The sequence below is a fragment of the Streptococcus sp. Marseille-Q6379 genome (assembly GCF_965119505.1).
Window position 1 is genome coordinate 1 of record NZ_CBCPLV010000002.1, and the last position, 57,671, is coordinate 57,671.

Genomic DNA, 57,671 nt, shown 5'->3' on the forward strand with positions numbered 1-57,671 from the left:
TTGGGTGATATGAGTTGACTTTTGTCTTAACTTCTTGAATTTTATACGTAATGATAGTCTTTTTATTGAGACCTTTTTCTTTATCTACTTTACATCATTTCGAAATATGACCAATAAGCCAGGGCATTCCCTTTAATGCTTTTGGAGGAAGAGTATCTCATCTTCCTTATTATTGGGGATAATAAAGTGATAATGTAGAGTGTTATTTGTCAATATTATATTGATTTCGTATAGGTCATAGGGGGGATCTTATGGGAAAATTAAATATTATGGTTGTCTTTGGGACAAGACCAGAGGCAATTAAGATGGCGCCATTAATTCTTGAGTTGAAAAAACATCAAGAAACCATTAATTCTTGAGTTGAAAAAACATCAAGAAACCATTAATACTATTACAGTAGTCACAGCTCAACACCGTCAAATGCTTGACCAAGTTTTGGAGACTTTTGAGATAGTTCCTGATTATGATTTGGATATCATGGGAAAAAACCAATCACTTCAGGAAATTACTTCTAAAATTTTGGCTAATTTTGATCCAGTTGTTAAGAAGGAACAACCTGATTTGGTTTTGGTTCATGGTGATACAACAACAACATTTGCTGCTGGCTTGGTTGCATTTTACAATAAAGTAAGTATCGGTCACGTTGAGGCTGGGCTTAGAACTTATGATAAATATTCACCATATCCAGAGGAAATGAATCGTCAGATGACTGACAGCCTTTCTGATTTGTATTTTGCACCTACTCAAGAAAGTAAAGCAAACTTATTGTCGGAAAATCATAAAAAAGAGGCAATTTATGTCACTGGTAACACAGCGATTGATGCCTTAAAACTTACAGTTAAAGATAATTATTATCATGAAGTTCTCGATAAAATCGATGAGAATAAAAAAATTATCTTAGTAACAATGCACCGAAGAGAGAATCAAGGTGAGCCAATGCGTCGAGTATTTAAAACTCTTCGTCATATGGTAGATGAGCATTCTGAAATTGAAGTGGTTTACCCTGTTCATTTGAGCCCTTCTGTACAAGCTGTAGCAAAAGAAATTTTAGGTGATCATGATAGAATTCATCTTATCGCACCTTTAGATGTCTTTGATTTTCATAATTTAGCTTCTAGAAGTTACTTTATTATGTCGGATTCTGGTGGTGTTCAAGAAGAAGCTCCATCACTTGGAAAACCTGTTTTAGTATTACGAGATACAACAGAGCGTCCAGAAGGTGTTAAAGCAGGAACATTGAAACTTGTCGGAACTGATCCAGACAAGGTGAAAGAAGCAATGACTTCACTTTTAACTGAAGAAGCTCTTTATAAAGAAATGTCTGAAGCTCCTAATCCTTATGGTGATGGTAAAGCATCTGAGAGAATTGTTCAAGCGATTAAAGTGTACTTTAATTTGGAAGATTCTGTATCAGAGTTTCACGAAGGAGGAAATTGAGTGTGAAAAGAGATAAAAAAATCTGGTATTGGATTTTATGTTTGATTTTCTTTGAAGCATTACTATTTCTCTACTGTAATCAAGTCAATCCTAATTTATTCATGTTTGAAGCTTTCTTTCTGATTTTAGGTATTGCTGCAGTATGTTTCTTAACAGAGATTCTGATTACTTGGCTAATCATTTTAAGTTTTGCTTTAAGTATCTTTGTATTGGTTAGTGGTGTTGTCTATCTTCCACTGAATGATACATTAGTTCTTATATTCAGTTTTCCTTTGTTAATGGGGATACTTTCAAAGATTAAGTATTACTTCTATAAATTTATTTCATCTGTTCAGATTGAAGAAGTCAAGGCTAGTAACGCTTATCGTGATTTATTAGAGGATAAAAAACCTGTTCAAGCACTTTTGATACATTGGTCTCATGAAGAACAATTCTTTGAATTGAGTCCTCGTGAATATAACCATTTGCTTGCTAGTATCTATCATCAGATTTCAGATAAGCTGGATCGCTTTGAGCAAGTCTTTTATGTTTCTGAGGGGAGCTACTTAATCCTCTCAAAAAATGAATCTAGAAACTTAGAAAAGATTTATAAAACTAGTCTTGAAGAACATCTAAAAGAAATGACATTCACTAGGGGAAGTAGTTATCAAGGTATTCAATTTCAATCAGGTTTTCTTGTCATTGATAAAAAGAATTCCAAAAAATTTGATAACTATAGTGAATTAATGAGTAATTTAAACCGTCAGTTAGAAACGGATATTATTGTTGAGTATTAGGGGGAAGTTATGACTATCACAAACTTGTTTTTTGTATTTGCTTTATGTATTAGCCTTATTTTTGCGATTGCTTTCATTGTTTTGTTTACTGTTTATACAGTAATATATGAACGTGTTTCTCATAATTTCAAGGCGGTGAAACATGGTTAGTCAGTTTTTAATGATTTTCACCCTAATATCCATCTGGATTTCCTTAATTTGGGGTGTTGTTATTCTGGTATCAGCTGTTCATTTTTGGTTGAAACATAGTGATTTTAAGGTTGATAAGGAGGAACTTCCTTATTATCCTAAGGTTACGATTGTAGTTCCAGCCCATAATGAAGATGTTGTTATCTCTCAAACGGCTAAAGCTATCTTGAATATGAATTATCCTCATGACAAGGTAGAGCTACTTTTGTTTGCGGATAACTGTTCAGATAATACTTACCAAGAGTGTTTAGCTGTTCAAGCCTTGCCAGAGTATGCTGGACGTAATATTACCATTATTAATCGTAAGGGTACTGGTGGTAAAGCAGGTGTTCTGAACGATGCCCTTAAAATGGCTGATGGAGAATATATCTGTATTTATGATGCGGATGCCATGCCTGAAACTAATGCACTTTACTTCTTAGTTAAAGAAGTGATGAAGGATCCAGAACGAAGAGTGGCGTCCTTTGGCCGTAATAAAACAAGAAATGCAAAACAAAATTTCTTAACACGTTGTATCAATCAAGAGATTGTTGTCACGCAACGTGTTCACCACGTTGGAATGTGGCATTTATTTAAAATTGGTCGTATTCCAGGAACGAACTTCATTATTCAAACTGAATTCGTTAAAAGTATTGGTGGTTGGCGAAATGGTGCCTTGACCGAAGATACCGATATTTCCTTCAAGATTATGCAAAGTGGTAAATTAATTGCCCTGGCATATAATTCTGAAGCCTTCCAACAAGAACCTGAAACGCTTAAAAGTTATTATATGCAACGTAAGCGTTGGGCAAAAGGTAATTACGAAGTTGTTATCTCGAATTTTAAACATTTGTTCGGTAAAGGAAATTGGCGTGTAAAACTAGAAGTAGCGAATTACTCTTGTATTTTCTTCTGGTTTAATGGTGCAATTGTCTTATCTGATTTAATCTTCTTTGCTAATGTCTTAGCCATTGTTTTACATATCTTTTTCCCAACCGTGCAGATTCCGTTTGCCTTTGATGCAAGTAATATTTACATTGCTCAATTAATGTTGTTTAACTGGCTCTTGATGATTGGATTATATTTATTGCAAATCAATGTTGCCCTAGCTTCACAATTTGGACAAGCAACCAGCAAACAAATTTGGTTAGCGATTCTCTCTTATTTTAGTTACGCACAGTTATTCATTATTGTTTCTTTAGATTCGTTGTGGTCTATTATCATGGATAAAATTCTTCATCGTGAAGGAACAACATGGGTTAAAACTAAGCGTTTTGCAGAATAGGAGTATGTATGAAAACAAAATATTTTAAATATTTATGGTTTGTAGTTATCCTTGGCTTATTTGTTTTTTCAATGTTTACCATAAGAATGAAAACGAAAACTGATATTCAAGATAGAATTTATCAAAAATGGGAAAAACACTTCGTAGTCAAAAAAGGCAACGAAGCATATGTCAAAACTACTAATGACAAAGACAAAGATGTTGTTCTTTCCGAGTCACAAAGTTACGGAATGCTAATCACCGTGCGAGCAGCTAAGAAAGGTTTAGCTAATCAAAAAGATTTTGAAAGACTCTACAAGTATTATTTGTCACATCGTATTGAAGGCAATCAATTGATGTCTTGGGAACAAATTGTTCAAAAAAGTGCTAAAAATGTTGATGATCACAATGCAACTGACGGGGACCTTTATATTGCCTATGCCTTGATTGAAGCCTCAAAACAATGGCCAAGCCATAAAGATGAGTATCAAACACAGGCCAAGGCCCTCTTGCAGGATATTCTCAAGTATAACTATAATGAAAATATTGGAATTTTGACTGTTGGGAACTGGGCGAACAAAGATTCCAAATATTATAATCTTATGAGAACTTCAGATACTGTACCTAAGCAGTTCCAAGCTTTTTATGAAGTTACAAAAGATAAAAAATGGTTGGATATTAATAACAAGATGTTAAGTAGTCTTGAAACGATTAGTTCTAAAACTAAGACTGGATTAATTCCAGACTTTATCTGGGTGGATGAATCAGGGGCTCGTGTGGTTAAGCCTTACACCATCTCAAATCAGTTTGATTCAACGTATTCTTATAATGCTTGTCGTCTTCCATACAATCTTACTCAGAGTAACGATGAAAAGAGTCAGAAAGTCCTTAATAAGATGTTGGATTTCTTTATGACTCAGAAAAATGTCTTTTCAAATTACAATTTGTCTGGTAAGTTTTTAGACGACCACCAAGCTGCAAGTTTTAAAGCACCAATTGCTTTTGCGGCTGAGAAGGATCAAAAGTACTTGAAATTAGTTCAGCAGAATAAGATTGTCTTTATGCAGGATCTTCCTGTTAAGAATTATTATGATTCTGCGATTATTACTTTAGTAGCCATGGAATTCTTCTAAGTAATAGTTAACTAATGACTCAAAATCTTCCCTAAACCTGTTATTTGGAAACAGTAGCTTAGGGAAGATTTTTTCTTATGACTAATGATTGAAAATAAATTAAATTTCAATCTCGAATGAACACGGAAAATCTCATTTTGAAAGATTCTTAAGTTGGTTAACAATGGCTCTTAATGGTGAAAACTAATAAAGAAATCAAATGTAAAAAGTCGTATTTTTAATGATTCTTCTTATGTTTTATGTAAGTCTTCTATGATATAATAGTTTGATGACTATTTTAAATGATATGGTTCCTCTAGCGAGCCACTTGGTTTTTATTGGTTTAACTTATCAGATGGTGAATACGCTTTTTGATTGGGAAAAAATAACCAAAAATGTTATTGTTAACACTGGGAAATTGAGATTATTCTTGCTTTTTATTAGTATTGCCATTGGTTTTCTAGTAAGTTCATTCTTTATATATGTTTTAACGCTATGTCAATCGTTAGCAAGCTCGATTTCTTAAATTAGTGTTTTTAAAAGACTTTTGATATAATACAAAAAGATGAAAATGACCCTTGAAAGGAATCCTTATGGATAAAATTATTGTGCAGGGTGGCAACACTCGATTAAGTGGTGAGGTTGTCATTGAAGGTGCTAAAAACGCGGTCCTCCCCTTGTTGGCAGCGACTATCTTGGCCTCGGAAGGTCAAACAACCTTAACTAATGTTCCAATCTTGTCAGATGTTTACACGATGAATAATGTTGTTCGTGGTTTAGATATTGCTGTAGACTTTGACGAGGAAAACAATACCGTTGTCGTTGATGCTAGTGGAGAAATTCTCGATCAGGCACCATATGAGTATGTGAGCAAGATGCGTGCGTCTATCGTAGTACTTGGACCAATTCTTGCCCGCAATGGCCACGCGAAGGTTTCAATGCCTGGAGGTTGTACGATTGGTAGCCGTCCGATTGACCTCCACCTCAAAGGTTTAGAAGCAATGGGTGCTAAAATTACCCAAGTTGGTGGTGACATCACTGCGACAGCAGAAAAACTAAAAGGTGCAACTATTTATATGGACTTTCCATCTGTCGGTGCCACTCAAAACCTTATGATGGCAGCCACTTTGGCTGATGGAGTTACAACCATTGAAAATGCTGCGCGTGAACCAGAAATCGTTGACTTGGCCCTTCTTCTTAACGAGATGGGAGCAGATGTCAAAGGTGCTGGAACTGAATCACTCGTGATTAAAGGTGTTAAAGCTCTCCATGGTACTAAACATGCGGTTGTTCAGGACCGTATTGAAGCAGGTACCTTTATGGTAGCAGCAGCCATGACTTCTGGTGATGTCCTTATCAAAGATGCTATTTGGGAACATAACCGTCCTTTGATTTCAAAATTATTGGAAATGGGTGTCTATGTTAAGGAAGAAGACGGCGGTATTCGTGTTAAATCTGATGTTTCACAATTGAAACCAGTAACCGTTAAAACTCTACCTCACCCAGGTTTCCCAACTGACATGCAAGCTCAATTTACAGCACTTATGGCAGTGGTAAACGGGGAATCAACCATGATTGAAACAGTCTTTGAGAATCGCTTCCAACACTTAGAAGAAATGCGTCGTATGGGACTTCATTCAGAAATCCTTCGTGATACGGCTATGATTCACGGTGGTTTGCCACTTCAAGGTGCTCAAGTTATGTCTACTGACCTTCGAGCTTCGGCAGCACTAATTCTTACAGGGATGGTGGCTGAAGGAACAACTACTGTTGGTAAGTTGACACACTTGGATCGTGGTTATTATCAATTCCATGAGAAACTTGCTAAACTAGGAGCAAATATTTCACGTGTAAGTGAGGCTTAGTATGGAAACTGGTAAAGGCTATGTTTTTCGTCAATTATTACTTGTTTTGAGTGTGTGTGTGATTGGCCTTGCTTTTCTAGCAATCGGATTGATGATTGGCTATGCTGTTTTAGGAGAGGGCAAGGATCCTATAAACATCTTAAAACCAGAAACCTGGCAGGCAATTGTTGCTAAATTTACAGGAAAATAAAAGGGAGTGGGAAGTAATCCCGCTCCTTTAGTCATGACATTCATATAAAAGAAAGAGAACAATGGCAAAAAGAAAGACATCTTTAACAAATAAACAGAAACGTCAGCTAGTCTCGTTACTAATAGCGGTCTTGATTGCAGTTTTAGGTTACATTGGGACGAGCAATAAGCTATCGCCTAATAATCCAATCAAGCAGGTAGCTAGTTTAGTCTCGGGAAAATCCAATAACTCCGTCAAATCAAACGGTTCAACAAATGGAAAAGCTACGCCACAAGAGCAGCTTGCTGAGTCAGTGATGACTAGTTCCGTCAAGAGTCAACTAGGAAACTCCTTAGAATGGAATGGGGCAGGGGCTTATATTGTTAATGGTAATAAGACTAATCTAAATGCTAAGGTTTCCAGCCAACCCTATGCCAATAACCAAGTCAAAACGGTTCAAGGACAAACGGTTCCTACAGTTGCGAATGCCTTATTAAGTAAAGCAACCAGACAGTACAAAAATCGTCAAGAAACAGGGAATGGCTCAACCTCTTGGACACCTGCTGGATGGCATCAAGTTCACAATCTTTCAGGAGAGTATAGTCATGCCGTAGATAGAGGTCATTTGTTGGGTTATGCACTTGTAGGTGGTCTCAAAGGATTTGATGCCTCGACTTCAAATCCAGAAAATATTGCCGTTCAAACTGCTTGGGCTAACCAAGCTAATAGCGAAAGTTCTACGGGCCAAAACTATTATGAAAGCCTGGTACGAAAAGCTCAGGATAAAAACAAACGTGTCCGTTATCGCGTTACCCTGATTTATGAAGGAGATAACCTCATTCCATCAGGATCACATCTTGAAGCCAAGTCAGCTGATGGCTCACTTGAGTTCAATGTCTTTGTTCCAAATGTACAAGAAGGGATTACCCTAGATTATTATTCAGGAAAAGTAACGGTGAATTAAAGCAACGAACGACTCTGATTGGAATCGTTTTTAGTATCCAGAAAATAAAAACCCACCTACAGGTGAGTTTTTTGTTTTATTCACTAGCTTGCTCCCATTGTTTAGAGAGGTAGCGAGAGTAGCTAGAAATGGCAAAGTTGACCACGAAATAGGCTAAAGCCACGATACCGTATAAGGTAAAGATTTGGCTTGGTTCGTAATAACCACCCATCAAAATCTGACTCTTACCAAATAATTCTTGTAAGGCGATAACAGAGTAAAGGAAAGAAGTATCCTTGATGACTGTTACGAATTGAGAAATGATAGATGGTAACATCTTACGAATAGCTTGTGGGAAGATGATGTAAATAAAGATTTGTCTGTTGTTAAACCCTTGAGACAAGCCGGCTTCCGTTTGGCCATGGTCGATAGAGTTGAGTCCCCCACGAATGATTTCCGCCAAGGCCGCTGAAGTGAAGACCGTGAAAGAGGTAATCCCTGCCGCCGTAGACTTAAGCTGGAAGACCAAGAAGATAATGAAAATCAAAAGCAAGTTAGGAACGTTACGAACGAACTCAACGTAGATAGAAGCCATCCAACGAAGAATAGGATTCTTTCCGTTACGCATAACCGCCAGAATAGTTCCGAACAAGGTAGACAGCACAATGATGAAGAAAGACAAGTAAAGGGTTGTCCACATCCCTTGTGCCAAGAATTTAAGGTTAGTAGCTGATAAAACTTCTGACATAGTGGACCTCCTTAGTAAGCTTTCTTATTCTCTTCTTCTTTACGACGTGCCCAAGTAGCTAGAGGGAAACACATGATAAAGTAGAGGAAGGCAGCCCCAGCGAAGGCCGGCACATAGTTAGTGGTATCATAAGCCCAAGCCTTAGCAGTGAACATGATATCAGCCCCAGAAATAATGGCAACTGTAGAAGTATTCTTAATCAAGTTAACCACTTGGTTGGTCAATGGCGGCAAGATAGTACGCACTGCTTGAGGCAAGATGATGATACGCATGGTATCAGCGTAGGTAAATCCTTGAGACAAAGCCGCTTCGGTTTGACCTTTAGGAACCGCCTCAATACCTGTACGAATAATTTCAGAGATATAGGCTCCTGTGTAGACCCCCACACAAAGGATGGCTGTCAATGAAATTGGGATCATGACATGACCATCAGTTAAGATTGAAATCCCATAGAAGACGACCACAAATTGGACAAGCAAGGGTGTGTTCTGGAAGATTTCGACATAAACACGTGAGATGCCACGAAGAACCTTGTTGTGAGTAGAGCTCATAGCCCCAAAGATGAGCCCAAGAAGAAGGGCAACAATCAAGGCACCAATCGAAATGCCAAGGGTATAGAAGAAACCTTTGGCAAATTGTCCAAAGTTAGCGAAGAAAGCAGCCCAACGTTCAAGAGCGAAAGGACTAGCCGTTTCAGTTAAAAGATACATAAATTCAGGACTCCTTTCTATTTATCTTCAGCTTTAGCTGGTTTCAAGTGATACTTATCGTAGAGCTTTTGAAGGCTACCATCTTTTTGCCATTTAGTCAACAAATCGTTGGTATAATCAATCAACTCTTGGTTAGACTTGCTTGAGGCAATACCGTATTCTTGTGTTTTGAAACCTTCTTTTAAGGTTTTAGTCTTTTTACTTTCATATCCAGAGAGGATAGATTTATCAACTGAGAAAGCGTCGACGCGGTGAGCGTAAAGAGAAACAGCCAATTCTGGGAAAGATCCGAGTTGAACATAGTTGAACTTAAGGTTATTAGCTGAAGCATACTCTGCAAAGCAGCCTTAGTTGACGCACCTTGAGAAACACCGATAGTCTTACCATTCAAGTCTGAGATTTTGTTAATACCTGAGTCCTTAAGAACCAAGAAACCAATTTGGTCATAGTAGTAAGGATTTGAGATGGCATAAGAAGCCTTACGTTCATCATTGATGGTATAGGTAGCGATAAGTAAGTCGATAGTTCCGTTATCCATAAGTGGTTCACGGGTTTGCGTTGTTACTGGAATGTAATTGACCTTAACCTTAAGTTCTTTGGCGATTTTTTTAGCAAGATCAACTTCCATCCCTTCGTAGGCATTAGTCTTAGCAGAATAGTAACCAAAGTTAGGAACGTCTTGCTTGACACCGACATTAAGTGTTCCTCGCTTAACGATTTTTGGACTGCTTTGCTATCTAGGAGCTTACTAGTGTCTTCAGCCTTAGTCTTGTGACTCGAGATAAGAAAAATAGTGAGAATTGTTAAGCATGCGACAGTTAGGTAACGTAAGATTTTTTTGAAAATCATAGGCAACCTCCTTATGCATCCACTTGGACACGATCAGAGTTGTGGTCGATAATCTTAGAAAGGAATTGAACAGCACGAGGTTCAGTTGGATTGTCAAAGAAACCATCCACATCCGTAGTATCCACAAGAACCTGACCTTCAGCCATGAAAATGATACGGTCTGCCACACTGCGGGCAAAGCCCATTTCGTGGGTAACAACTACCATGTTCATGCCACCTTTGGCAAGGTTCTGCATAACCGCCAGTACGTCACCGATAGTCTCTGGGTCAAGGGCTGACGTTGGCTCATCAAAGAGCAAGAGCTCAGGATTCATGGCAAGACCACGGGCGATAGCGATACGTTGTTTTTGTCCACCAGAAAGCATACCAGGGTATGAATCTTTCTTGTCCCACATATTAACGTAACGAAGGAATTTTTCAGCAGTCTTTTCGGCTTCTGCCTTACTGATTCCAAGAACCTTGATGGGTGCCAAAGTGACATTTTCAAGAACAGTTTTGTGAGGGTAGAGGTTAAAGTGCTGGAATACCATCCCTGCTTCCTTACGTAGCTCAACCAAGTCTTTGGCAGAAGCTTCCGTAACATTATGTCCGTTAACGATAAGCGTACCGTTATCAATTGATTCCAGGGCGTTGATTGTACGGATAAGGGTAGATTTCCCAGACCCAGAAGGTCCCAAGAGAACCACAACTTGTCCTTTTTCAATTTCTAGATTGATGTCACGAAGTGCATGATAGTCTCCGTAGTATTTATTAACATTTTTAAATTCAATAAGTGCCATAAGAGCCTCCTATAATGGATTTACTTGTTAGCTTTTCTAACATGTATTAAATTTTAGCATAAGCAAAGGCGAAAGTCAAAAAATTCCGAATATTCTTTCAAAACGTTCGGTTTTTACTAAATAATTAATCATTTTTTTGATATAAATATGAGCAAACAAAAATCCACCCTCAGGTGAGTTTTTTGTTTTATTCACTAGCTTGCTCCCATTGTTTAGAGAGGTAGCGAGAGTAGCTAGAGATGGCAAAGTTGACCACGAAATAGGCTAAAGCCACGATACCATATAAGGTAAAGATTTGACTTGGTTCGTAGTAACCACCCATCAAAATCTGACTCTTACCAAATAATTCTTGTAAGGCGATAACAGAGTAAAGGAAAGAAGTATCCTTGATGACTGTTACGAATTGAGAAATGATAGATGGTAACATCTTACGAATAGCTTGTGGGAAGATGATGTAAATAAAGATTTGTCTGTTGTTAAACCCTTGAGACAAGCCGGCTTCCGTTTGGCCATGGTCGATAGAGTTCAGTCCCCCACGAATGATTTCCGCCAAGGCCGCTGAAGTGAAGACCGTGAAAGAGGTAATCCCTGCCACTGTAGACTTAAGCTGGAAGACCAAGAAGATAATGAAAATCCAAAGCAAGTTAGGAACGTTACGAACGAACTCAACGTAGATAGAAGCTATCCAACGAAGAATAGGATTCTTTCCGTTACGCATAACCGCCAGAATAGTTCCGAACAAGGTAGACAGCACAATGATGAAGAAAGACAAGTAAAGGGTCGTCCACATCCCTTGTGCCAAGAATTTAAGGTTAGTAGCTGATAAAACTTCTGACATAGTGGACCTCCTTAGTAAGCTTTCTTATTCTCTTCTTCTTTACGACGTGCCCAAGTAGCTAGAGGGAAACACATGATAAAGTAGAGGAAGGCAGCCCCAGCGAAGGCCGGCACATAGTTAGTGGTATCATAAGCCCAAGCCTTAGCAGTGAACATGATATCAGCCCCAGAAATAATGGCAACTGTAGAAGTATTCTTAATCAAGTTAACCACTTGGTTGGTCAATGGCGGCAAGATAGTACGGACCGCTTGAGGCAAGATGATGATACGCATGGTATCAGCGTAGGTGAATCCTTGAGACAAAGCGGCTTCGGTTTGTCCTTTAGGAACCGCCTCAATACCTGTACGAATAATTTCAGAGATATAGGCTCCTGTGTGACCCCCACACAAAGGATGGCTGTCAATGAAATTGGAATCATGACATGACCATCAGTTAAGATTGAAATCCCATAGAAGACGACCACGAATTGGACAAGCAAGGGTGTGTTCTGGAAGATTTCGACATAAACACGTGAGATGCCACGAAGAACCTTGTTGTGAGTAGAGCTCATAGCCCCAAAGATGAGCCCAAGAAGAAGGGCAACAATCAAGGCACCAATCGAAATGCCAAGGGTATAGAAGAAACCTTTGGCAAATTGTCCAAAGTTAGCGAAGAAAGCAGCCCAACGTTCAAGAGTGAAAGGACTAGCCGTTTCAGTTAAAAGATACATAAATTCAGGACTCCTTTCTATTTATCTTCAGCCTTAGCTGGTTTCAAGTGATACTTATCGTAGAGCTTTTGAAGGCTACCATCTTTTTGCCATTTAGCTAACAAATCGTTGGTATAATCAATCAACTCTTGGTTAGACTTGCTTGAGGCAATACCGTATTCTTGTGTTTTGAAACCTTCATCAAGAATTTTGGTTTTATCACTTTCGTAACCTGATAGGATTGATTTATCACCAGCAAAGGCGTCAATACGGTATGCATAGAGTGATACGGCTAACTCAGGATAAGATCCGAGTTGGACATAATTGAACTTAAGGTTATTAGCTGAAGCGTACTCTTCAACAGCGGCTTTGGCAGATGACCCTTGAGACACTCCAATAGTTTTACCGTTAAGATCAGAAAGTTTCTTATAGCCAGATTTGGTTTGAACGAGGAAACCGATTTGGTCATAGTAGTAAGGGTTTGACATGGCATATGAAGCTTTACGCTCATCTGTAATGGTATAAGTAGCGATAAGCATGTCAATAGTCCCATTATCCATAAGGGCCTCACGAGTTTGAGGGGTAACCGCTGTAAAATTCACCTTAACCTTAAGTTCTTTGGCAATCTTCTTAGCGAGGTCAATTTCCATACCTTGATAGGTATTGGTTTTGGCTGAGTAGTAACCAAAGTTTGGGACATCCTGTTTGACACCAACATTTAGAGTCCCTTTTTTGACAATTTTTTGAATTGTAGCATTATTGAGTAGTTTACTGCTTTCATCAGCTTGGCTACTTTTAGTGTTCCAGAGGAGAACTGCTACAAATGCTAAAGCAGAGATAGCTAAAATGCGACTAAGTTTTTTGATTAACATAAGCCCTCCTTAGGCATCGACTTGGACACGATCAGAGTTGTGGTCGATAATCTTAGAAAGGAATTGAACAGCACGAGGTTCAGTTGGATTATCAAAGAAACCATCCACATCCGTAGTATCCACAAGAACCTGACCTTCAGCCATGAAAATGATACGGTCTGCCACACTGCGGGCAAAGCCCATTTCATGGGTAACAACTACCATGTTCATGCCACCTTTGGCAAGGTTCTGCATAACCGCAAGTACATCACCAATAGTCTCTGGGTCAAGGGCTGACGTTGGCTCATCAAAGAGCAAGAGCTCAGGATTCATGGCAAGACCACGGGCAATAGCGATACGTTGTTTTTGTCCACCAGAAAGCATACCAGGGTATGAATCTTTCTTGTCCCACATGTTAACGTAACGAAGGAATTTTTCAGCAGTCTTTTCAGCTTCCGACTTACTGATTCCAAGAACCTTGATAGGTGCCAAAGTGACATTTTCAAGAACAGTTTTGTGAGGGTAGAGGTTAAAGTGTTGGAATACCATCCCTGCTTCCTTACGAAGCTCAACCAAGTCTTTGGCAGAAGCTTCTGTCACATTATGCCCGTTAACGATAAGTGTACCGTTATCAATTGATTCCAAGGCGTTGATTGTACGGATAAGGGTAGATTTCCCAGACCCAGAAGGTCCCAAGAGAACCACAACTTGTCCTTTTTCAATTTCTAGATTGATGTCACGAAGTGCATGATAATCTCCGTAGTATTTATTAACATTTTTAAATTCGATAAGTGCCATGAGAGCCTCCTAAAATTTTACATTAATATATGTAATAACAAGAGTGTATTTTACTATATATGTAGGAAAATGTCAAAAATGTTTGAAAATTCAATCATAAGGTTCGTTTTTTAACCGATTACACATAGCAAAGGTATCTCAAAAAACAAGGAAAGCTTGTATATTAGCTCAATATCTATAGTAGAAACTTGGTCCTTAACCTATTTTTTGGTATAATATGTCTGATACGTAAAGTTTTCTACTTTACAAAATTGAATGACTTAAGAAAACCGATGAGGTGTTTATATGAAAAAAATTCTTGTTGTTGATGATGAAAGACCAATTTCGGATATCATCAAGTTTAATCTGACTAAAGAAGGTTATGAAGTAGTTACGGCCTTTGATGGTCGTGAAGCATTGGAGCAGTTTGAAGCTGAAAAACCAGACTTGGTCATCCTGGACTTGATGCTGCCTGAACTAGATGGTCTAGAAGTTGCTAAGGAAATTCGAAAGACAAATCATACACCAATTATCATGCTTTCAGCTAAGGATAGCGAGTTTGATAAGGTTATCGGGCTAGAAATTGGGGCAGATGACTATGTGACGAAACCATTTTCTAATCGTGAATTGTTGGCACGTATCAAAGCTCACTTGCGTCGTATAGAGACTATTGAAACAGCAGCAGAAGAAAGCTCTAACTCAGGCAAGCAGGAAATTTCAATTGGTGAGTTGATTATTGTTCCAGATGCATTTGTTGCTAAAAAACGTGGAAATGAAGTCGAACTCACACACCGTGAATTTGAGTTGCTTTTCCATTTGGCAACTCATATGGGACAAGTAATGACGCGTGAACATTTGCTTGAAACTGTTTGGGGTTATGACTATTTTGGTGATGTTCGTACGGTTGACGTAACCATTCGTCGTCTCCGTGAAAAAATTGAAGACACACCTAGTCGTCCTGAATATATTTTGACGCGTCGTGGTGTTGGTTATTATATGAAGAATTATGACTAGTATTGGCTTAAACATCACAAGCTTTGAACTAGCCTTACTCTTTACGCTCCTTTTTGTGGCTTTCTACTTTATTTTTCTTGCTTATCGTGATTATCGACGAGTCAAAAATATTCGAAAGTTGACCAAGAGAGTCAAGTCCCTAATGGCAGGTAACTATAATGAGGAGTTACGCTTAAAGGGTGATCCAGAGCTTTTAGAGCTAGCTGACAGCTTGAATGATTTATCGGACGTTTTTCGTTTGACGCATGAAAATCTAGCCCAGGAAAAAAACCGCTTATCATCAGTCCTCTCTTATATGAGTGATGGAGTCATTGCGACTAATCGACGTGGTCAAATTACCATGATTAATAGCACAGCTCAGCGTTTGTTGAATCTAGATTTTGAAACAGCGACACAGATGTCCATTTTAGATTTATTAGATGGCGAAAATCCCTATACTTATAATGAATTGTTATCTAAGACTCCTGAGATTCATTTGTCTCGTCGAGATGCCAACGATGAGTTTGTGACCCTACGCGTTAACTTTGCCCTTATTCGTAAAGAATCTGGTTTTGTCTCAGGTCTGGTTGCCGTCCTTCACGATGCCACTGAGCAGGAAAAAGAAGAGCGGGAACGCCGACTCTTTGTATCAAACGTTAGTCATGAGTTGCGTACACCTTTGACTTCTGTAAAATCTTATCTGGAGGCACTTGATGATGGTGCTCTTGACGAAGAGATTGCCCCTAACTTTATCAAAGTTTCTTTGGATGAGACCAATCGTATGATGCGAATGATTTCTGACCTTTTGGCACTGTCTCGTATTGACAATAAGAGTACCCAGCTTGACGTTGAAATGACTAATTTCACGGCCTTCATGACCTATATATTGAATCGTTTCGATCAGTTTAAGAGTCAAGAAACCAATACAGGTAAAACTTACGAAATTATTCGAGATTATCCGGTAAACTCGATTTGGGTGGAGATTGATACAGATAAGATGACCCAGGTTGTGGATAATATTCTTAATAATGCTATCAAGTATTCGCCTGATGGTGGTAAGATTACAGTGTCTATGAAGACAACTGATTCACAGTTGATTGTTTCTATTTCTGACCAAGGTTTAGGTATTCCTAAGAAGGATTTGCCGTTAATTTTTGACCGTTTTTACCGTGTTGATAAGGCTAGAAGTCGTGCTCAGGGTGGAACTGGTCTTGGCTTGTCCATTGCAAAAGAAATTATTAAGCAACATAAGGGCTTTATTTGGGCTAAGAGTGAGTATGGTAAGGGTTCAACTTTTACAATTGTGCTTCCATATGACAAGGATGCCATGATGGTTGATGAATGGGAGATGTAGTAGAAATGACCTCAGATTTAGGGTTTAAATATAGTATTTTGGCTTCAGGGTCAACTGGTAATTCCTTTTATTTGGAGACTCCAGAAAAGAAGATTCTTGTGGACGCTGGTTTGTCTGGTAAGAAAATCACAAGTTTGCTGGCTGAAATCGATCGTGATCCGAGTGATCTGGATGCTATCTTAGTTACTCATGAACACAAGGATCACATCCATGGTGTAGGCGTTTTAGCTCGTAAATATGGCATGGATATCTACGCCAATGAGAAAACCTGGCAAATTATGGATAGTAAAAATATGCTTGGCAAGATTGATAATAGCCAGAAACATGTTTTTTCTCGTGACAAGCTCCTGACCTTTGGAGACATTGATATTGAGTCTTTTGGAGTTAGTCACGATGCTATTGATCCACAGTTCTATCGCTTTATGAAAGATGGAAAAAGTTTTGTCATGCTGACGGATACGGGTTATGTTTCTGATCGCATGGCAGGTATTATTGAGAATGCTGATGGCTATTTGATTGAGTCCAATCATGATATTGAAATCCTCAGAGCAGGTTCATATCCTTGGTCAACTAAGCAACGTATCCTCTCTGATCAAGGTCACTTATGTAATGAAGATGGAGCGGATGCTATGATTCGTACCATAGGTAACAAAACTAAAAAGATCTACTTGGGTCACCTTTCTAAAGAAAATAATATCAAGGAGTTGGCCCACATGACGATGGAAAATCAGCTGGCACGTGCTGACTTTGGTGTTGGAACTGACTTCAAGGTTTATGATACCTCACCAGACACAGCGACACCACTGACAGATATTTAAAACATAGCAGAAGAGCTGCACTAATGTGTTTAGTGCAGCTTTTTAAAAGGAAAGTATTCATGAAAGTAATTTATCTCTCGTTAGGGTTTGTCTCGCTCGGTTTGGGAATTCTTGGGATTCCCCTTCCTATCTTACCAACAACCCCTTTTCTACTTTTAGCCATTGCTTGCTTTGCTAGAAGTTCTAAACGTTTTGAGAAATGGTTATACCATACTAAGCTATATCAAAGTTATGTAGCCGATTTTAGAGAAACCAAATCAATTGCCAAAGAACGAAAGAAAAAGATTATCATCCAAATCTATGTTTTGATGGGAATTTCAATCTTTTTTGCACCTATCCTTTGGGTGAAAATCGGACTTTTTTGCTTGACAGTCTTCATCACCTATTATTTATTTAAGGTTATTCCTGATAAAGACTAAGATATCATCAAAAAATGAGACTTCCAAGATGGAGTCTCATTTTATATATTATTAATGTTTGCTACGTAATTTCTTACGGAGTTTATAGGCAAAATTGGCTAGTCCGTAAAGAGGGCTAACTGGAAGGTTAAATTCCCCAATAAATTGTTCAATGCGTGGGTTAAATTTTGACTTGAAATTGTACAAGCCACCATCAAGCGAATTTTCAATTCCTCCCATGTTTTGCCACTCGGCACCACGCTCGAAAGCGTGATTAGCTGTCTCATACCATGTCAGGATAGCCGGTTGATAACGGCGGTAGTCTTCATCCATTCCTGCATAGATATTCTCAGATGTCTTGCCAAATTCAAGAACGAGTGTACCTGAGAGTGGGACCGTCTTATTTCCAGCATCAACCTTTTCTTGAAGGAAGTCAATTTCTTCTTTTAGTCTTTTGTGTTCTTGTTTATTATTCTCGATTTTTCCTGGTTTAGTTTTTTCAGTAAACTTGGCTGCATCAGCAATGTTCTTTTCGAGTTGCTTATTGAGGTCTTTGAGACGGGCTGGTAAATCTAGTGTTGAGAGTGTAATGTAAGAAGACTCTGGGTAAGTAGTCAATAACTTTTCATAATAATCGATTCCACGAAGGTGGATGTTTTTACGGGCCTCTGTCTTCTTCATCAGAGAAGCGAATTGTTCAAGAAGCTCAGTGCCACCAAATTGGACTGAAATCCCCTTGTTTCGAGCAGTACGAACAGCCTGCTTGGTGCTCTTAGAGAGTTGTTCTTCAGTGAAATCTTCCTTATGGATGTTAGCCTGGAAGCGAGGTTGGATATTTTCAGCCATATCTTCAGTGAGGCCTGTCCATTCAACGCCAAGAGCTTGGATGTCTTTGGCAATCGCCATAGTCTCTTTACGGATTTCAGCTTCTTGTGAAATCAGGTTCTTTGTCACAAAAAGGCTTGGGTCAAATTTCACAAAGAGAGCACGCTTTGTTTTGGCATATTTTTTAAGTGAAGCCATAACAAAGGCGAGCAAATCTTTATCTTGATAATCCATAATAGGTCCACGAGGAATATAAATCATAGAAAATCCAAGAGGGAGTGGCTGAATAAGGACACTAGCGACAGCAACGAGATTACCATCTTGATAGAAACCTAGGCGGTCATTTCCCCAGCTATCCTTGATTTTAGCCCATGAACTACTTTGTAATAAGTTTGTTTGAGGACTATCTATAACAAAACGGTCATGCTCAGAAGTACTGAGTCCAGTTTTATAGGTATACATATTATTCTAGAACCCACTTTCTAATAGCATAAGCGACACCAGATTCATCATTTGATTTTGTGATGTGTTTCGCAATTTTCTTCATTTCTGGATTACCATTTTCCATAACAACAGGAGAGCCAACGACTTCAAGCATAGCACGGTCATTTTCTTCATCACCGATAGCCATTGTTTCTTCTTTATAAAGACCGAGTTTCTCAGCAAGATGGGTTACAGCAATTCCTTTGTTGGCTGTTTTCTTGAGGATTTCTAGGTAAAATGGTGTTGATTTTACAATAGTAAAGCGGTCATAAAATTCCTGTGGAAGTTTGGCAATAGCTGCATCAAGAATTTCAGGTTCATCGATATACATGGCCTTAACGAATTCCTTGTCAGCCACCTCTTCAGGTGTACGATAGTAAATCGGCATATGAACAAGTGTAGACTCATGAACCGTGTAGCGGCCAATGTTGCGATTACTTGTGTAGATACCATCTTTAGTAATAGCGTGAGAATGAACACCAAGCTTGTTAGCCAAAACCTCAATGTCAAGGTAGTCTTCGTATGAGAGTGTCTCACGAATTAATTCATTACCAGTAGAAGTTTCTTGGACAAGCCCACCATTGAAGGTGATAACATAATCTCCGTCTTGGTTGAGGTTAAGTTCTTCAAGAAGAGGAAGCACCCCAGGAATAGGACGACCAGTCGCGATAACAACCTTTACACCAGCAGCCTTGGCATCTTGAATGGCTTGAAAGACTTCCGGTGTAACTTGACGTTGGCTATTTAAAAGCGTTCCATCAATATCAACTGCAATAAGTTTAATAGACATAATAATTACCTGTTTCGTTTAGTTAGTTTCCCTTCTATTTTACTAAAATTTAGGCGCTTTGTCATAGTTCTTCCTGAGAAAAGTATTATTGCCTCTTTAAAAAAGTAGTTTAGGTAAAAATTGCCCAAATGCTTTTTAATTGGTAAAATAAGGTCAGACAAATAAAGGAGAGACAAGAGTGATTCGAGCAACCAACCAATTGACGGAAAAAGAACGAAAGGCAGCAAAAGCATTGATTGCTAGCTGTCAAGCCTATGACCAAACCTTTCGAGAACCTTATCTCTCCAATATGCTTAATTTTGATCCCAATATGCCGGCCTTTTTCCTCTATTTTCAAGAGGGAGAGTTGCTTGGTTTATTAACGGTTTATGCGGATGACGAAGACGTTGAAGTAAGCATCCTTGTGGATCCGAGTCATCGTCGTCAGGGGGTTGGTCGTGCTATGTATAGAAGCTTTGAAAAAGATATGGCAGCTTACCCTATTCGCTCAGTGACCTTTCAGACAGAGCGTGTTTTTCTAGATTGTCATCCTGATCTGGCAAGTCATTGGGGGGTGGTTGAGGATGAAGAGACCGAAACCTGGCTAGGACGAGATAAAACACCATATGCTCTGAATTCTCGTTCAGATGTCAAGGTGCTCTTAGCTGAATCTTCTTACCTAGATGAAATTGCCCAACTCCATCACCAAGCCTTTTCTGATCCAGAGGAAACGCTCGATGTGAGTCGCAGATACATTACAGAGGCCTTGAAGGATTCCGATGGCCTACTTTACATCCTCCTCAAAGAAGCTCAGGTCATTGGTGTTTGTACGGTCGATTTATCTGGAAATAGCAACTACCTCTATGGACTTGCGATTGCTGAAGCTTATCGTGGACAGGGCTATGGAAGCTATCTGGCAAAATCAGTCGTCAATCAACTCATTGCGCATAACGACAAGCCCTTTCAAATTGCAGTAGAAGATAGTAATATTGGAGCCAAACGTTTGTATGAAAATATCGGCTTTGTCAAACAAACCCAGGTGGTTTACTTGAAATAGAAATGGTAGACGCAATACTGATACTCTCTTTTAGTATAGAGTTGCTATTATCTTAAGTAGAAAAATAATTTTAGAATAGAAGGAATACTTAATGGAAATTAAAATTAAAAACAAAATAAAAGTAGGCGATCAAACGGAGATTATCGAAGAAATCCACACTTGTGAGGTTATGGAAAAAGGAGACTTTACTTATCTTATTCACCATAATTCCGAGAAAGAAAAAGTGGTTATTAAGTTGAATCAGGATGAGCTAGTGATGACGCGCTTTTCTAATCCTAAATCCATTATGCGTTTTTCGGCTAAGGTCCCTGCCTTGGTCCACATACCGACACCACTTGGTACCCAGCATTTTCTGACAGATACTAGTCTATTCGCCCATGACCCAAATGGACAGACAGTTGATATTCATTATCAATTGAAACATCCAGAAACAGAAGACGTTTTTGCTGATTATGAATTAGAGGTTTCTTGGTTTTAATTTTTGAAAAAATAGAATCATTTTGCTTGAATAAAGAATAATTTATGATAAAATGTAAAGTACAAATAAGGGAGTAGCAGGCGACTTTAATCATGAGATTTGATTAACAGTTGCGATTATGTCGTCATTACGAAATTTTGCATTTCCGGCATATTCTTAAACAGCGAGACTTGTTTTTAATTAAACAAGTCTCTTTTTGTATAATTTTTTATATAAAAAGAGTCTTGTTAGCCATTTTTCCCTATAGAGAAGGAGGAGATTATTTTGTCTAAAGAACAAAGTAAAGCCTTGTTTTACACACAAGGAGAGGAAGAAGTCCTAAAAAGCTTGGACACTTCCATTGATGGTTTGTCTACTGCACAAGCCAAGGAACGATTGGATGCCTATGGCTATAACGAGTTGGATGAAGGTGAAAAACGCAGCCTCTTGTCAAAATTCATCGATCAGTTTAAAGATTTGATGATTATCATCTTGCTTGTCGCTGCTGCCCTTTCTGTCATTACAGAAGGTATGCATGGTTTGACGGATGCCTGCATTATTTTAGCCGTTGTTGTTTTGAATGCAGCCTTTGGTGTTTATCAAGAGGGGCAAGCAGAAGCGGCTATTGAAGCTCTTAAAAACATGTCAAGCCCTCTGGCTCGTGTGCGTCGTGATGGCAATGTGGTTGAAATTGATTCACGCGAATTGGTTCCTGGAGATATCGTCTTGCTTGAAGCTGGTGATGTTGTTCCAGCTGATATGCGTTTGCTCGAAGCTGCCTCACTTAAGATTGAAGAAGCTGCCCTTACAGGTGAATCTGTTCCAGTTGAAAAGGATATTACTGAGACGGTTGAAGCAGAAGCCGGAATTGGTGATCGTGTGAATATGGGTTACCAAAACTCAAACGTTACTTACGGTCGTGGTACAGGGGTTGTAACTAATACTGGTATGTATACTGAGGTCGGTAAGATTGCTGATATGCTAGCTAATGCGGACGAATCACAAACGCCGTTGAAGCAAAGCTTGGAGCAATTGTCTAAGACTTTGACTTATCTTATTATTGCTATTGCCTTAGTGACATTCTTGGTTAGTGTCTTCATTCGTGGTGAACAGCCCCTCGAAGGCTTGATGGTTGCCGTTGCTCTAGCCGTTGCAGCGATTCCTGAAGGTTTGCCTGCTATTGTAACGATTCTCTTGTCGCTTGGAACAACGACTCTTGCCAAACGCAATTCGATTGTTCGTAAATTGCCAGCTGTTGAGACTCTTGGTTCAACTGAAATTATCGCATCAGATAAGACTGGTACCTTAACCATGAACCAAATGACTGTTGAAAAAGTCTATACAAACGGTCAATTGCAAAGCGCTGCTACAGAACTTGGTGCTGACAATACAACCCTTCGTATTATGAACTTTGCCAATGATACCAAGGTGGACCCAGATGGTAAGCTAATTGGGGATCCAACGGAAACAGCCCTTGTTCAATTTGGTTTGGACCACAACTTTGATGTTCGTGACGTCTTGAAATCAGAGCCTCGTGTGGCAGAGTTGCCATTTGACTCTGACCGTAAACTCATGTCTACTATCCATAAGGAAGCGGATGGTACATACTTTGTAGCCGTCAAGGGTGCGCCTGACCAATTGCTCAAACGTGTGACTCGTATTGAAACCAATGGTGAGGTTCGTCCTATCACGGATGAAGATAAACAAGCTATCCTTGCGACTAATAAGGACTTGGCAAAACAAGCTCTTCGTGTCTTGATGATGGCTTATAAGACAACGAATGATATTCCTACCTTGGAATCTGAGGTTGTTGAGTCTGATTTGATTTTCTCAGGCTTGGTAGGTATGATTGACCCAGAACGTCCTGAGGCGGCAGAAGCTGTTCGTGTCGCTAAAGAAGCGGGTATCCGTCCAATTATGATTACAGGTGACCACCAAGATACGGCAGAAGCCATTGCCAAGCGTCTCGGTATCATCGATCCAAATGATACGGAAGATCATGTCTTTACTGGCGCTGAGCTTAATGAGCTATCTGATGAAGAATTCCAGAAAGTCTTCAAACAGTACTCTGTCTATGCGCGTGTGTCTCCTGAACACAAGGTTCGTATCGTCAAGGCTTGGCAAAATGATGGCAAGGTTGTTGCTATGACAGGTGACGGGGTTAATGATGCACCATCACTTAAAACAGCTGATATCGGTATCGGTATGGGAATCACTGGTACAGAGGTTTCTAAGGGAGCTTCTGATATGGTCCTTGCCGATGATAACTTTGCGACAATTATCGTTGCCGTAGAAGAAGGGCGTAAGGTCTTCTCAAATATTCAAAAATCAATCCAGTACCTCTTGTCAGCCAACATGGCCGAAGTCTTTATTATCTTCTTTGCCACACTGTTTGGTTGGGATGTGCTTCAACCAGTACACCTTCTCTGGATTAACTTGGTAACAGATACCCTTCCAGCTATCGCTCTTGGTGTTGAGCCAGCTGAACCAGGTATTATGACTCACAAACCTCGTGGACGTCAATCAAACTTCTTTGATGGTGGTGTCTTCGGTGCTATCATGTATCAAGGTGTTTTCCAAACCATCCTCGTTCTTGCAGTATATGGTTGGGGCCTTGTCTTCCCAGAGCACCATACACAAGCAGAAATTCATGCGGATGCCCTTACAATGGCTTTTGCAACACTTGGATTAATTCAGTTGCTCCATGCCTTTAACGTTAAATCTGTGTATCAATCAGTCTTTAAAGTTGGTCTCTTTAGAAACAAGACTTTCAACTGGGCAATTCCAGTAGCCTTCGTTCTTTTGATGGCAACTATTGTAGTGCCTGGATTTAATAACCTCTTCCATGTGTCACATCTTAGTCTGACACAATGGCTTGCAGTTATTGTAGGTTCCTTCTTGATTGTGGTATTGGTTGAATTAGTCAAAGCTATTCAACGTGCCCTTGGTAAGGATAAGGACGCTATTTAAGACATAAAGTCAGAGATAATGGTCTCTGGCTTTTTCTTATCACATCTTGAATTCAGGAGGAGGCTTGTTTATAATTGAAGAGAAATGATCACAAGTTAAGGAGAAGGCCATGAACGAGACTATTAAGACACAACTCAATCACCGTAGCATCCGTCAATTTAAACCTCTAGCTTTGACACGAGAAGAAGTTAACCTTTTGCTTGATGTTGCAAGACATACAGCAACGAGTAATTTTAGACAGTCCTATTCGATTATCAGTATTACTGATGAAACATTGAAGAAAGAAATTGCAGAGATTGCCAACCAGCCTTATATTCCAAATGCTGGGCATCTTTTTGTATTTGTTGTGGACCAAAGACGTAACACACTGATTGCAGAGGCAAAAGGCGCTGAAGCCTTGGTCCAAGGTAGTCCCGAACGCTTTATCTCGGCCTTCTCGGATGCTATGATAGCTGCTCAAAATATGGTAGTAGCTGCTGAGAGTTTAGGTATGGGAACAGTTTACCTTGGCAGTATCTTGAATGATAACGCTAAACTTTCAGAGCTTCTCAAACTTCCAAAGTATGTCTATCCAGCAGTAGGATTAGCAGTTGGTTGGCCAAATCAAGAACCGCAGCTAAAACCTCGTTTACCCCGCCACGTCATCCATATGGAAAATTATTATCGGGACTTAGAACATCCTTTAGAGGAGCTAAAAGATTACGACGCTGAAGTTCATGAGTATTATGACCTTCGTGATCTCAATAACAGAGTTGATGAATTTACAACACAGATTGCAAAGACAATGGATCAATCCGTTGCCAATCGTGCGAATACCTTGAAGGACCTTCAAAAGCAGGGATTTTTCACCGACTAAAAAACGACTCCTAAAGAGTCGTTCTACAAATCAAATAGTGTCATGGATGAAAGGAACTTATTTGCCAGTTCCTTTTTTTCATATTCTAAAAACTCTGACCGTTTCTTGACCAGGTTGTAACGTTTGGAGAGGTTCCATGTTCCAGTAGGATTGAGTTCAGGGTGATTGGAAACAAAGTCGATGGTTAAATCCCATTCTCGTCGGTATCCAAGAGGACGCGAGTGATAGGTTACGCCATCAATAGTTACCGTCCCATAACTGCGGTGGGCATGACCAAAAACAACATCTTTAACGCCATGCTTGGCAAAAATCTGGTGGAATTTTTCCGAGCCCAAGTAGGCATTAAAAGGTGCAAAACGTTGATGCGTCATGGTAAAGCGGCTGTGAGGAACAAAATGCATGGCAACTATAAGGTTACCAGTGTCTAACTCACTTAAGACATTATCTAGCCTTTTAAGACTAGTTTGACAGATATCCGGATCAGTCCCCAATCGTTTAAGTCGTCGGTCGAACCAAAGTTGTTTCTTACGTTTAAGAATCTTATCTAACGTTTCATCTGAATAGGAATAGTCATACCACCCATGAAAAGCCAATAAAGTCTTACTACCTAAATTTATCACTTGAAAATCAAGATTATCAATAAGGTCCTCTTCTAAATCAAGCATATCATGATTGCCTAAATTATAGGTGACCTTGACCTCCTTAGACAGTTTTCGTAGAAAAGGTTTTGTGTCGATAAAATAATGGTTAGAAATATCACCAGCGATATGGAGATGGCTAACCTCTTGATTTTTTAGGCACTTTATAAGAGTATCAATTTCATATGTTTCAAAGTGATTTATATCAATATGTAAATCACTCATTACTGCAAGTCTCGTCATAGAAACATTGTAACAAAAAGGTTAAGGCTTGTCTGTAAATGAAGATGGTGGAAAATACTTGCCCTTAGACTACAATTTCATTATGATAAGAATATGGATATCAAATTAGAAATACAAAAGATGGCCAAGGAGATTGGCATTTCAAAAATTGGTTTTACTACCGCCGATGATTTCGCCTATCTGGAAAAATCCCTTCGACTTGGTGTCGAAGAAGGGCGAACAACAGGCTTTGAACATAAAAATATTGAAGAGCGTATTTATCCTAAGTTGACCTTGGAATCAGCTAAAACCATCATTTCCATTGCAGTTGCCTATCCGCATAAGCTGCCACAACAACCTCAAAAAACAGAATATAAGCGTGGCAAAATCACTCCAAATTCATGGGGTCTAGATTATCACTATGTTTTGCAGGACAAACTAAAACGCCTGGCAGAAGGCATTGAAAAACTGACGGAAAACTTCGAATATAAAGGTATGGTGGATACTGGAGCTCTGGTCGATACAGCAGTGGCCAAGCGAGCTGGAATAGGCTTTATCGGAAAGAATGGACTAGTTATTTCGAAAGAATACGGGTCCTACATGTATCTTGGCGAGCTTATCACTAATCTAGAGATTGAACCAGACCAAGAAGTTGATTATGGTTGTGGGGATTGCCGTCGTTGTCTGGATGCCTGTCCGACCTCTTGTCTCATCGGCGATGGAACTATGAATGCCCGTCGTTGCCTATCCTTTCAAACACAGGATAAAGGCATGATGGATATGGAGTTTCGAAAGAAGATAAAGACTGTTATCTATGGTTGTGACATTTGTCAGATTTCCTGTCCATATAACAGAGGTATCGATAATCCACTGGCTTCGGACATTGATCCTGAGCTTGCCATGCCCGAATTACTTCCTTTTCTTGAGCTGACAAACAAATCTTTCAAGGAGAAATTTGGGATGATTGCCGGTTCATGGCGCGGGAAGAATATTCTTCAACGTAATGCTATTATTGCCTTGGCTAACCTACATGATCGCAATGCTATTGTCAAACTGATGGAGATAATTGATAAGAATAATAATCCCATCCATACAGCGACTGCCATTTGGGCTCTCGGTGAGATTGTTAAGAAACCTGATGAGGCTATGTTAGATTACATGAGGGAACTGTCACCTAAGGATGAAGAATCCCAAGCGGAGTGGGAGCTTGTGTGTGCAAAATGGCAAATTTAAGTGATTTATGCTAGAATTAAGCATAATACTATAAAATGGAGGAAACCTATCCATGGAAGTGGCAGAAATTCGCCAAAAAATCTCTGAAAATCAAGAGAAGCTCGTGAGCTTCGGGAGGTCTCTTTGACTTAGATCGTTTGGAAGAGGACATTGCGCTCCTCGAAAACCGAATGACTCAGCCAGACTTTTGGAATGATAATATTGCAGCTCAAAAGACCTCACAAGAGTTAAATGAGCTCAAAATGAAATACGAAACTTTCAACAATATGCAAGAACTCTCTGACGAGACAGAGCTTTATTTAGAAATGTTGGAAGAAGATGATAGTGTTCAAGAAGAGCTTGAAGAAACACTCGAAAAACTTGATAAGATTATGACAAGTTACGAGATGACATTGCTCTTGTCTGAACCATATGACCACAACAATGCGATCCTGGAAATTCACCCAGGTTCTGGTGGGACAGAAGCTCAAGACTGGGCTGATATGTTGCTCCGTATGTACCAACGTTATGGAAATGCCAAAGGTTTCAAGGTAGAAACTTTGGATTATCAGGCGGGTGATGAGGCTGGAATCAAATCTGTAACCCTTGCTTTTGAAGGACCTAATGCTTATGGTTTCCTCAAGTCAGAAATGGGTGTCCACCGTTTGGTTCGTATTTCACCATTTGACTCTGCCAAACGTCGTCATACCTCATTTACATCAGTGGAAGTCATGCCTGAATTGGATGATACCATTGAAGTTGAGATTCGTGACGATGATATCAAGATGGATACATTCCGCTCAGGTGGTGCAGGTGGTCAGAACGTCAACAAGGTTTCTACAGGTGTGCGTTTGACCCACATTCCAACAGGTATTGTTGTAGCTTCAACGGTTGATCGTACACAATACGGGAACCGTGACCGTGCGATGAAGATGCTTCAAGCTAAGCTCTATCAAATGGAGCAAGAGAAGAAAGCAGAAGAAGTGAATGCTTTGAAAGGTGATAAGAAAGAAATCACTTGGGGAAGTCAAATTCGCTCATACGTTTTCACGCCATATACCATGGTTAAAGATCACCGTACAGGTTATGAAGTTGCCCAGGTTGATAAGGTAATGGATGGGGATATTGAAGGATTCATCGATGCCTACCTCAAGTGGCGTATGGAAGAATAGTGATGATATACTATTTTTAAGTATTTAGATACTCTATCTCAATGAAAGGAAGGCTTCAGCTATTTTAGTAGTTGAACACTGACATTATGGCTCTTATTGAATTAAAAGATGTTACTAAGAAGTATGATAAGTCAACAACAGCCCTTAGACACATTGATTTGTCTGTTAACTCTGGGGAGTTTGTTTACTTAGTCGGCCCTTCTGGTGCTGGTAAATCAAGTTTAATTCGCTTGTTCTACCAAGAAGAAAAATTAACGAGTGGCTCTATGAAGGTTGGAGAGTTTGATTTAACTCGACTTCGTAAAAAAGATGTTCCACTCTTGAGACGTTCTATTGGAGTTGTTTTCCAGGATTATAAACTCCTTCCAAAGAAAACAGCTTTTGAAAACGTTGCATATGCCATGGAAGTTATTGGTGAGAAACCTCGTCATATCAAGAAACGGGTGACAGAGGTTCTCGAGTTGGTTGGTCTTAAACACAAGATGCGTTCATTCCCAAATCAATTGTCTGGTGGTGAGCAACAACGTGTCGCTATTGCGCGTGCTATCGTCAATAATCCAAAAGTGTTGATTGCGGATGAACCAACAGGGAACTTGGACCCAGAGATTTCATGGGAAATTATGCAAGTCCTTGAACGTATTAACTTGCAAGGGACTACCATTTTAATGGCAACCCATAACTCAACTATCGTTAATAACCTTCGTCATCGTGTCGTAGCGATTGAAGAAGGACGTATTGTTCGTGATGAAGAGGAAGGAGAGTACGGTTACCATGATTAGACGCTTTTTCCGCCATTTAGGAGAATCGATTAAGAATCTCAAACGTAATCTATTGTCGACACTTACTGCAGTATTTTCGGTAATGATTGTTCTTTCACTTTTAGGTGTCTTTGGCTCTGTTATTTTAAATACGCAGAAATTGGCTTCAGATATTGAAAAGAATATTCAGGTCAATGTCTACTTGGATCCAGATTCATCAGATGCCTCGAAAACAGTCAAGGAACTTTCTGGACAGATTGTTGCTAATAAAGACTACCATAAGATTTATGATGCTTTGACCAAAATCAAAGGTGTAGATAAGGTTACTTTCTCTAGTAAAGAAGAACAAAAGAAACAACTGATTGAAACAATGGGTTCAAGTTTCGAGACAGCTATTGGAGATGCTAACCCTCTTTCAGATGTTTACATCGTCCAAACGAAATCGCCAGATGATGTCAGTCGAGTTGCCAAGGAAGCAAAAGCCATTCAGGGTGTTGATAATGCTAACTTTGGTGGCTCAGATACTGAAATTCTGATGTCCACTATGAAACGTGTTCAATTTTGGGGAATCATTGCCACAGCACTCTTAACTATTGTGGCTGTCCTATTGATTTCAAATACCATCCGTATTACCATTATGTCACGTGCGACTGAAATTCAAATCATGCGTTTGGTAGGTGCTAAGAATTCATACATTCGTCGTCCCTACTTGATGGAAGGTGCTTGGATTGGAGCACTTGGTGCCATCATTCCTTCTGGGCTCATTTATCTTTTGTATCACATGGTTTACTCATCTTTGAATCCAGATTTTGTCAAAGGTGGTATTTCGATGTATGATCCAGAGTGGTTTGTCTATGCGGTTATCGGAACCCTCTTCGCAGTCGGTATTATTATCGGTTCGATTGGGTCACGTATGGCAATGCGCCGTTATTTGAAATACTAAGAGATTAAAGGAGAACTATTTTGGTTCTCTTTTTGTTTGTCCGGAGATTCAGAAAAGCAGATTTTCAACTATATCTCAAAATCGTCTGCTCAAAGCCCAAATCCAATCCCATATTTGGTATAATATTTAAAAAACATTGGAAAAGAGATGCATTATGACAAAGTTAGCTACCATTTGTTATATTGACAATGGAAAGGAGCTTTTGCTCCTACATCGTAATAAAAAGCCTAATGATGTTCATGAAGGAAAGTGGATTTCTGTCGGGGGAAAACTAGAAGCTGGAGAGACACCAGATGAATGTGCTCGTCGTGAAATTCTCGAGGAAACACATTTTACAGTGACTGATATGGATTTTAAAGGTATGATTACCTTTCCAGAATTTACCCCTGGTCATGATTGGTACACCTATGTCTTTAAGGTAACTGGTTTTGAAGGAGAACTCATCTCAGATGAGGAGTCTCGTGAAGGAACGCTTGAATGGGTACCATATGATGAGGTCTTATCTAAACCAACTTGGGAAGGTGACTATGAGATTTTTAAGTGGATCCTTGAAGATAGACCATTCTTCTCTGCAAAATTTAGCTACGATCGTAACCAGAACTTGGTAGATAAAACTGTAACATTTTATGATAAATAGGGAGGAACTATGAAGCGTAAAAAAACAGAAAATTTTTCAGAAACATGGTTTTTTAAGTGGATATTGAATAATCAGGCTGTCGTAGCTTTTTTCATCTTACTTTTGATTGGTTTGACGGTTTTGATTTTTACCAAGATTAGTCCCATTTTTTCACCCGTCATACAGTTTATGACCATTATTATGTTGCCATTGGTTATTTCTATGCTCCTTTATTATTTAATAAAACCTTTGGTACTACTTGTAGAAAGAACGGGATTGAGTCGAACCATGTCTATCTTGGTCATATACGCTATCCTTGGCTTGCTCTTGGTTTGGGGGATTTCAACAGCTATTCCAAGCTTACAAAATCAAATTTTGATCTTGATACGAAATGCACCATCATATATTGCACGTGCCAATAGTGAAACGGAACGTTGGATTAATCTGCCTATTCTTTCTAACTTCCATGGTGATTTAGAGTCCATGCATAGTGATTTCTCAGCGAGAATGGTCAATTATGCTGAGAACTTTTCTTCATCGGCTTTGACATGGGTTGGAACTTTTGCGAGCACAGTAGCAAGGGTGACAGTAGCTATCATTTTGGCACCTTTCATTCTCTTCTACCTTTTAAGAGATAGCCAAAAGATGAAACATAGCTTTGTCTCAGCCTTACCAACTCGCTTTCGTGAAACTACTGTTCGTATGCTTTCAGATATTAATAGTCAGCTCGAAGGGTATGTTCAAGGCCAGGTTACAGTCGCTATTGTTGTTGCCATCATGTTCTGTATTATGTTTAAGATTGTAGGTCTTCGATATGGTATGACTTTCGGTATTATGGCAGGTTTTCTAAACATGGTTCCTTATCTGGGAAGCTTTCTTGCTATGGTACCAGTTATAATCATGGGACTGGTGCAAGGACCCGCTATGTTGATCAAGGTCCTCATCATTTTCTTCATTGAGCAAACTATTGAGGGACGTTTTGTTTCTCCACTCGTTTTGGGGAATAAACTAAGTATTCACCCGATTACCATTATGTTCATTCTCTTGACAGCGGGTTCTCTTTATGGTGTTTGGGGCGTCTTATTGGGGATTCCAATTTATACCTCTGTCAAGGTTGTTGTTAGAGAGATTTTTGATTGGTACCGTTCTGTAAGTAATCTTTATCAAGATGATTTAGAAAATGAAGGACAAAAAGACGATGTTAAATAGTGAAAAAATGGTTGCCTCTATTGGAAACCAAGATTTAGACCACGCGGACAAATATTTTAAAAAAGCTTTACGAGAGGACCCTGCAGAGGTTCTTGTTGAGTTGGGCCAATACTTAGAATCTATTGGGTTCTTACCACAGGCACAGGAAATTTATGAAAAAGTTCGCTTTGATTTTCCAGAGGTTAATGTCAATCTAGCACAAATTGCTGCCGAAGATGGTGATATTGAAGAGGCTTTTCTCTATTTGGATGCCATACCTGAAGACTCTGACGACTATTTGTCTGCTTTAATTGTAAAGGCTGACCTCTACCAAATGGAGGGCTTAACTGATGTTGCACGTGATAAGTTGTTGGAGGCAAGTCAATTATCAGATGACTCATTGATTATTTTTGGTTTGGCTGAGATGGAGTTTGAACTTGGAAATTTTGAACAAGCTATTCATTACTATGCTAAATTAGATAATCGTGACCTTCTTGCGATGACTGGCGTTTCAACTTATGAACGCATTGGTAAGGCTTATGCCAGTCTTGGAAAGTTTGAAGCTGCTCGTGAATTTTTGGAAAAAGCTATTGAAATTGAGTACGATGATACCGTTGCTTTTGAGTTAGCCACTTTGCTCTATGATCAAGAAGAGTATCAAAAAGCTAATTTTTACTTTAAGCAGATAGAAACCATGTCTTCTGACTTCGAAGGTTATGAGTATATTTACGCCTTGTCGTTACATGCAGAACATAAAACCGAAGAAGCTTTACGAATGGCACAACAAGGGATTTCTAAAAATGCCTTTGATGTTCAATTACTTTTGCTAGCGTCACAGTTATCCTACGAGTTGCATGACACTCAATCTGCTGAATCTTATTTGAAGCAAGCCTTGCCATTGGCTGAGGACCAAGATGAGATTATCTTACGTTTAAGTACGCTCTATTTGGAAGAAGAACGTTACGAGGATCTAGTGGCTTTAGCCGATTATGAATTTGATTCTGTTTTAGCTCGTTGGAATATTGCCAAGGCCTACCAAGCACTTGATGATGAAGAAGAAGCTTTTCAAATCTATCAAGATTTGGCTTAAGATTTATCTGAAAATCCTGAATTCCTCCATGATTATGCATATATTTTGCGTGAATTTGGTTACAGGGATCAGGCGCGTGCAACGGCTGAAAAATACCTTGCCTTAGTTCCAGATGATGTCAATATGCAAACATTTCTTGAAGACTATTAAGCTGTGAAATGTTTTAATCATTGGTTTTAAGAGAGGGAGAGATACAATGAGCTTGCTCACTCCCTCTTTTTTTATTTCTCTATTTATGTTATGATTTTATTAGAACCCATAAGGAGTGAGTATGGTTAAGAGAGATTTAATTCGAAATATTATCATAGCAGTTCTTGCCATTGTAGTGATTTTGTTGTTGAGAGCTTTTGTCTTCTCAACACACCGTGTGACTGAAGGTCAGGCTAATGACTATATTCATGCTGGTGACTATGTTACTTTCAATAAAAATGTTGAGCCTCAGAAAAACGATTTTATTCTTTATACAGTTAATGGTAAAGAATACATTGGGCGTGTTATTGCTGATGAGGGTAAGAGCGTGACAGCTATGGATGATTTCCTTTATGTTAATGATAAGTCAGTTGACGAAGCCTATATTAGTAAGGGTAAATCAGCTTATTTGGCGACAGTTTCACCTGGGAATTTCTTCACTGATGATTTTTCCATTGCAACATTGACAGATAATAAACAAACTAAGATTGAAAAGGGGCAGTACCTTGTACTGAACGATAATCGTCGTAATACAGATGATAGTCGTAAGTTTGGTCTCATTGACAAAGATCAAATTAAAGGTGTTATCTCTTTCAGATTGTATCCTCTATCACGTTTTGGTTTCGTTGATGTCGATTAATATTTCAATACTACTAAAAAAAGCTAGGAACTTTTGATAAGTTTCTAGCTTTTTTTGCGAATTAATTGGTGATGGTTCATATTATGACGTTATGATACTGATAGTTTCATCGTTTTAAAATGAATTAGCAGAAATTGTAAGTAGAGAAGGAAATTAAGATGCAATTAGGATTTCATTTTGGATTTAAGAAAAGTAAAGCTTATGGACTGTGCGGTGTCATGCTGACAATCTTATTTTTAGGAATGTCTGGTCATTCGGCGAAAGCAGATGAAATGTTGTCTCCAACTGATACTTCTTCATCTTTGAAAGAAAGTACGGATAATCATGCGGCAAGCTATTCTGAAGTAGGAGTACACGATGATTCAACGAGTCAAATGAATCTACAAAGAGAAGAGGTATTAGAGGAGAAGCAAACAAGTCTGGAAGATTCTTCAAAAATAACTGTCTTAACAAATAGTTCTGTGACCACAAGCTCTTATCAAGAGGCAGATGATCTTAGCGAAATTGACCAGAATCAACGTCATTTTCTTAGTGCCATTAAGCAAGGAGCCATGGATGGAGCCAAGGAAGGAATCCTTCCATCTATCACGGGAGCGCAAGCTATTCTAGAAAGTGGTTGGGGAAGCTCTGAACTTGCTAAGGCTCCCAACAATAATCTTTTTGGCATTAAAGATTCAGAGGATTGGCATGGAGAAATAGTAACTGTACCTACACAGGAATATCTTAATGGTGACTATATCACAGTCAATGCTGCTTTTCGAAAATATGCCTCATGGAATGATAGCGTAGTAGACCATGCAAAATTTTTCACGAGTACCGAGTGGCGAAAAGACAATTATCGAAAAGTTGTGAATGAAACAGATTATCGCATTGCGGCTCAAGAACTGAAGAATGCAGGATATGCGACAGATCCAAGTTATCCCGGAAAACTTATCCGTTTGATCGAAGCCTATAAACTTTATGAATGGGATGCAATGTGTAATAATTCCATTTCTACCGTAGAAAATGAAGGAGTAGAGAGTCAATATCTCAAAGCTGACCTTACTATCACTGGTCTCAACAATGCTACGGGTAGCTATGATTTTGTCATTTCAAATTTGGTTGCGCCACGTGGCTTCAAAGAAGTCTTGGTTCCAACCTGGTCAGAAAAGAACGGTCAAGATGATATCATCTGGTACAAGGCAGCTAAGCAAGCAAATGGAGACTATAAGGTAACCGTTCGTTCAAGCAATCATAAGGGAGATAGTGGTCTTTATAATTCACATGTCTATTTGGTTGACAATGATGGTAAATTCATTGGCCTAGGTGGCAAACAAGTGACACTTGATATCACTAAAACTCAAGGAACATTGACTATTACCAATAATGATAAAAATCGTGGAACTTTTGATGTTCTTATCACCAATCTGACGAATCCAAGCGGTATTTCAGGTGTGGTAATACCTGTTTGGTCTGAGCAAAATGGTCAGGATGATCTTGTTTGGCATAATGCCACAAAGCAGGAGGATGGTTCCTACAAGGTGACTATTTCAGCTAGTCAGCACAAGTGGAATTCAGGTAAATACATCGTTCATGGCTATATTGTTGATTCTTCAGGTAAGAATATTGGTTTTGGGGCAACTTCAGCTGATGTGGTAGCCCCTAAGAAAATCGGTTCGGCATCAAGAGGAAACTACGATGTTTTAAATAAGGTTATCTATCTCGATGCTGGTCATGGTAGCTATGATCCAGGAGCTTCGTACTTTGGTATTTCTGAAAAGAGCTTGACCTTGGCTATCCAAAGCCGAGTTAAGGCCAAATTAGAAGCAGAAGGCTATCAAGTTATGACCACACGTACCAGCGATACCTATGTTGATTTGACGGATCGCTCTCGTGCAGCTAATGCCTCTGAATCAGATATCTTCGTAAGTATCCACATCAATGCTTCAGGCAGTTCAGCAGCACAGGGAATCGAAACTTATTATTACCAACCTTATGCAGAATACCCATCACGTATTAATGCGACCTACCATGCTAATCCGACACGATTGAGCATGAGTGACACTTTGGCCAATGCCATCCAGTCCAGCCTTATTAATGCGACTGGCGCTCAAAACCAAGGTGTGAAACGTCAAACCTTTGCAGTCTTGCGTGAAACAACAGCGCCAGCAGTTCTCCTTGAACTTGGCTTCTTGTCAAATCCTCAAGAAGCAGCTCGTTTGAGTACCTCTGCTTATCAAGAGACTTTAGCTAACGCAATTGTGGCAGGGATTAAGTCTTACTACGAAAAAGCAGCTAAAGTTTAAGTTATACGGTTAACCCATCAATATGCTGGGTTTTTGTGCTATAATTGAGGTAAATACTAAATACAACTAAAGGAGTGCTTATGGGCTACGATTTACTCTTAGAGCGTTTTTTACGTTACGTTAAAATCAATACACGTAGTGACGAAAATGCGACAAGAACACCAACAACACAAAGCCAGGTAGATTTTGCCTTGAAGGTTCTAAAACCAGAATTAGAAGAACTAGGTTTAAGTAACATCCATTATTTGGAAAGTAATGGTTACCTAGTGGCAACCCTTCCGGCTAACGATGACCAATTAACACGTAAGATTGGTTTCATCTCACATATGGATACTGCTGATTTTAATGCAGAAGGTGTGTCACCTCAAGTCATTGACTCTTATGATGGAGGTATCATACCCCTTGGAAGTTCAGGTTATAACCTAGATCCAGCAGATTTTCCAAATCTCAAGAATTATGTCGGTCAGACACTTATTACTACAAATGGCACCACTCTTCTTGGAGCTGATGATAAGTCTGGCATTGCAGAAATCATGACAGCCTTGGCTTATTTGAAGGCTCATCCTGAAATCAGGCATTGTGAGATTCGTGTAGGCTTTGGTCCTGATGAAGAAATTGGAATTGGCGCAGATAAATTTGATGTCGATGATTTTGATGTTGATTTTGCCTACACAGTTGATGGTGGCCCATTGGGTGAATTACAGTATGAAACCTTCTCTGCTGCGGGAGCAGAACTTACCTTCCATGGACGTAATGTTCACCCTGGAACAGCAAAAGACCAAATGGTTAATGCCTTGCAGTTGGCAGTTGATTTTCATAATCAGTTACCAGCAGAAGAACGCCCTGAGTTGACAGATGGCTATCAAGGTTTCAACCATCTTCAAACCATGACAGGTACTGTCGAAGAAGCAAAAGCATCTTATATCATCCGTGATTTTGAAACAGAGTCTTTTGAAAATCGTAAATCAGCCTTCCAAAAGATTGCCGATGAAATGAATAAAACTTATGGTCAGACACGAGTTGATTTGGTACTCAAAGATCAATACTATAATATGCGTCAGGTTATTGAAAAAGATATGACGCCTGTTGAGTTGGCTAAAGGAGTTATGGAGGAATTGGATATTACGCCAGTTATTGAACCCATTCGTGGTGGAACAGATGGTTCAAAGATTTCATTTATGGGTATTCCAACTCCAAACCTTTTTGCTGGGGGCGAAAATATGCATGGTCGATATGAGTTTGTTTCCTTGCAGACAATGGAAAAAGCCGTAGATGTTATTCTTGGAATTGTCAGTAAACCTTAATAGAGCTTGCTAAATACTGATTTTATGGTAAAATTAGAAGTAATGGAGGTGCTGAGATGATTAAAATTTTCGGCAAGTATCGTTACCATTGGCAACCCGAATTATCTTGGCTAATCATCTACTGGTCTTTAGCCATCACGCCAATCTTTATTGCGGCGGCCCTTCTGTTCGAGTTGTACTCGGTGCCCTCACATATTTTGATGCTCTTCACTATTTTCGTTGCCTTGTTTGGTTTAGGTTTCCATCGTTACTTTATTATTGAAGATCATGGGATTCTGCGTATTGTTTCTTTCAATATTTTTAAACCACGCAAAGTGAAAATTAGTGATATTGAAAAAGTCGAAGTTATTAAAACTGGCTTGAGCCTTATTTTTAAAAATGGTAAAAAACGTCAGTTTTATATGAGAAAGTGGCCAAAGAAATATTTCTTAGATGCTTTAGCGCTTCACCCTGATTTCAAAGGTGAGGTAGAGCTATTGGATCATATGACTAACTTTGATTACTTTGCCTTTTATGAGGAATCAAAAAAAGCCCTCAAGCTTAAACTTCGCAAATAAGGGCTTTAGTGGGACAAGACTTGACAGCAGTCAAAGTCTCAGGGGTGTTTTCAATAATTTGATTGAGTTGGTCGCTATCTCTGAACCTAACAATACCTTCGTCATCATAATCGAAGACGGGAGAGTAGGTTTGGCACAAACCACAAGCGATACATTTTTCTGGAATTAATGATACTTTCATAGTATTATTTTAAAATAGATTTATTGTTTTTACAAGGAGAATATCATGAGTAAAAAACCATGGGAAGATAAGGTTTCTGACGAAGAGTTGGAAGAAGTAGTTGACGCTGATTTTCTAGATGATGAAGATGAGTTTGAGGATTATGAAGAAGAAGAGGATGTAACTCCTTCTGATGAAAAACGCGAAAAAGGTGGTGGCTTCATTAATTCATCATTCTTGACAGTCTTGCTTGGATTATTCTTTGTTATTGTTGTATGTATTTTGTTCTTTGTTTTCTATACTTCAAATGTCGGTGGAAACAAAACTGCGGAATCTAAGGAATCATCTGGATTCTACTCATCATCAACTAGCAAAGTTGTTAAATCTTCATCTAGCGAGAAAGACTCAAACAAAGATGAGGAAAGTGAGAAATCTAATACAGAAAAATCTTCAAAAGAAAAATCATCAAAAGAGAAATCATCTTCAACTAAAGCATCAAGCTCTTCTAAACATGTAGTAAAAGAAGATGCAACTGAGTCAGCTGAGACAACACCATCAAGCGCTACGGCAGCAGCAGATGGTTCATCAATTGTTGTTCAATCTGGTGAAGGTGCTGGTTCAATCGCCGCACGTGCAGGTATTTCTGTAGATGAATTGGAACGTCTTAACCCTGATCACATGACAAATGGTTACTGGTATGCTAACCCAGGTGACGTCGTTAACGTTCAATAATTTTTAAAGCAAAGGAACATCATGAAAGATATTAGAATTGCTATTGATGGTCCTGCGTCAAGTGGAAAAAGTACAGTAGCCAAGATTATTGCAAAAGATCTTGGCTATACTTATCTTGACACAGGTGCCATGTACCGATCTGCAACTTATTTGGCCTTGCAGAATGGTTTAACTGAGGAAAATGTACCAGAAATTTTGGAGCAACTATCTCAATATCCGATTTCATTCGGAAAAGCAGCAGATGGTAGTCAGCAAGTTTATGTAGGTGATGTCGATATTACACACCCAATTCGTGATAACCAAGTTACAAATAATGTTTCTTGGGTCGCAGCTATTCCTGAAGTGCGTCAAGAACTCGTTGCGCAACAACAACGTATCGCTCAAGATGGGGCTATTATCATGGATGGTCGTGATATCGGGACCGTGGTTTTGCCTGATGCAGAACTAAAAATCTTCTTGATTGCCTCAGTTGATGAACGTGCGGAACGCCGTTATAAGGAAAATATCGAAAAAGGTATCCCTGCTGACCTTGAGACTCTAAAAAAAGAAATTGCTGAACGTGACTATAAAGATAGTCATCGTAAGGTGTCACCTCTTAAACCAGCGGAAGATGCCATCACTTTTGATACTACAGGTGTGTCTATTGATGGTGTTGTGGAATTTATTCAAGAAAAAGCAAAAAAAATTATTGACAAAGGATGACTCACTTGTTATACTATTAACAATGAGAAAAGCAGAAGTGAGAACTTCTCGCCTTGCGACTTAGGTTGTCTGGCCCAACATGTCAAATCCCTCTAGGGATATTATGTGTGCGGGCTTGTATATCAAGTCCGCTTTGTTTTTCTCTAAAAAAATAAAGAGGTGAAGATCATAGCTAAGAAAGATCTATTCATTAACGATGAAATTCGCGTTCGCGAAGTTCGTCTTGTTGGTCTTGATGGTGAACAATTGGGAATTAAACCATTGTCAGAAGCACAAGCTATTGCAGATGATGCAAATGTTGACTTGGTTCTCATCCAACCACAAGCTACGCCACCTGTTGCGAAGATTATGGACTACGGTAAGTTCAAATTTGAGTATCAAAAGAAACAAAAAGAACAACGTAAGAAACAAAGCGTTGTTACCGTTAAAGAAGTTCGTTTGAGTCCAGTTATTGATAAAGGTGACTTTGAAACTAAACTTCGTAATGGCCGTAAATTCCTTGAAAAAGGAAACAAGGTTAAAGTTTCTATCCGATTTAAAGGTCGTATGATTACTCACAAAGAAATCGGAGCTAAGGTCTTGGCGGAATTTGCTGAAAAAACGCAAGATATTGCGATTATTGAGCAAAGAGCGAAGATGGATGGACGTCAAATGTTCATGCAACTTGCACCAATTCCTGACAAAAAATAATTGTCAAACTAACACTATTTTAAGAGGAGAATTTTAAAATGCCAAAACAAAAAACACACCGCGCATCAGCTAAACGTTTCAAACGTACAGGTTCAGGTGGATTGAAACGCTTCCGTGCCTTCACATCTCACCGTTTCCACGGTAAAACTAAAAAACAACGTCGTCACCTTCGTAAAGCATCAATGGTACATTCAGGTGACTTTAAACGTATCAAATCAATGCTTTCACAAATGCGTTAATTCGCTACAAGCATTACAAATTATCTAAACTAGAATTAATTCGGAGGAATATATAAATGGCTCGTGTTAAAGGTGGCGTTGTATCACGCAAACGTCGTAAACGTGTATTGAAACTTGCTAAAGGTTACTATGGTGCAAAACACATCTTGTTCCGTACTGCAAAAGAACAAGTAATGAACTCTTACTACTATGCATACCGTGACCGTCGTCAAAAGAAACGTGATTTCCGTAAACTTTGGATCACACGTATCAATGCGGCAGCTCGTTTGAATGGTTTGTCATACTCACAATTGATGCACGGTTTGAAATTGGCTGAAATCGAAGTTAACCGTAAAATGCTTGCTGATTTGGCAGTTAACGATGCAGCAGCTTTCACAGCTCTTGCAGATGCAGCTAAAGCAAAACTTGGTAAATAAGAATTAAGGTGGGTCTTACCCATCTTTTTTTGTGGAGGTAATCATGATTCGTTTAGCAAAATTTGAAGATATTCCAAGATTACAGGAGTTATTGGAGCAGATTCTTATTGTTCATCATCAAGCGCGCCCTGATGTTTTTAAGTCAAAAGGCAGTAAATTTACAGATGCAGAGTTAGAAGCAGTAATTAATGACTTAAAAAAACCTGTGTTTGTGTACGAGGATGACGAAGGGCGTATCTTGGGCCATCTTTTCTTAATGATTAAAGAAGAAACTGAAAATGATGGTCCACAAAAGGCTGTTAAGACTCTTTTTATTGATGATTTATGTGTTGATAAGGAAGCTCGAGGTCAAAAAATAGGAGAAAAGCTTTACCAATTTCCCTTGGACTATGCTAAGGAGTTAGGTTGTTATAATCTGACACTTCACGTATGGAATGATAATGAGGGAGCTGTACGTTTTTACGAACGTTTAGGTATGAAACCGAGATATACAGAAATGGAAACCATCCTAAAATAATACGTTTTCATGAGAGAAATTTAACTTATGAGGAATAAAAAATTTTGATATGCTGAAAGAGAACTTTTAGAAATGGAGAATTTTAATGCCTCGTAATTTTAAAGAAGCTTTGCTTTTTACGATTTTAATGTGTGGAATGATGGTCTGTGGGATGAGTCTGTGGAATCTTCTCATCCTTGATTGGACTGGAGTAGTTCCCTTTGCTTGGGGTCACTTTTTCCAAGGCTATCTTCCTGGATTTGTGGTTGCTTTCTTACTGGATATGCTTTTGGTGGGACCACTAGCCAAGACAATTGCATTTGCAATTTTACATAAAGTAAAAGCCCATGATAAACGATGGGCGAAGATTTTAGTGATTTCTGGAACCATTGCGCTATTCATGGTAACCTTTATGTCGCTCTATGGATTAGTGTACAACGGTCAGTCGGTGACGCTTTCATCCTATGGTCGTGCTTGGTTGACAAATGTTATCATGGCCTTACCACTTAATTTTCTAGTAGTTGGTCCCATCTCACGCTTTATCTTGGGAAAACTGCAAAAACCATTGCCTGGTGAAGAAGTTGTAGAGAATTTTGAAGACGATGACGAATTACCAACTATAATCTAAGTAAAGAACTGGAGTTTCTCTCCAGTTCTTTTAATTTTAAAAGCAGCCACGGATGTGACTGCTTAATGATGATTAGTTTTTCTTTTTCATTTCACCATGTGGGTAGTAAGTTCCCTCTGGCATATCGTTAATGAAAACATGAATAGCTTCTTTAGGTGCTTTCGCAACACGTGATACAACCTCAGTAACTTCGCGAGCAAGTTCGATTTTTTGTTCTTCAGTACGACCTTCAAAGAGATCAATTTTTACAAATGGCATAATGCATCTCCTTAGTTTTGATAGTCCTATTATAGCATTAATTAAGAGAATATTCTAAAGTTTTTGGAAATTCTTGAAATGATAATATTGCAATGCTACAATGCGAGTGATTTCAATAGTAAGGCTTAAAGTAAAAAGAGGCCGCTAGCTAAGAGAAAGCATTCCTAGTTGAAAGTAATAGTATTACTTTTGATTCGATCATTCCTGATTTTGGAAATGTTTTACATGCTATTCAAAATGGTAAGGCGTCTGTGATGATGGGTAAGTGATTGTATTTTCTTTATAAAGGATGAAAACTCTTACTAAAAATGGTAAAATAATGCTAACTAGAGACAGTAAGGAGTAAATTATGACAATTGATTTTCGTGCCGAAGTTGATAAGCGCAAAGATGCTTTGATGGAGGACCTTTTTGGTCTTTTGCGTATTAACTCAGAACGTGATGATAGTAAGGTTGATGATAAGCACCCATTTGGTCTTGGACCAGTAAAAGCTTTGGAACATTTTCTTGCTTTAGCAGAACGTGATGGATATAAAACTCGTAATATTGATAATTATGCTGGTGACTTTGAATTTGGTCAAGGTGATGAAGTTTTGGGTATCTTTGCACACTTGGATGTGGTTCCAGCTGGGAGTGGTTGGGATACAGACCCTTATGAACCCGTAATCAAAGATGGCAAACTTTATGCTCGTGGATCATCAGATGATAAAGGCCCAACAATGGCTTGTTACTATGCCTTGAAAATTATTAAAGAACTCGAGCTTCCAGTATCTAAGCGTGTGCGCTTCATTGTTGGTACTGATGAAGAATCTGGTTGGGGCGATATGGAATATTACTTCGCTCATAATGGATTAAAAGATCCTGATTTTGGTTTTTCACCTGATGCAGAATTCCCAATTATCAATGGTGAAAAAGGTAATATTACAGCCTATCTCCATTTTGAAGGTCAAAATGATGGGGACTTTAGTCTTGTGTCCTTTAATGGTGGTTTGCGTGAAAATATGGTTCCTGAATCAGCAAGTGCAGATTTTACTGGACCTATCACTTTGAAAGAACTCGAGGCCAAATTAGCAGACTTTGTTGCGGAACAAGAAGTAACTGGTCAAGTGACCGAAGAAGCTGGTGTTTTCCATGTGACTATTCATGGGAAATCAGCTCATGGTATGATGCCTCAAAATGGTATTAATGGGGCAACCTACTTAGCACTTTTCCTTAGTCAATTTGATTTCCAAGGCAATGCTAAAACGTATTTGGATTTAATTGCTGAAACACTTCATAAGGATTTCTTTGCTGAAAAGACAGGTCTTGCCTATACAGATCCTAAGATGGGTGAATTGACCATGAATGCAGGTGTATTTAACTTCTCTAAGGAATCAGAAGATAATACGATTGCTCTGAATTTCCGCTATCCTCAAGGGGTTTATACGGACGCTATTAAGACTGATCTTGAAAAACTCGAAGGTCCTAAGGCGGTTAGTCTCTCAGAACACGGTCATGTGCCACACTATGTACCAGTTGATGATCCTATGGTAGAGACTCTTCTTTCAGTCTATGAGAAACAAACAGGGCTTAAAGGTCATGAACAAATTATTGGTGGCGGAACATTTGGACGTCTCCTCAAACGTGGTGTTGCCTATGGAGCTATGTTCCCTGGTTATGTTAACACGATGCACCAAGCAAATGAGTTTACTGAGGTTGAAGACTTGTACCGTGCTGCTTCCATTTATGCAGAAGCTATCTATGAGTTAATCAAATAAAAAAGAGAGACAGTTTTGTCTCTTTTTTGAGGAGGAAGATATGGAAACACTTGAAGAATTAACGCAAGCAATCATGTCCGATGAACAAAATAAAGCTTTTACGGAACAAGGTATAAAACCCTTGTTTACCATTCCAAAAACGGCACGAATTAATATCGTAGGACAAGCTCCTGGTATTCGCGCCCAAGAGTCCGGTCTTTATTGGAATGATCCTAGCGGTGATAATCTTAGGGATTGGATGGGTGTTTCACGCGAAGAATTTTATGAATCTGGCATGTTTGCTATTGTGCCAATGGATTTTTATTTCCCAGGTCATGGTAAATCAGGTGATTTACCTCCTCGCAAAGGATTTGCAGACAAGTGGCATGAGAAAGTTCTTGCTTTAGCTCCTGATATTCAATTGACAATTTTAGTAGGTAACTATGCACAGCGTTACTATTTGCATCAAAAATCATCGGCAAAATTAACGGATACAGTTAAGCATTACAAAGATTACCTTCCAGAGTTTTTCCCTCTCGTTCATCCCTCTCCTCGAAATAATATTTGGCAAGCCAAGAATCCATGGTTTATGGAAGAAGTAGTTCCAGATTTGAAGACCTTAGTCATAAAAATCTTAAGTCAATGATTTCTGATATCTGCACTCGGAGTGTCTTTAGGTATTGTTATCAAATTAATGAAGCAACATTCAGAACATATCCAGATGTTATAAAGATTTGAGCCCCTTGGGGCTCTTTTTGGTGCTATAACAAAAATATTTGCAAAAATAATTAACAAAAATTTTAATGCTAAGCTTATATAATACAATTTAATTCTAATTTTCAGAAGAAGTAACATATAAAATTAAGGTAGCTATCCTTTTAAACTAAAGAATCAATTAAATAATACTTACAAATTGAAAATGAATATAGATTTTTGGAAATATTAAGACAATTCTATTGACAGAAAGTTTAAAAGTGATAGACTTTAGGTGTTAAGAAAATATAGAAGGAAATTTGTGATATGGGAAGAAAAGATTCACAACGTTTTTCAATCAGGAAGTATAGTTTTGGAGCTGCTTCTGTTCTTTTGGGTACAACCATTCTTGCGATGGGGGCAACTGGTGTACATGCAGATGAGGTTTCAACTTCAGCTGCTACTGATACACCACTTAGTGCTTCTGTACTAACAGAAACTGCTGCTGATCCGGCAACGACTGTTGATCATTCAGAGAAGCAAGTTGTTTCTGTCAAAGAAGAAGGAAATACCACTGTAACAACAAGTGTTGTTACAACTGATAGTCTTGAGGATGCTAAAACTTCTGCGGTAAAAGAAGGGGTAGAAGTCGAAGAAACTGCACCTCAAACACATACATCCCTAGAGGGTGCTATTGCTGACAATCAAGCTCAATCAAAAGAGATTAATACGGTTGTTTCTGATTATCAGAAAGCAAAAGAAAGCCACAAAAAAGATGTAGCTGAGTATGATAAAGCTAAGGCTGAGTACGATGCTAAAGTGGCCGAAAAAGCAGCAGCTGATAAAGCAAACGCTGCTTCTAAAGCACAGTATGATACTGATCAAGCTGCTTATGAAAAAGGGTTAGCTAAATACCGAGCTGATAAAAAAGCCTATGATGCAGCATTGGAAGAGTATAATACTCAAAAATTAACTTATGATTCTAAAGTCGCAGAAAAAGCAGCTGCCGATGCAGCTAATGCTAAGTCAGAAGCTGATTATAAGGTACAGTTGGCTGTTTATGAAACTGCTAAGAAGAACTATGAAGCTGCTATGGCTCAGTATACCAAAGACAAGGCAAAATATGATGCTGAGAAGGAAGCTTATGATGCTAAAGTAGCTGAAAAAGTTCGTACAGAAATCGAAAACAAGGCTGCTCAAGAGCAGTATGAGAAAGATTTAGCTACGTATAATGCCGCTTATGAAAAATATCAAACCGATTTAGCTGCCTACAAGACTGCTAAAGCAGCCTACGTTGCTAAAGTAGCCGAAAAAGCAGCAGCTGATGCAGCTAATGCAGAAGCTAAAGCTAAGTATGACGCAGAAATGATCACTTACGAAGCAGCCTTGTCTGAATATAAGACAAATAAGGCTTTGTATGATGCCGCTCTAGCTGAATACAATACGAAAAAAGCAGCCTATGATGCTAAAGTAGCTGAGAAAAGGCAAGCAGAAATTACTGATAAGGCTGCTCAAGAGCAATATGAGAAAGATCTTGCTGCTTACAATACGGCTTACGAAAAATATCAAACTGATTTAGCTGCCTACAAGACTGCTAAAGCAGCCTACGATGCCAAAGTAGCCGAAAAAGCAGCTGCTGATAAGGCAAATGCGGAAGCTAAAGCCAAGTATGATGCAGAAATGGCTGTTTATAATGCAGCTAAAGCACAATACGATAAAGATTTACAAGAATACCAAGCTAAGAAAGCGCAATACGATAAAGATAAAGCAGCCTATGATCAACTTGTTGCTATTAAAGCAGAAGAAGATGCTGCAAAAGCTAAGTATGAAGTTGAGCTTGCAAAATACAATGTAGACCTAGAACAATACGGCAAAGATTTTGCTACCTACCAAACAAAACTTGCTGAATATCAAACAGCTTTGGCACAGTACAAAGATGCTAAGGCAGCCTATGATAAGTACATGAATGATAATGGTTTCCAAGATCTAAAAGATGTAGAAACTGTTCAAGATTTGACCTTCCAACGTGAAGGTGGAGCCATTCATACCATCGATGGCATCAGTGCTTATCTCACTCGTGATGCTCAAGCTCGTTTGAATACAAGCAATGTCCATCAGTATGATTCCAATAAATTGGAAGCTTCAGATATTGTAGCAACTAGTCCTTGGGCTAATAATGAAACTGAGTATATTCAAGTTAAGGAAGGCGATAAATTTGTTGTTACTTATGATAACTTGAATCAGTCAAGCATGCGTGAAAATACGGATATGCATCCAATCAAGCGAGTGATTTATCGCTATGAAATTTTGAGTCTTCCATCAAATGACGGTAAAGGAATTGCAGCCGTTAGCTCAGACCCAACTGTAACACTAACAGTCGGTGCTTCAACAGACCAAAATAAACCAGTTAAAGTTGCTGTAGATGTTGAATTCTATGATGGTAATGGCAATAAGTTTGATTTGACACAGCACAATGCGATTGTTGCTTTGAACTCTCTTAACCACTGGACAGGTGCTTCTTATGTAGATAGTGGGGATAAACCTCGTGCCCTTACAGTAGAAGCCAAGGATAAAGATGGTAACACTGTTCGAGGATCTTGGAATCCATATGCAGATGGTTCATCAATGAGCATTGAAAACAATGCAGTTGTTGTTAAAAATGGAACAGCTGACTTTGGTACTGCTGACGTCACTATCTCTGCTGAAAACCCAATCAAGATTGTGGCACAAAAAGCAACGTGGAATGGTAGTGAATTTACAGTTAGTGAAGAAACTGTTATTGACGCAACTTCAGTCAATGTTTCAGGTGCTGGGAATGGTCACTCTATCGGAACAGATGAGTTCACATTAGATGGTAAAGATGATGTTATCGGTTCTTATACGATTGATCCAACTTCAGGACGTATCATCTTTACTCCTAAGAAGAAATTTGAAAATGTAGAGCACCAAGAATCTGTAAATGTTGGAAACAATAAATACATTCCAATTCCAAATTCAAGTGTTTCTTACGATTCTGCTACAAAAGAGGTGACATCATTTAAAGATAACCAATACATTGAACATGGATCTATCTTTAATGGTGAATCTTCAACGACTCTTGAAGGTTGGGACAATCCATCTTCTCCATACCTCTATTATGGTGGAGCAGGCTTGAAGATGGCTGATGGTCACTTGGTATTTACGGCCAATGGAGCTAATGCATCTGGTCAACCAACGGTTTACTGGTTTGCGATTAACTCAAACGTTGGTATTCCAAAAAATCCAGGTGAAGCGCCAAAAGAGCCAACAGCTCCTGAAGAACCAAAGGCTCCAACACCACCAACGATTACATTGGAAGTTCTTCCAGCGGTACCAACAGAACCAACTCCGCCAACAGCCCCTACGGCACCAACAGAACCTAACTATACAGTTGTTACAGTTGATGCAGAGGAACCTAAGGCTCCAACAGAACCAAAAGCTCCAACGCCACCAACTCCGACAGTTGTTGAAGTTCCAGCGGAACCAAGCAAACCAGAAGAACCTAAAGCGCCAACACCACCGACAGAACCTAACTACACTGTGGTTACAGTTGATGCAGAGGAACCTAAGGCTCCAACAGAACCAAAAGCTCCAACGCCGCCAACTCCAGCTTTAGTTGAAGTGCCAGTAGAGCCACGTAAGATTACGGCACCAGTAGAACCTAAGGCTCCGACTCCACCTACACCTGTAGTTGTAGAGATACCTGGTGAGCCAACAAAACCAACGCCACCAACAGAGCCAACAGCTCCAACACCACCAACTATGGTCACAGTTAATGTTCCTAATAAACCTGTTTCACCTAAAGAACTTGTAGCTCCTAAGGTGAAATGGCATAAAAATTATCTTGTTGAGCGAGTAACTCGTCCAGTGCCAACGCCACCAACAACTCCTCAAAAACCAAAAACTCCTGGAACACCTACAGGACCAAGTGTAACACCAACTTCTTCTGTGATTGCTAAGCAAGAAACAGAAAGAAATAATAGTGGACAATTGCCAGAAACAGGTGATTCTAACCAAAAATTAGCATCTGTAACAGGTGTAGGCTTGCTTACAATGGCACTTACAGGTCTATGGTCAACTCGCAAACGTAAACATTAATAAGATAAAATAAAAGATTAGGTTGTTTTGTTATGCAAGACGTCTAGTCTTTTTTAGTTACTTATTGATAGATGTTTGTCTTTTAAAATAAGCTTTAATGTTAAAACTAATATAGAAAGATAAAGGAGAGAATCTAGGTAGATAGCTATCCGAAAGCTAAATATCACAATGAAAATCAAAATGAAAGCTTATTATCGCTTGTTTTTCATGATTTTTTCAATAAAAAAACATTAAAGTGAATCATCCTGTATATTATAAAATTAAACCTTCTATTTACAACGAAAACACTATTTATTATAGGGTTTTATCTATCAAATACTTTGATATTAAAAAGTATTTGAATTTAAGAATCTAATAAAATTTAAAGGAATGGATGTTTTTATGAGATATCTCAAATTGACAAGGTTCTTTCTTTTGTTAGAATATGAACATAACTAAATATAGAAGGACGTAATTTAAATGGGGAAAAAGGAATTACAACGTTATTCACTCAGAAAGTCTAGCCTTGGTGCGGCTTCTGTTCTTTTGGGGACTGCAGTTCTTGCAGTAGGAGCTTCAAATGCAAGCGCTGATGAAGTATCAACAACTACAGATTCAGTAACACCAGCAGTTGAAGCAACAGATGCTGTTGAAGAAAGCACTTCTGCCGTAGCAGATTCAACTGAGAAGAAGGTTGTTAACGTTACTGAAGAAGGCAACACAACTGTTACAACGAGTGAAGTAACAAATACAAGCTTAGAAGCTGCAAAAACAGCTGCAACTAACGAAGGGGTTGAGGTTAAGGAAGAACCTGCTCAAACCAAAGAAACTGTTGAAGCAGCTGCTGCAGATAATAAAGCACAAGCAGAGAAAATCAATACAGTCGTTTCAGATTATAAAGCGGCTAAAGAACAATACAAGTCAGATAAAGCTGACTATGATAAAGCAAAAGCAAACTACGATGCCAAATTAGCTGAGAAAGCACTTGCTGATAAAACAAATGCTGAAGCTCAGGCTAAATATGATACTGAAAAAACAGCTTATGATAAAGCTTCAGAGCAATACCAAATTGCTAAGCAAGCTTATGACTCAGCCCTTTCAGAGTACAAGACTAAGAAAGTTACTTATGATGCTAAGGTAGCAGAAAAAGAAGTAGCTGATAAAGAAAATGCCTTGTCTGCAGCTAAATACCAAGCAGAATTGGCAACTTATAACCAAGCGAAAGCTGATTATGAAGCAGCTCTTGCACAGTACAATAGCGATAAAGCCAAATACAATGCTGAAAAAGCTAATTATGATAATAAAGTAGCTGAAAAAGTTGTTACTGAAAAACGTAACGCTGAAGCTGAAGCTAAATATCAAACTGAGCTAGCAGCATATAATGAAGCAAAAGCTAAATATGATGTAGAAAAAGCAGCATATGACAAGAATCTTGAACTTTATAATGCTAAGAAAATAGCTTATGAAGCAGATCTTGAAACAAAACAAGCTATTGAAAAATACAATGCAGATGCTAAAGCTAAATACGAAGCAGCCTTGGTTGTCTACAATGAGCAAAAAGCTAAATATGACCAAGAATACCTTGAGTATCAAAACAAATTAGCTGTCTACCAAACAGCACTTAAACAATACCAAGAAGCTAAAACAGCTTACGATAAATACATTAATGATCCTGTATATCGTAACCTTAAAGATGCTGAAGTTGTTCAAGAATTGACCTTCCAACGTGAAAACGATGCAACACACAAAGTTGAAGGTGTAAGTAACTACTTGACAAAAGAAGCACAAGAGCGTCTTAACACAAGTAATGTTTTCCAATATGACTCTAACAAGTTACAAGCATCTGACATTGTTTCAAATAGCCCTTGGACAAATACTGAAGACGAGTGGGTTCAAGTTAAAGAAGGTGACAAATTTGTTGTTACATATGATGGTTTGAACCAATCAAGCATGATTGTTGAGAATGAAGCATCAGCAATCAAACGTGTTGTTTACCGCTACGAAATTGTTAGCCTTCCATCAAACGACGGAAAAGGTATCGCGAAAATCAGTAAGGATCCAACAGTAACTATGACAGTTGGTGCATCAACTGATCAAGATAAACCAGTTAAAGTAGCAGTAGATGTTGAGTTTTACGATAAAGATGGTAAAATGTTCAACCTTAGTGAGCGTAATGCTATCGTAGCACTTAACTCACTAAACCACTGGAATGGTGCAGCTTATGTTGAAACATCTGAGCGCCCACGTCCACTTACAGTAGAAGCGAAAGACGTTAATGGTAATACTGTCCGCGGTACATATAATCCTTACGCAGATGGCTCTACTTTGGCAATCCAAAACGGTGAAGTTGTTACTAAATCTGGATACGCTGATTTCGGTGGCGCTACTGTTAACATTTCTGATGAGAACCCACTTAAGGTAGTTGTTCCTATCACTGACTGGAATGGTTCAGAATGGGTTGTCTCACGTGAAATTCCATCTGATGTAACAACTCTTAATGCTTCAGGTAGTGGTAATGGACACGCTCTTGGTAACCAAGATTATACATTTGGTGATAAAGATGATGTTATTGGTTCGTACAGCGTTTCTGCTGAAACTGGTTTGATTACATTCACACCTAAGAAAAAATACCAATCAACACGTCACCAAGAATATGTTAATATTGGTGATAACCAATTCATCGCTATTCCAAAATCATCAGTTACTTATGATACTGCTACTAAAGAAGTAACATCAGTCAATGATAACCAATACATTGACCATGGTGCAGTCTTTAATGGTGAGACAACATCAGAATTGACAGGTTGGGATAACGCTGATTCACCTTACCTCTATTATGGAGGTGCAGGTATCAAGATGACAAATGGTCACTTGGTATTTACTGCTGAAGGTGCAAATGCTGATGGTGCACCAACAGTATACTGGTTCGCAATCAACTCTAATCTTGGTTTGCCTAAGAATCCAGGTGAAAAACCTGAAGAGCCTAAGGCACCAACACCACCAACAGCACCGGTTAAACCAGTTATTAAAACAGTTGGTATCAATCCACAAGAACCAACACCACCAACACCACCAAAAGAGCCAGTGGCACCAATGCCACCAACTCCAGAGGTAGTTGAAGTACCTGGTAAACCACAAGAACCAACACCACCAACAGGTCCAACGGCACCAACGCCACCAACACCAAAAGTGGTTGAAGTACCTGGTAAACCACAAGAACCAACACCACCAACAGGTCCAACGGCACCAACGCCACCAACACCAAAAGTAGTTGAAGTTCCTGCTAAACCAGTAGAACCTAAAACTCCTGAAAAACCAAGTGTTGTATGGCACAAGAACTATGTCGTTGAGAGAGAGTCTCACGTGGTACCACCAACACCACCGACTCCACAAACACCACCAACACCTGTTACTCCTCCAACTCCAGTGACACCGCCAACTACACCAACTCCAGATACTGAAGTTCCTGTAGTGCCTCAAGCTGAGTTGCCACAAACTGGTGAGCACACTAGCAATGCTGGATTTATTGGACTTCTTTCAATGATTTTTGCAGCCTTTGTAGGATTCTTCAAACGTCGAAAAGAAGATTAAGTGGTGCTATTAAATTAGTTCCCCATCAAAACTAGATTCTATTTAGAATCTAGTTTTTATTTTTGCTAGGTTTTACTCCCTCGTATCATTTCTATTTACTGTTGAAACATGTTATAATTGTTTTGAACGACTATTATAGAAAGATGCAAGGAGACGAGCATGGAAGAACTTAAGAAAATCGCTGGCGTAACCGCTGCCAAATACGTTGAAGATGGAATGGTTGTTGGACTCGGTACAGGGTCAACAGCTTATTTCTTCGTGGAGGAAATTGGCCGTCGTATTAAGGAAGAAGGCCTTAGTGTTGTTGGAGTAACGACATCAAGTCAAACCACTAAACAAGCTGAAGGTTTAGGTATTCCTTTGAAGGCAGTGGATGATATTGACAGTATTGATGTTACTGTTGATGGCGCCGACGAAGTAGACCCTCAACTCAATGGGATTAAAGGTGGCGGTGGTGCCCTTCTGATGGAAAAAATCGTCGCTACACCTACGAAAGAATATATCTGGGTAGTTGATGAGTCAAAAATGGTTAATCAATTAGGTGCTTTCAAATTACCAGTTGAAGTGGTTCAATATGGTGCTGATCGTCTCTATCGTGTCTTTGAGTCGAAGGGCTATAAGCCATCATTCCGACTTACGGAGGAAGGTAATCGCTTTGTTACAGATATGAAGAACTATATCATCGATCTTGATTTAGGTAAGATTGAAAATCCAGTAGCTCTTGGTGAAGAACTAAAAGCTATGACAGGTGTTGTCGATCATGGATTGTTCAATGGTATGGTTAACAAAGTCATCGTTGCAGGAAAAGACGGTGTTAAGGTCGTTGAAGTCAAGGCCTAGTTCAATTTTGATTTCCCCTCACTTTTAATGAGGAAAACTAATTAATTTTTGTCAAACTATTAAATAATATAGAAAGGCAAGAGGTAATTTCGAAAAGATTTTATCTCTTTGTGGTGTTGTTATGTCCAAATTTAACCGAATGCATTTAGTCGTTCTTGATTCAGTAGGAATTGGTGCTGCTCCAGATGCCAATGACTTTGTCAATGCAGGTGTGCCAGATGGTGCTTCAGATACCCTTGGTCATATCTCTAAATCAGTAGGATTGAATGTGCCAAATATGGCTAAGCTTGGTCTAGGAAATATTCCTCGTGAAACACCTTTGAAAACAGTACCAGCAGAAAGTAACCCAACTGGTTATGCAACAAAATTGCAGGAAGTTTCTCTTGGTAAGGATACGATGACTGGTCACTGGGAAATCATGGGTCTCAATATTACTGAACCTTTTGATACCTTCTGGAACGGATTCCCAGAAGAAATTCTCACTAAAATTGAGGAATTCTCAGGTCGTAAAGTCATTCGTGAAGCTAATAAACCATACTCAGGTACAGCTGTTATTGAAGACTTTGGACCTCGTCAAATGGAAACTGGTGAATTGATTATTTACACTTCAGCTGACCCAGTTCTTCAAATTGCTGCACACGAAGACATTATTCCATTGGATGAGTTGTATCGTATTTGTGAATATGCGCGTTCAATTACCCTTGAGCGTCCAGCTCTTCTAGGGCGTATCATTGCTCGTCCTTACGTTGGTGAGCCTGGAAACTTCACTCGTACATCTAATCGTCGAGATTTGGCTGTTTCACCATTTGCACCAACTGTTTTGGATAAATTGAATGAAGCTGGTATTGATACTTATGCCGTTGGTAAAATCAATGATATTTTCAACGGAGCTGGTATTAACCACGATATGGGCCACAACAAATCAAATAGCCATGGTATTGATAATTTGATTAAAGCTATGACTTCTAAAGATTTCAAACATGGCTTCTCATTCACAAACTTGGTAGACTTCGACGCCCTTTATGGACACCGTCGTGATCCACATGGATATCGTGATTGTTTGCACGAATTTGACCAACGTTTGCCTGAAATCATTGCTGCCATGCGTGAAGATGATCTCTTGATGATTACAGCAGACCACGGAAATGATCCAACTTATGCAGGTACAGACCATACTCGTGAATATATTCCTTTCTTGGCTTATAGCCCATCATTCAAAGGAAATGGACTTATTCCAGTAGGTCATTTCTCTGACATCTCAGCAACTGTCGCTGAAAACTTTGGTGTAGATAAAGCCATGATTGGTGAAAGCTTCTTGGATAAACTTGTCTAAAATGAAGCGCTATGCATTTTTGGTTCGTGGGATAAACGTTGGTGGTCGTCACAAGGTAGTCATGGAAGAATTTTGTCATGAGTTAAAAGAACTTGGGATGTCAAATGTTTCTTCCTATATAAATAGTGGAAATTTTTTCTTCGATTCATCCTTGATGAAAGTGGAACTCCTCTTAGTTTTAGAGAGATTTCTTAATAAGACTTATCCATTTATTAAGGTGTTTTCTCTTTTTACTCTAGAAGATTACCAAAATGAAGTGGCATCTTTACCTAAGTGGTGGGAAGATGATTTCTATAGAAAAGATGTGCTCTTATATACTGAAAGACTTGATAAGAACGAAATGAGGAATGTTATTGAGTCTTTAGAGTTGGGAGATGAAATTATTCATCTTGGTCAACTTGGGATATACTGGGGTAAATTTGATAAATCAAGCTATAACCAAACGGCTTATCATAAGAAGCTATTGAAAGCATCTTTTTATCCTTATATAACCATTCGAAATGCAAGAACATTTTCAAAAATTGGTCACTTTTTAAGAATGAAATAAAATTAAGGGAGAATTAACATGTCGCTACTTGAAAAAATTAGAGTTACTCAAGCATTTTTGGAAAGCAAAGGAATTGAAAAACCTGAGTTTGGTTTAATTTTGGGTTCTGGACTTGGCGAGTTGGCTGAAGAAGTTGAAGACGCAGTTGTCATTGACTATGCGGATATTCCAAACTGGGGACAGTCAACGGTTGTCGGTCATGCTGGAAAACTTGTTTATGGAACTTTGTCTGGACGTAAGGTTTTAGCTCTTCAAGGACGTTTCCATTTTTATGAAGGAAATCCGCTTGAAGTAGTTACTTTCCCTGTACGTGTTATGAAAGCTCTTGGATGCGAAGGAGTTGTTGTAACCAATGCAGCAGGTGGTATCGGCTTTGGTCCAGGTACTTTGATGGCCATCACTGACCACATCAACATGACTGGTCAAAACCCATTGATTGGAGAAAACTTGGATGATTTTGGTCCTCGTTTCCCTGATATGTCTAAATCGTATACTCCAGAATACCGTGAGACTGCACATCGAGTTGCTGACAAATTGGGCATTAAATTAGATGATGGTGTCTATATCGGTGTAACTGGTCCAACTTACGAAACTCCAGCTGAAATTCGTGCTTATAAGACTCTTGGTGTAGATGCTGTTGGGATGTCAACTGTCCCTGAAGTCATTGTTGCAGCACATTCTGGTTTGAAAGTTCTTGGTATTTCATGTATTACCAACTTTGCGGCTGGTTTCCAAGAAGAACTCAATCACGAAGAAGTTGTGGAAGTGACAGAACGTGTTAAAGGGGATTTCAAAGGCTTGCTGAAAGCTATTTTGGCTGAACTTTAAAAAGGAATAATTGATGTCAAACTTAATGAATAATCCATTATTTCGTATCATTCGTGGAGTTTTTATAATTGCTTTCCTAACCATGGTTTGGTTGGTTATATTTTCTGCTATAGATACAAGTGGTAGTGAGATAGATTATGAACCATTTCAAGGAGCATCTATCGTATTTGCAGTTTTAAGCTATATCATAATAGTGTTTCTATTTCAATACCATAAAGTTGTTAACTTAAAAGAGTCAATTAAATCATCATACAGTGCAATTGAAATTAAAGAGCAGTATGTGGAAAAATTGATTGTACAACTGCGAGAACTGACTGATAAGATTGTAGACCATGAGTTAAAAATGTCTGTTAGAAAAAATGTTTCAGAATTGTTAGAGGAAAAAAAGTCTGTCAACAATTTGACTAACGATGAAAACAAAGCTAATCATTCAGAATCTAAGCGGAAGTCTTACGGTGAGTCTGGCAATTTTTCTAAACATGAATACTCTACTAAACTAGAGGAAACGAAGAATAAAATTATAGAGGAAATCGAAAGAGATACAAATATTACAGCTGATCAAAGTATAAAGGATTTGATTGCTGAGATTAAAGAGTCAGAAGTACTTGTTGCTAATCAAAAATTATACTACAATGAAATGGTGTCGCAATATAATAAAACAATTTACAGTTTGCCACTTGCTTTGTTAAGAACAACTTTAGGTCATTCAGAGATAAACTACTTATAACATAGAACAAAATCATTAAGACTAGAATATAGTTAAAAAGGTCAAAGAATGAAAGCTAGTTTTAGTTTTTCTAATTCAGCACGAGATTGCTTTACTATGAAATAAAAACAAAGAAGGGATTGACCCTACTCTAAAGACAGTAGGAAAAGTTGGTTAAAGCAATTTTAGCCATACTCTAATATATGGGTAATCAAGAGAAAAAGAGTTTGACTTGGCTCCCCAAGTCGATTAGGTTAAGTTTGGCTGTTTTGACAACCGGAATAGCTTCTGGTCTGATTGGTATTCTTTGCCACTATCTTTTAGATTTTATAAAATTTCTTGCTTTTGGTAACGATACGTCAGATCTCTTGTTACAATTTAACTCTATAAGTGCTTATCGACGCTTCGTAGTTATAGTGGTAGCTGGTGTCTTAGCTAGTATCTTTTGGTATTTCCTTCAGCGACGAGTGTCCCTTCTTTCCATTAGAAAGGCTAAGCAACTCGTTGGCAAGAAGAGTCCAAATTTTCTTGGCCAAAGTCTACATGCTTTGGTGCAGGTAGCAATCGTTGGAGCAGGTGCTTCGGTAGGCAAGGAAGCAGCTCCACGAGAATTAGGTGCCTTATGTGCTGGCAGTTTATCAAAAAAACTGGGTTTAGAAATTCCTGAAAGACAACTCATGATTGCATGTGGTGCAGGAGCAGGTTTAGCCGCGGTTTACCAAGTTCCCTTTGCCAGTACACTGTTTGTTTTGGAAATCTTGAGAGTTTCTTGGAAACTAAAAAACATTGGCATCATTCTTGCGACAACCTATTTGTCAGCTTATTGTGCTCGTCCAATTGTTGGTGGGAAAGCTATATATTTAGTTGATAAAGTAAGCTTACATCCTACTAGTTTGATACAGATTCTTGTTTTGACGCTGTTTGTAACTCCGCTTGCTCTTATATTTAAAGTTTTAGCTAAAAAGGCGAGTAAAAGTCGTATAACAGATAAACATATTCTCTGGACCATGCCCGTCTCTTTTATAATATTAGCTGGTATTGTAGCTTTCTATCCTATAATCATGGGAAATGGTCAGGTTCTAGCACAATGGATGTTTTCTGGAGGAACTTCGGAATACCTTCCGATTTTGCTAGTAATCAAAGGGCTTATTGTGTGCTTGTTGCTATGGTCAGGTACTTATGGAGGGACACTGACGCCTTCGTTTACTTTAGGT

53 protein-coding genes, 4 pseudogenes and 1 other annotated feature (1 of these 58 running past the window's edge) are annotated in these 57,671 nt (G+C 38.9%); of the genes and pseudogenes, 44 read left to right on the forward strand and 13 right to left on the reverse strand.

The genetic code is table 11. The features are described from left to right. Window positions 1–251 precede the first annotated feature (251 nt). The 8 genes and pseudogenes from wecB to ACWPVZ_RS06780 all read left to right on the forward strand — a co-directional run bounded on the left by wecB (window position 252) and on the right by ACWPVZ_RS06780 (window position 7,755). Window positions 252–1,437: pseudogene (wecB, locus tag ACWPVZ_RS06745) on the forward strand (non-hydrolyzing UDP-N-acetylglucosamine 2-epimerase). Between the two features lie 2 nt (window positions 1,438–1,439). Next, window positions 1,440–2,213: a hypothetical protein gene (locus ACWPVZ_RS06750; RefSeq protein ID WP_454381511.1), complete on the forward strand. Its 774-nt coding sequence runs from the start codon at window positions 1,440–1,442 to the stop codon at window positions 2,211–2,213. 142 nt (window positions 2,214–2,355) lie between these two features. Next, window positions 2,356–3,666 (forward strand): glycosyltransferase family 2 protein, encoded by a 1,311-nt coding sequence (locus tag ACWPVZ_RS06755; RefSeq protein ID WP_004182618.1) that lies wholly within the window; start codon window positions 2,356–2,358, stop codon window positions 3,664–3,666. 8 nt (window positions 3,667–3,674) lie between these two features. Beyond that, window positions 3,675–4,778, forward strand: coding sequence for a glycosyl hydrolase family 8 (locus ACWPVZ_RS06760; protein WP_004182617.1), 1,104 nt, complete (start codon window positions 3,675–3,677; stop codon window positions 4,776–4,778). Window positions 4,779–5,046: 268 nt separating this feature from the next. Continuing rightward, complete coding sequence (locus tag ACWPVZ_RS06765; RefSeq protein ID WP_004182616.1) at window positions 5,047–5,283, forward strand: DUF1146 family protein; 237 nt, start codon at window positions 5,047–5,049, stop codon at window positions 5,281–5,283. A 67-nt stretch (window positions 5,284–5,350) separates the two neighbouring features. Next, a complete protein-coding gene (gene murA / locus ACWPVZ_RS06770; protein WP_064525319.1) occupies window positions 5,351–6,622 on the forward strand; it encodes a UDP-N-acetylglucosamine 1-carboxyvinyltransferase in 1,272 nt (423 codons plus the stop codon). Window position 6,623: 1 nt separating this feature from the next. Further along, window positions 6,624–6,812 (forward strand): DNA-directed RNA polymerase subunit beta, encoded by a 189-nt coding sequence (locus ACWPVZ_RS06775; protein WP_201709893.1) that lies wholly within the window; start codon window positions 6,624–6,626, stop codon window positions 6,810–6,812. A 61-nt stretch (window positions 6,813–6,873) separates the two neighbouring features. Beyond that, window positions 6,874–7,755, forward strand: a complete 882-nt coding sequence (locus ACWPVZ_RS06780; protein ID WP_175060663.1) for a DNA/RNA non-specific endonuclease — start codon at window positions 6,874–6,876, stop codon at window positions 7,753–7,755. A 76-nt stretch (window positions 7,756–7,831) separates the two neighbouring features. Here ACWPVZ_RS06780 and ACWPVZ_RS06785 read toward each other — a convergent pair whose 3' ends face one another. From ACWPVZ_RS06785 to ACWPVZ_RS06820, 8 genes and pseudogenes are all read right to left on the reverse strand, one after another. Then, window positions 7,832–8,482, reverse strand: coding sequence for an amino acid ABC transporter permease (locus ACWPVZ_RS06785; protein WP_454381515.1), 651 nt, complete (start codon window positions 8,480–8,482; stop codon window positions 7,832–7,834). An 11-nt stretch (window positions 8,483–8,493) separates the two neighbouring features. After that, window positions 8,494–9,192, reverse strand: coding sequence for an amino acid ABC transporter permease (locus tag ACWPVZ_RS06790; protein WP_002886251.1), 699 nt, complete (start codon window positions 9,190–9,192; stop codon window positions 8,494–8,496). Window positions 9,193–9,209: 17 nt separating this feature from the next. Beyond that, window positions 9,210–10,041, reverse strand: a pseudogene (locus ACWPVZ_RS06795) (transporter substrate-binding domain-containing protein). Window positions 10,042–10,052: 11 nt separating this feature from the next. Then, window positions 10,053–10,820, reverse strand: a complete 768-nt coding sequence (locus ACWPVZ_RS06800) for an amino acid ABC transporter ATP-binding protein (RefSeq protein WP_002885036.1) — start codon at window positions 10,818–10,820, stop codon at window positions 10,053–10,055. A gap of 187 nt (window positions 10,821–11,007) precedes the next feature. Beyond that, window positions 11,008–11,658, reverse strand: a complete 651-nt coding sequence (locus ACWPVZ_RS06805) for an amino acid ABC transporter permease (RefSeq protein ID WP_454381518.1) — start codon at window positions 11,656–11,658, stop codon at window positions 11,008–11,010. Window positions 11,659–11,669: 11 nt separating this feature from the next. After that, window positions 11,670–12,367: pseudogene (locus ACWPVZ_RS06810) on the reverse strand (amino acid ABC transporter permease). 17 nt (window positions 12,368–12,384) lie between these two features. Beyond that, window positions 12,385–13,218, reverse strand: coding sequence for a transporter substrate-binding domain-containing protein (locus ACWPVZ_RS06815; RefSeq protein ID WP_198463941.1), 834 nt, complete (start codon window positions 13,216–13,218; stop codon window positions 12,385–12,387). 9 nt (window positions 13,219–13,227) lie between these two features. Next, on the reverse strand, window positions 13,228–13,995 hold the full coding sequence (locus ACWPVZ_RS06820) for an amino acid ABC transporter ATP-binding protein (protein ID WP_454381520.1): 768 nt from the start codon (window positions 13,993–13,995) through the stop codon (window positions 13,228–13,230). 285 nt (window positions 13,996–14,280) lie between these two features. Here ACWPVZ_RS06820 and yycF point away from each other — a divergent pair, with 285 nt between their 5' ends. From yycF to ACWPVZ_RS06840, 4 genes are read left to right on the forward strand one after another with little or no spacing between them, the layout of a single operon-like run. Continuing rightward, a complete protein-coding gene (gene yycF, locus ACWPVZ_RS06825) occupies window positions 14,281–14,988 on the forward strand; it encodes a response regulator YycF (RefSeq protein WP_454381522.1) in 708 nt (235 codons plus the stop codon). Then, on the forward strand, window positions 14,981–16,321 hold the full coding sequence (gene vicK, locus ACWPVZ_RS06830) for a cell wall metabolism sensor histidine kinase VicK (RefSeq protein ID WP_454381524.1): 1,341 nt from the start codon (window positions 14,981–14,983) through the stop codon (window positions 16,319–16,321). The genes yycF and vicK overlap by 8 nt, the downstream gene beginning before the upstream one ends. 5 nt (window positions 16,322–16,326) lie before the next feature. Next, window positions 16,327–17,139, forward strand: a complete 813-nt coding sequence (locus ACWPVZ_RS06835; protein WP_037600654.1) for an MBL fold metallo-hydrolase — start codon at window positions 16,327–16,329, stop codon at window positions 17,137–17,139. A gap of 59 nt (window positions 17,140–17,198) precedes the next feature. Further along, on the forward strand, window positions 17,199–17,558 hold the full coding sequence (locus tag ACWPVZ_RS06840) for a YbaN family protein (RefSeq protein ID WP_045769141.1): 360 nt from the start codon (window positions 17,199–17,201) through the stop codon (window positions 17,556–17,558). A gap of 51 nt (window positions 17,559–17,609) precedes the next feature. On the opposite strand, the gene ACWPVZ_RS06845 is transcribed toward ACWPVZ_RS06840, so the two are convergent. Both ACWPVZ_RS06845 and yidA read right to left on the reverse strand, forming a co-directional pair. Further along, on the reverse strand, window positions 17,610–18,824 hold the full coding sequence (locus tag ACWPVZ_RS06845) for an aminoacyltransferase (RefSeq protein WP_347105364.1): 1,215 nt from the start codon (window positions 18,822–18,824) through the stop codon (window positions 17,610–17,612). Between the two features lies 1 nt (window position 18,825). Next, window positions 18,826–19,635, reverse strand: a complete 810-nt coding sequence (gene yidA, locus ACWPVZ_RS06850; protein WP_454381527.1) for a sugar-phosphatase — start codon at window positions 19,633–19,635, stop codon at window positions 18,826–18,828. Window positions 19,636–19,813: 178 nt separating this feature from the next. Between yidA and ACWPVZ_RS06855 the strand changes: the two genes are divergently transcribed. The 4 genes from ACWPVZ_RS06855 (at window position 19,814) to ACWPVZ_RS06870 (ending at window position 24,954) form a co-directional block, all read left to right on the forward strand. Beyond that, window positions 19,814–20,671: a GNAT family N-acetyltransferase gene (locus ACWPVZ_RS06855; RefSeq protein WP_454381529.1), complete on the forward strand. Its 858-nt coding sequence runs from the start codon at window positions 19,814–19,816 to the stop codon at window positions 20,669–20,671. Between the two features lie 91 nt (window positions 20,672–20,762). Continuing rightward, window positions 20,763–21,149 carry a DUF1934 domain-containing protein gene (locus tag ACWPVZ_RS06860; RefSeq protein ID WP_454381531.1) on the forward strand — a complete coding sequence of 129 codons (387 nt, stop codon included), beginning with the start codon at window positions 20,763–20,765 and terminating at the stop codon, window positions 21,147–21,149. Between the two features lie 264 nt (window positions 21,150–21,413). Next, entirely contained in the window at window positions 21,414–24,098 is a 2,685-nt protein-coding gene (locus ACWPVZ_RS06865) for a cation-translocating P-type ATPase (RefSeq protein ID WP_454381533.1), read from the forward strand. Window positions 24,099–24,207: 109 nt separating this feature from the next. Continuing rightward, window positions 24,208–24,954 carry an NADPH-dependent oxidoreductase gene (locus tag ACWPVZ_RS06870; RefSeq protein WP_270536872.1) on the forward strand — a complete coding sequence of 249 codons (747 nt, stop codon included), beginning with the start codon at window positions 24,208–24,210 and terminating at the stop codon, window positions 24,952–24,954. Window positions 24,955–24,977: 23 nt separating this feature from the next. On the opposite strand, the gene ACWPVZ_RS06875 is transcribed toward ACWPVZ_RS06870, so the two are convergent. After that, window positions 24,978–25,835: a metallophosphoesterase gene (locus ACWPVZ_RS06875; protein ID WP_454381535.1), complete on the reverse strand. Its 858-nt coding sequence runs from the start codon at window positions 25,833–25,835 to the stop codon at window positions 24,978–24,980. Window positions 25,836–25,928: 93 nt separating this feature from the next. On the opposite strand from ACWPVZ_RS06875, the gene queG reads away from it, so the two are divergent. The 11 genes and pseudogenes from queG to ACWPVZ_RS06930 all read left to right on the forward strand — a co-directional run bounded on the left by queG (window position 25,929) and on the right by ACWPVZ_RS06930 (window position 37,768). Further along, on the forward strand, window positions 25,929–27,047 hold the full coding sequence (gene queG / locus ACWPVZ_RS06880) for a tRNA epoxyqueuosine(34) reductase QueG (RefSeq protein WP_049554308.1): 1,119 nt from the start codon (window positions 25,929–25,931) through the stop codon (window positions 27,045–27,047). A 52-nt stretch (window positions 27,048–27,099) separates the two neighbouring features. Further along, a protein-coding gene (prfB, locus tag ACWPVZ_RS06885) for a peptide chain release factor 2 (protein WP_104020932.1) occupies window positions 27,100–28,198 on the forward strand; the annotation gives its coding sequence in 2 pieces (ribosomal slippage) (window positions 27,100–27,171 and window positions 27,173–28,198; 1,098 coding nt in all). A gap of 86 nt (window positions 28,199–28,284) precedes the next feature. Next, window positions 28,285–28,977: a cell division ATP-binding protein FtsE gene (ftsE, locus tag ACWPVZ_RS06890; RefSeq protein WP_145516918.1), complete on the forward strand. Its 693-nt coding sequence runs from the start codon at window positions 28,285–28,287 to the stop codon at window positions 28,975–28,977. After that, a complete protein-coding gene (ftsX, locus tag ACWPVZ_RS06895; RefSeq protein ID WP_454381538.1) occupies window positions 28,970–29,899 on the forward strand; it encodes a permease-like cell division protein FtsX in 930 nt (309 codons plus the stop codon). Before ftsE ends, ftsX begins: the two co-directional genes overlap by 8 nt. 154 nt (window positions 29,900–30,053) lie before the next feature. Next, window positions 30,054–30,536 (forward strand): NUDIX hydrolase, encoded by a 483-nt coding sequence (locus ACWPVZ_RS06900; protein WP_037601370.1) that lies wholly within the window; start codon window positions 30,054–30,056, stop codon window positions 30,534–30,536. Between the two features lie 9 nt (window positions 30,537–30,545). Next, window positions 30,546–31,724: an AI-2E family transporter gene (locus ACWPVZ_RS06905; RefSeq protein ID WP_454381541.1), complete on the forward strand. Its 1,179-nt coding sequence runs from the start codon at window positions 30,546–30,548 to the stop codon at window positions 31,722–31,724. After that, window positions 31,714–32,943, forward strand: a pseudogene (locus tag ACWPVZ_RS06910) (tetratricopeptide repeat protein). Before ACWPVZ_RS06905 ends, ACWPVZ_RS06910 begins: the two are co-directional and overlap by 11 nt. A 121-nt stretch (window positions 32,944–33,064) precedes the next feature. Beyond that, on the forward strand, window positions 33,065–33,622 hold the full coding sequence (gene lepB, locus ACWPVZ_RS06915) for a signal peptidase I (RefSeq protein WP_454381543.1): 558 nt from the start codon (window positions 33,065–33,067) through the stop codon (window positions 33,620–33,622). 158 nt (window positions 33,623–33,780) lie between these two features. After that, on the forward strand, window positions 33,781–35,907 hold the full coding sequence (locus ACWPVZ_RS06920) for a GBS Bsp-like repeat-containing protein (RefSeq protein ID WP_454381545.1): 2,127 nt from the start codon (window positions 33,781–33,783) through the stop codon (window positions 35,905–35,907). Window positions 35,908–35,987: 80 nt separating this feature from the next. After that, complete coding sequence (gene pepT / locus ACWPVZ_RS06925) at window positions 35,988–37,211, forward strand: peptidase T (protein ID WP_070577176.1); 1,224 nt, start codon at window positions 35,988–35,990, stop codon at window positions 37,209–37,211. Window positions 37,212–37,267: 56 nt separating this feature from the next. Continuing rightward, the gene (locus ACWPVZ_RS06930) at window positions 37,268–37,768 is read left to right on the forward strand and encodes an EbsA family protein (RefSeq protein ID WP_002890860.1); all 501 of its coding nucleotides are present in this window, start codon (window positions 37,268–37,270) and stop codon (window positions 37,766–37,768) included. Here the strand turns inward: ACWPVZ_RS06930 and ACWPVZ_RS06935 are convergent. Next, entirely contained in the window at window positions 37,752–37,949 is a 198-nt protein-coding gene (locus ACWPVZ_RS06935) for a ferredoxin (protein ID WP_002890861.1), read from the reverse strand. The genes ACWPVZ_RS06930 and ACWPVZ_RS06935 overlap by 17 nt on opposite strands. Window positions 37,950–37,994: 45 nt before the next feature. Between ACWPVZ_RS06935 and ACWPVZ_RS06940 the strand changes: the two genes are divergently transcribed. The 7 genes from ACWPVZ_RS06940 to ACWPVZ_RS06970 all read left to right on the forward strand — a co-directional run bounded on the left by ACWPVZ_RS06940 (window position 37,995) and on the right by ACWPVZ_RS06970 (window position 41,831). Further along, window positions 37,995–38,660 carry an SAG1386/EF1546 family surface-associated protein gene (locus ACWPVZ_RS06940; RefSeq protein WP_060972259.1) on the forward strand — a complete coding sequence of 222 codons (666 nt, stop codon included), beginning with the start codon at window positions 37,995–37,997 and terminating at the stop codon, window positions 38,658–38,660. A gap of 21 nt (window positions 38,661–38,681) precedes the next feature. Beyond that, entirely contained in the window at window positions 38,682–39,362 is a 681-nt protein-coding gene (gene cmk / locus ACWPVZ_RS06945; protein WP_060972258.1) for a (d)CMP kinase, read from the forward strand. A gap of 23 nt (window positions 39,363–39,385) precedes the next feature. Further along, window positions 39,386–39,508: a sequence feature (ribosomal protein L20 leader region), on the forward strand. 13 nt (window positions 39,509–39,521) lie between these two features. Continuing rightward, entirely contained in the window at window positions 39,522–40,052 is a 531-nt protein-coding gene (gene infC, locus ACWPVZ_RS06950; RefSeq protein ID WP_002885108.1) for a translation initiation factor IF-3, read from the forward strand. A 38-nt stretch (window positions 40,053–40,090) separates the two neighbouring features. After that, a complete protein-coding gene (gene rpmI / locus ACWPVZ_RS06955; RefSeq protein WP_002885093.1) occupies window positions 40,091–40,291 on the forward strand; it encodes a 50S ribosomal protein L35 in 201 nt (66 codons plus the stop codon). 56 nt (window positions 40,292–40,347) lie between these two features. Then, entirely contained in the window at window positions 40,348–40,707 is a 360-nt protein-coding gene (gene rplT / locus ACWPVZ_RS06960) for a 50S ribosomal protein L20 (protein WP_002885090.1), read from the forward strand. Window positions 40,708–40,750: 43 nt separating this feature from the next. Further along, entirely contained in the window at window positions 40,751–41,224 is a 474-nt protein-coding gene (locus ACWPVZ_RS06965) for an N-acetyltransferase family protein (protein WP_454381551.1), read from the forward strand. A gap of 85 nt (window positions 41,225–41,309) precedes the next feature. Beyond that, on the forward strand, window positions 41,310–41,831 hold the full coding sequence (locus ACWPVZ_RS06970; protein WP_070850301.1) for a DUF2798 domain-containing protein: 522 nt from the start codon (window positions 41,310–41,312) through the stop codon (window positions 41,829–41,831). Between the two features lie 72 nt (window positions 41,832–41,903). Here the strand turns inward: ACWPVZ_RS06970 and ACWPVZ_RS06975 are convergent, their stop codons facing one another. Beyond that, the gene (locus ACWPVZ_RS06975) at window positions 41,904–42,089 is read right to left on the reverse strand and encodes a 4-oxalocrotonate tautomerase (protein ID WP_002885057.1); all 186 of its coding nucleotides are present in this window, start codon (window positions 42,087–42,089) and stop codon (window positions 41,904–41,906) included. A gap of 349 nt (window positions 42,090–42,438) precedes the next feature. Here ACWPVZ_RS06975 and pepV point away from each other — a divergent pair, with 349 nt between their 5' ends. The 10 genes from pepV to ACWPVZ_RS07025 all read left to right on the forward strand — a co-directional run. Then, complete coding sequence (gene pepV, locus ACWPVZ_RS06980; RefSeq protein ID WP_002884837.1) at window positions 42,439–43,845, forward strand: dipeptidase PepV; 1,407 nt, start codon at window positions 42,439–42,441, stop codon at window positions 43,843–43,845. Window positions 43,846–43,885: 40 nt separating this feature from the next. After that, the gene (locus ACWPVZ_RS06985) at window positions 43,886–44,470 is read left to right on the forward strand and encodes a uracil-DNA glycosylase family protein (protein WP_002884919.1); all 585 of its coding nucleotides are present in this window, start codon (window positions 43,886–43,888) and stop codon (window positions 44,468–44,470) included. 374 nt (window positions 44,471–44,844) lie between these two features. Next, the gene (locus tag ACWPVZ_RS06990) at window positions 44,845–48,633 is read left to right on the forward strand and encodes a GbpC/Spa domain-containing protein (RefSeq protein ID WP_454381555.1); all 3,789 of its coding nucleotides are present in this window, start codon (window positions 44,845–44,847) and stop codon (window positions 48,631–48,633) included. Window positions 48,634–49,092: 459 nt separating this feature from the next. Then, window positions 49,093–52,203 carry a GbpC/Spa domain-containing protein gene (locus tag ACWPVZ_RS06995; protein WP_454381557.1) on the forward strand — a complete coding sequence of 1,037 codons (3,111 nt, stop codon included), beginning with the start codon at window positions 49,093–49,095 and terminating at the stop codon, window positions 52,201–52,203. A 159-nt stretch (window positions 52,204–52,362) separates the two neighbouring features. Continuing rightward, window positions 52,363–53,043: a ribose-5-phosphate isomerase RpiA gene (rpiA, locus tag ACWPVZ_RS07000; protein ID WP_014634433.1), complete on the forward strand. Its 681-nt coding sequence runs from the start codon at window positions 52,363–52,365 to the stop codon at window positions 53,041–53,043. Window positions 53,044–53,164: 121 nt separating this feature from the next. Then, window positions 53,165–54,376 carry a phosphopentomutase gene (locus tag ACWPVZ_RS07005; RefSeq protein WP_129852212.1) on the forward strand — a complete coding sequence of 404 codons (1,212 nt, stop codon included), beginning with the start codon at window positions 53,165–53,167 and terminating at the stop codon, window positions 54,374–54,376. 1 nt (window position 54,377) lies between these two features. After that, window positions 54,378–54,923, forward strand: coding sequence for a DUF1697 domain-containing protein (locus ACWPVZ_RS07010; RefSeq protein ID WP_201709878.1), 546 nt, complete (start codon window positions 54,378–54,380; stop codon window positions 54,921–54,923). Window positions 54,924–54,941: 18 nt separating this feature from the next. Next, complete coding sequence (locus tag ACWPVZ_RS07015) at window positions 54,942–55,751, forward strand: purine-nucleoside phosphorylase (protein WP_454381560.1); 810 nt, start codon at window positions 54,942–54,944, stop codon at window positions 55,749–55,751. Window positions 55,752–55,776: 25 nt separating this feature from the next. After that, a complete protein-coding gene (locus tag ACWPVZ_RS07020; RefSeq protein ID WP_454381562.1) occupies window positions 55,777–56,478 on the forward strand; it encodes a LemA family protein in 702 nt (233 codons plus the stop codon). A 182-nt stretch (window positions 56,479–56,660) separates the two neighbouring features. Beyond that, window positions 56,661–57,671: the 5' portion of a chloride channel protein gene (locus ACWPVZ_RS07025; RefSeq protein WP_454381564.1), read on the forward strand. It continues 237 nt past the right edge of the window; only the first 1,011 of its 1,248 coding nucleotides appear in the window; its start codon is at window positions 56,661–56,663; the stop codon falls past the right edge of the window.

Excerpts from the sequence above, each read along its gene's own strand:
- ACWPVZ_RS06755 (WP_004182618.1), top strand. The coding sequence starts at position 2,356 with ATGGTTAGTCAGTTTTTAATGATTTTCACCCTAATATCCATCTGGATT.
- ACWPVZ_RS06760 (WP_004182617.1), top strand. The coding sequence starts at position 3,675 with ATGAAAACAAAATATTTTAAATATTTATGGTTTGTAGTTATCCTTGGC.
- ACWPVZ_RS06765 (WP_004182616.1), top strand. The coding sequence starts at position 5,047 with ATGACTATTTTAAATGATATGGTTCCTCTAGCGAGCCACTTGGTTTTT.
- murA (WP_064525319.1), top strand. The coding sequence starts at position 5,351 with ATGGATAAAATTATTGTGCAGGGTGGCAACACTCGATTAAGTGGTGAG.
- ACWPVZ_RS06775 (WP_201709893.1), top strand. The coding sequence starts at position 6,624 with ATGGAAACTGGTAAAGGCTATGTTTTTCGTCAATTATTACTTGTTTTG.
- ACWPVZ_RS06780 (WP_175060663.1), top strand. The coding sequence starts at position 6,874 with ATGGCAAAAAGAAAGACATCTTTAACAAATAAACAGAAACGTCAGCTA.
- ACWPVZ_RS06785 (WP_454381515.1), bottom strand. The coding sequence starts at position 8,482 with ATGTCAGAAGTTTTATCAGCTACTAACCTTAAATTCTTGGCACAAGGG.
- ACWPVZ_RS06790 (WP_002886251.1), bottom strand. The coding sequence starts at position 9,192 with ATGTATCTTTTAACTGAAACGGCTAGTCCTTTCGCTCTTGAACGTTGG.
- ACWPVZ_RS06800 (WP_002885036.1), bottom strand. The coding sequence starts at position 10,820 with ATGGCACTTATTGAATTTAAAAATGTTAATAAATACTACGGAGACTAT.
- ACWPVZ_RS06805 (WP_454381518.1), bottom strand. The coding sequence starts at position 11,658 with ATGTCAGAAGTTTTATCAGCTACTAACCTTAAATTCTTGGCACAAGGG.
- ACWPVZ_RS06815 (WP_198463941.1), bottom strand. The coding sequence starts at position 13,218 with ATGTTAATCAAAAAACTTAGTCGCATTTTAGCTATCTCTGCTTTAGCA.
- ACWPVZ_RS06820 (WP_454381520.1), bottom strand. The coding sequence starts at position 13,995 with ATGGCACTTATCGAATTTAAAAATGTTAATAAATACTACGGAGATTAT.
- yycF (WP_454381522.1), top strand. The coding sequence starts at position 14,281 with ATGAAAAAAATTCTTGTTGTTGATGATGAAAGACCAATTTCGGATATC.
- vicK (WP_454381524.1), top strand. The coding sequence starts at position 14,981 with ATGACTAGTATTGGCTTAAACATCACAAGCTTTGAACTAGCCTTACTC.
- ACWPVZ_RS06835 (WP_037600654.1), top strand. The coding sequence starts at position 16,327 with ATGACCTCAGATTTAGGGTTTAAATATAGTATTTTGGCTTCAGGGTCA.
- ACWPVZ_RS06840 (WP_045769141.1), top strand. The coding sequence starts at position 17,199 with ATGAAAGTAATTTATCTCTCGTTAGGGTTTGTCTCGCTCGGTTTGGGA.
- ACWPVZ_RS06845 (WP_347105364.1), bottom strand. The coding sequence starts at position 18,824 with ATGTATACCTATAAAACTGGACTCAGTACTTCTGAGCATGACCGTTTT.
- yidA (WP_454381527.1), bottom strand. The coding sequence starts at position 19,635 with ATGTCTATTAAACTTATTGCAGTTGATATTGATGGAACGCTTTTAAAT.
- ACWPVZ_RS06860 (WP_454381531.1), top strand. The coding sequence starts at position 20,763 with ATGGAAATTAAAATTAAAAACAAAATAAAAGTAGGCGATCAAACGGAG.
- ACWPVZ_RS06870 (WP_270536872.1), top strand. The coding sequence starts at position 24,208 with ATGAACGAGACTATTAAGACACAACTCAATCACCGTAGCATCCGTCAA.
- ACWPVZ_RS06875 (WP_454381535.1), bottom strand. The coding sequence starts at position 25,835 with ATGACGAGACTTGCAGTAATGAGTGATTTACATATTGATATAAATCAC.
- queG (WP_049554308.1), top strand. The coding sequence starts at position 25,929 with ATGGATATCAAATTAGAAATACAAAAGATGGCCAAGGAGATTGGCATT.
- ftsE (WP_145516918.1), top strand. The coding sequence starts at position 28,285 with ATGGCTCTTATTGAATTAAAAGATGTTACTAAGAAGTATGATAAGTCA.
- ftsX (WP_454381538.1), top strand. The coding sequence starts at position 28,970 with ATGATTAGACGCTTTTTCCGCCATTTAGGAGAATCGATTAAGAATCTC.
- ACWPVZ_RS06900 (WP_037601370.1), top strand. The coding sequence starts at position 30,054 with ATGACAAAGTTAGCTACCATTTGTTATATTGACAATGGAAAGGAGCTT.
- ACWPVZ_RS06905 (WP_454381541.1), top strand. The coding sequence starts at position 30,546 with ATGAAGCGTAAAAAAACAGAAAATTTTTCAGAAACATGGTTTTTTAAG.
- lepB (WP_454381543.1), top strand. The coding sequence starts at position 33,065 with ATGGTTAAGAGAGATTTAATTCGAAATATTATCATAGCAGTTCTTGCC.
- ACWPVZ_RS06920 (WP_454381545.1), top strand. The coding sequence starts at position 33,781 with ATGCAATTAGGATTTCATTTTGGATTTAAGAAAAGTAAAGCTTATGGA.
- pepT (WP_070577176.1), top strand. The coding sequence starts at position 35,988 with ATGGGCTACGATTTACTCTTAGAGCGTTTTTTACGTTACGTTAAAATC.
- ACWPVZ_RS06930 (WP_002890860.1), top strand. The coding sequence starts at position 37,268 with ATGATTAAAATTTTCGGCAAGTATCGTTACCATTGGCAACCCGAATTA.
- ACWPVZ_RS06935 (WP_002890861.1), bottom strand. The coding sequence starts at position 37,949 with ATGAAAGTATCATTAATTCCAGAAAAATGTATCGCTTGTGGTTTGTGC.
- ACWPVZ_RS06940 (WP_060972259.1), top strand. The coding sequence starts at position 37,995 with ATGAGTAAAAAACCATGGGAAGATAAGGTTTCTGACGAAGAGTTGGAA.
- cmk (WP_060972258.1), top strand. The coding sequence starts at position 38,682 with ATGAAAGATATTAGAATTGCTATTGATGGTCCTGCGTCAAGTGGAAAA.
- rpmI (WP_002885093.1), top strand. The coding sequence starts at position 40,091 with ATGCCAAAACAAAAAACACACCGCGCATCAGCTAAACGTTTCAAACGT.
- rplT (WP_002885090.1), top strand. The coding sequence starts at position 40,348 with ATGGCTCGTGTTAAAGGTGGCGTTGTATCACGCAAACGTCGTAAACGT.
- ACWPVZ_RS06965 (WP_454381551.1), top strand. The coding sequence starts at position 40,751 with ATGATTCGTTTAGCAAAATTTGAAGATATTCCAAGATTACAGGAGTTA.
- ACWPVZ_RS06970 (WP_070850301.1), top strand. The coding sequence starts at position 41,310 with ATGCCTCGTAATTTTAAAGAAGCTTTGCTTTTTACGATTTTAATGTGT.
- ACWPVZ_RS06975 (WP_002885057.1), bottom strand. The coding sequence starts at position 42,089 with ATGCCATTTGTAAAAATTGATCTCTTTGAAGGTCGTACTGAAGAACAA.
- pepV (WP_002884837.1), top strand. The coding sequence starts at position 42,439 with ATGACAATTGATTTTCGTGCCGAAGTTGATAAGCGCAAAGATGCTTTG.
- ACWPVZ_RS06985 (WP_002884919.1), top strand. The coding sequence starts at position 43,886 with ATGGAAACACTTGAAGAATTAACGCAAGCAATCATGTCCGATGAACAA.
- ACWPVZ_RS06990 (WP_454381555.1), top strand. The coding sequence starts at position 44,845 with ATGGGAAGAAAAGATTCACAACGTTTTTCAATCAGGAAGTATAGTTTT.
- ACWPVZ_RS06995 (WP_454381557.1), top strand. The coding sequence starts at position 49,093 with ATGGGGAAAAAGGAATTACAACGTTATTCACTCAGAAAGTCTAGCCTT.
- rpiA (WP_014634433.1), top strand. The coding sequence starts at position 52,363 with ATGGAAGAACTTAAGAAAATCGCTGGCGTAACCGCTGCCAAATACGTT.
- ACWPVZ_RS07005 (WP_129852212.1), top strand. The coding sequence starts at position 53,165 with ATGTCCAAATTTAACCGAATGCATTTAGTCGTTCTTGATTCAGTAGGA.
- ACWPVZ_RS07010 (WP_201709878.1), top strand. The coding sequence starts at position 54,378 with ATGAAGCGCTATGCATTTTTGGTTCGTGGGATAAACGTTGGTGGTCGT.
- ACWPVZ_RS07015 (WP_454381560.1), top strand. The coding sequence starts at position 54,942 with ATGTCGCTACTTGAAAAAATTAGAGTTACTCAAGCATTTTTGGAAAGC.
- ACWPVZ_RS07020 (WP_454381562.1), top strand. The coding sequence starts at position 55,777 with ATGAATAATCCATTATTTCGTATCATTCGTGGAGTTTTTATAATTGCT.